This window comes from Amycolatopsis lurida, assembly GCF_900105055.1.
GTDB classification, from domain to species: domain Bacteria; phylum Actinomycetota; class Actinomycetes; order Mycobacteriales; family Pseudonocardiaceae; genus Amycolatopsis; species Amycolatopsis lurida.
On sequence record NZ_FNTA01000004.1, the window covers coordinates 1989654 to 2044773 of the forward strand.

At 68.8% G+C, this 55120-nt stretch carries 57 protein-coding genes and 1 tRNA gene (2 of these 58 only partly in view); 23 read left to right on the plus strand and 35 right to left on the minus strand.

Annotation, left to right across the window (positions count from 1 at the left end; genetic code table 11):
- The 4 genes from BLW75_RS14440 to BLW75_RS14455 form a co-directional block, all read right to left on the minus strand.
- Positions 1-777: the 5' end (the start) of a tetratricopeptide repeat protein gene (locus BLW75_RS14440; RefSeq protein ID WP_034313866.1), read on the minus strand. 1767 nt of this gene lie to the left of the window's left edge; only the first 777 of its 2544 coding nucleotides appear in the window; the start codon lies at positions 775-777; its stop codon lies beyond the left edge, outside the window.
- A gap of 16 nt (positions 778-793) precedes the next feature.
- Positions 794-2470, minus strand: coding sequence for an energy-dependent translational throttle protein EttA (gene ettA, locus BLW75_RS14445; protein ID WP_034313863.1), 1677 nt, complete (start codon positions 2468-2470; stop codon positions 794-796).
- Between the two features lie 96 nt (positions 2471-2566).
- Positions 2567-3016 carry a single-stranded DNA-binding protein gene (locus BLW75_RS14450; protein ID WP_241783672.1) on the minus strand — a complete coding sequence of 150 codons (450 nt, stop codon included), beginning with the start codon at positions 3014-3016 and terminating at the stop codon, positions 2567-2569.
- Positions 3017-3295: 279 nt separating this feature from the next.
- Complete coding sequence (locus tag BLW75_RS14455; RefSeq protein WP_034313859.1) at positions 3296-5323, minus strand: bifunctional copper resistance protein CopD/cytochrome c oxidase assembly protein; 2028 nt, start codon at positions 5321-5323, stop codon at positions 3296-3298.
- Positions 5324-5365: 42 nt separating this feature from the next.
- On the opposite strand from BLW75_RS14455, the gene BLW75_RS14460 reads away from it, so the two are divergent.
- Positions 5366-6004, plus strand: coding sequence for a histidine phosphatase family protein (locus BLW75_RS14460; protein WP_034313856.1), 639 nt, complete (start codon positions 5366-5368; stop codon positions 6002-6004).
- On the opposite strand, the gene BLW75_RS14465 is transcribed toward BLW75_RS14460, so the two are convergent.
- Positions 5978-7057: a sensor histidine kinase gene (locus BLW75_RS14465; RefSeq protein WP_241783670.1), complete on the minus strand. Its 1080-nt coding sequence runs from the start codon at positions 7055-7057 to the stop codon at positions 5978-5980. The genes BLW75_RS14460 and BLW75_RS14465 overlap by 27 nt on opposite strands.
- 116 nt (positions 7058-7173) lie before the next feature.
- Positions 7174-8352 carry an MFS transporter gene (locus tag BLW75_RS14470; RefSeq protein WP_034313850.1) on the minus strand — a complete coding sequence of 393 codons (1179 nt, stop codon included), beginning with the start codon at positions 8350-8352 and terminating at the stop codon, positions 7174-7176.
- 121 nt (positions 8353-8473) lie between these two features.
- Here BLW75_RS14470 and BLW75_RS14475 point away from each other — a divergent pair, with 121 nt between their 5' ends.
- The 3 genes from BLW75_RS14475 to BLW75_RS14485 all read left to right on the plus strand — a co-directional run bounded on the left by BLW75_RS14475 (position 8474) and on the right by BLW75_RS14485 (position 10415).
- Positions 8474-9523 carry a LacI family DNA-binding transcriptional regulator gene (locus tag BLW75_RS14475; protein WP_034313848.1) on the plus strand — a complete coding sequence of 350 codons (1050 nt, stop codon included), beginning with the start codon at positions 8474-8476 and terminating at the stop codon, positions 9521-9523.
- A 186-nt stretch (positions 9524-9709) separates the two neighbouring features.
- Positions 9710-10099 (plus strand): peptidase inhibitor family I36 protein, encoded by a 390-nt coding sequence (locus BLW75_RS14480; RefSeq protein ID WP_034313844.1) that lies wholly within the window; start codon positions 9710-9712, stop codon positions 10097-10099.
- Positions 10100-10341: 242 nt separating this feature from the next.
- A tRNA-Arg gene (locus tag BLW75_RS14485) sits at positions 10342-10415 on the plus strand.
- 603 nt (positions 10416-11018) lie between these two features.
- On the opposite strand, the gene BLW75_RS14495 is transcribed toward BLW75_RS14485, so the two are convergent.
- Entirely contained in the window at positions 11019-11840 is an 822-nt protein-coding gene (locus BLW75_RS14495; RefSeq protein WP_158005386.1) for a tetratricopeptide repeat protein, read from the minus strand.
- A gap of 587 nt (positions 11841-12427) precedes the next feature.
- Between BLW75_RS14495 and BLW75_RS14500 the strand changes: the two genes are divergently transcribed.
- Positions 12428-13048, plus strand: coding sequence for an MFS transporter (locus BLW75_RS14500; RefSeq protein WP_034313837.1), 621 nt, complete (start codon positions 12428-12430; stop codon positions 13046-13048).
- A gap of 3 nt (positions 13049-13051) precedes the next feature.
- Here the strand turns inward: BLW75_RS14500 and BLW75_RS14505 are convergent, their stop codons facing one another.
- Complete coding sequence (locus BLW75_RS14505; protein WP_034313835.1) at positions 13052-13462, minus strand: MarR family transcriptional regulator; 411 nt, start codon at positions 13460-13462, stop codon at positions 13052-13054.
- 87 nt (positions 13463-13549) lie between these two features.
- Between BLW75_RS14505 and BLW75_RS14510 the strand changes: the two genes are divergently transcribed.
- From BLW75_RS14510 to BLW75_RS14520, 3 genes are all read left to right on the plus strand, one after another.
- Complete coding sequence (locus BLW75_RS14510) at positions 13550-14626, plus strand: substrate-binding domain-containing protein (protein ID WP_277814969.1); 1077 nt, start codon at positions 13550-13552, stop codon at positions 14624-14626.
- 84 nt (positions 14627-14710) lie between these two features.
- On the plus strand, positions 14711-15334 hold the full coding sequence (locus BLW75_RS14515) for an AmiS/UreI family transporter (RefSeq protein ID WP_034313830.1): 624 nt from the start codon (positions 14711-14713) through the stop codon (positions 15332-15334).
- The gene (locus BLW75_RS14520; protein WP_034313827.1) at positions 15321-16319 is read left to right on the plus strand and encodes an aliphatic amidase; all 999 of its coding nucleotides are present in this window, start codon (positions 15321-15323) and stop codon (positions 16317-16319) included. Before BLW75_RS14515 ends, BLW75_RS14520 begins: the two co-directional genes overlap by 14 nt.
- A 256-nt stretch (positions 16320-16575) precedes the next feature.
- Here BLW75_RS14520 and BLW75_RS42265 read toward each other — a convergent pair whose 3' ends face one another.
- Positions 16576-17121: a hypothetical protein gene (locus tag BLW75_RS42265; protein ID WP_143055323.1), complete on the minus strand. Its 546-nt coding sequence runs from the start codon at positions 17119-17121 to the stop codon at positions 16576-16578.
- Positions 17122-17511: 390 nt separating this feature from the next.
- Between BLW75_RS42265 and BLW75_RS14530 the strand changes: the two genes are divergently transcribed.
- On the plus strand, positions 17512-17976 hold the full coding sequence (locus BLW75_RS14530) for an SRPBCC family protein (protein WP_034313824.1): 465 nt from the start codon (positions 17512-17514) through the stop codon (positions 17974-17976).
- On the opposite strand, the gene BLW75_RS14535 is transcribed toward BLW75_RS14530, so the two are convergent.
- A complete protein-coding gene (locus tag BLW75_RS14535) occupies positions 17916-19406 on the minus strand; it encodes an MFS transporter (protein WP_395766741.1) in 1491 nt (496 codons plus the stop codon). The genes BLW75_RS14530 and BLW75_RS14535 overlap by 61 nt on opposite strands.
- A 49-nt stretch (positions 19407-19455) precedes the next feature.
- Here BLW75_RS14535 and BLW75_RS14540 point away from each other — a divergent pair, with 49 nt between their 5' ends.
- Together BLW75_RS14540 and BLW75_RS14545 are read left to right on the plus strand one after the other, a co-directional pair.
- The gene (locus BLW75_RS14540; RefSeq protein ID WP_091597595.1) at positions 19456-19884 is read left to right on the plus strand and encodes a winged helix-turn-helix transcriptional regulator; all 429 of its coding nucleotides are present in this window, start codon (positions 19456-19458) and stop codon (positions 19882-19884) included.
- Positions 19885-19892: 8 nt separating this feature from the next.
- Positions 19893-20864, plus strand: a complete 972-nt coding sequence (locus tag BLW75_RS14545) for an ROK family transcriptional regulator (protein ID WP_034313821.1) — start codon at positions 19893-19895, stop codon at positions 20862-20864.
- On the opposite strand, the gene BLW75_RS14550 is transcribed toward BLW75_RS14545, so the two are convergent.
- From BLW75_RS14550 to ligD (BLW75_RS14570), 5 genes are all read right to left on the minus strand, one after another.
- Positions 20842-22230 (minus strand): amino acid permease, encoded by a 1389-nt coding sequence (locus tag BLW75_RS14550; protein ID WP_034313820.1) that lies wholly within the window; start codon positions 22228-22230, stop codon positions 20842-20844. The two genes, BLW75_RS14545 and BLW75_RS14550, sit on opposite strands and share 23 nt — an antisense overlap.
- A gap of 31 nt (positions 22231-22261) precedes the next feature.
- Positions 22262-23626 (minus strand): pyridoxal phosphate-dependent decarboxylase family protein, encoded by a 1365-nt coding sequence (locus BLW75_RS14555; RefSeq protein WP_034313818.1) that lies wholly within the window; start codon positions 23624-23626, stop codon positions 22262-22264.
- 79 nt (positions 23627-23705) lie between these two features.
- Positions 23706-24239, minus strand: coding sequence for a MarR family winged helix-turn-helix transcriptional regulator (locus BLW75_RS14560; RefSeq protein WP_091597598.1), 534 nt, complete (start codon positions 24237-24239; stop codon positions 23706-23708).
- A 103-nt stretch (positions 24240-24342) separates the two neighbouring features.
- Positions 24343-24615: a hypothetical protein gene (locus BLW75_RS14565; protein ID WP_034313817.1), complete on the minus strand. Its 273-nt coding sequence runs from the start codon at positions 24613-24615 to the stop codon at positions 24343-24345.
- A 60-nt stretch (positions 24616-24675) separates the two neighbouring features.
- Positions 24676-25593, minus strand: coding sequence for a non-homologous end-joining DNA ligase (gene ligD, locus BLW75_RS14570; RefSeq protein ID WP_034313814.1), 918 nt, complete (start codon positions 25591-25593; stop codon positions 24676-24678).
- A gap of 46 nt (positions 25594-25639) precedes the next feature.
- Here ligD (BLW75_RS14570) and ligD (BLW75_RS14575) point away from each other — a divergent pair, with 46 nt between their 5' ends.
- On the plus strand, positions 25640-26605 hold the full coding sequence (gene ligD / locus BLW75_RS14575; RefSeq protein ID WP_034313812.1) for a non-homologous end-joining DNA ligase: 966 nt from the start codon (positions 25640-25642) through the stop codon (positions 26603-26605).
- Here ligD (BLW75_RS14575) and BLW75_RS14580 read toward each other — a convergent pair.
- Positions 26583-26981, minus strand: coding sequence for a VOC family protein (locus BLW75_RS14580; protein ID WP_034313810.1), 399 nt, complete (start codon positions 26979-26981; stop codon positions 26583-26585). The two genes, ligD (BLW75_RS14575) and BLW75_RS14580, sit on opposite strands and share 23 nt — an antisense overlap.
- 5 nt (positions 26982-26986) lie before the next feature.
- Positions 26987-27841: a sigma-70 family RNA polymerase sigma factor gene (locus BLW75_RS14585; RefSeq protein WP_034313808.1), complete on the minus strand. Its 855-nt coding sequence runs from the start codon at positions 27839-27841 to the stop codon at positions 26987-26989.
- A gap of 105 nt (positions 27842-27946) precedes the next feature.
- Between BLW75_RS14585 and BLW75_RS14590 the strand changes: the two genes are divergently transcribed.
- From BLW75_RS14590 to BLW75_RS44185, 4 genes are all read left to right on the plus strand, one after another.
- Positions 27947-28360 (plus strand): VOC family protein, encoded by a 414-nt coding sequence (locus BLW75_RS14590; protein ID WP_034314045.1) that lies wholly within the window; start codon positions 27947-27949, stop codon positions 28358-28360.
- 143 nt (positions 28361-28503) lie between these two features.
- Positions 28504-29316, plus strand: coding sequence for a DUF4097 family beta strand repeat-containing protein (locus BLW75_RS14595; protein WP_034314042.1), 813 nt, complete (start codon positions 28504-28506; stop codon positions 29314-29316).
- A 238-nt stretch (positions 29317-29554) separates the two neighbouring features.
- Positions 29555-30811, plus strand: coding sequence for an HNH endonuclease signature motif containing protein (locus BLW75_RS14600; RefSeq protein WP_034313806.1), 1257 nt, complete (start codon positions 29555-29557; stop codon positions 30809-30811).
- 68 nt (positions 30812-30879) lie between these two features.
- Entirely contained in the window at positions 30880-31377 is a 498-nt protein-coding gene (locus tag BLW75_RS44185) for a tyrosine-protein phosphatase (RefSeq protein WP_395766740.1), read from the plus strand.
- A 20-nt stretch (positions 31378-31397) separates the two neighbouring features.
- Here BLW75_RS44185 and pip read toward each other — a convergent pair whose 3' ends face one another.
- On the minus strand, positions 31398-32333 hold the full coding sequence (gene pip / locus BLW75_RS14610; RefSeq protein WP_034313803.1) for a prolyl aminopeptidase: 936 nt from the start codon (positions 32331-32333) through the stop codon (positions 31398-31400).
- A gap of 133 nt (positions 32334-32466) precedes the next feature.
- Here pip and BLW75_RS14615 point away from each other — a divergent pair, with 133 nt between their 5' ends.
- Positions 32467-33546 carry a carboxylate-amine ligase gene (locus tag BLW75_RS14615; RefSeq protein ID WP_034313801.1) on the plus strand — a complete coding sequence of 360 codons (1080 nt, stop codon included), beginning with the start codon at positions 32467-32469 and terminating at the stop codon, positions 33544-33546.
- Positions 33547-33558: 12 nt separating this feature from the next.
- Here the strand turns inward: BLW75_RS14615 and BLW75_RS14620 are convergent, their stop codons facing one another.
- The gene (locus BLW75_RS14620; protein WP_034314039.1) at positions 33559-34164 is read right to left on the minus strand and encodes a response regulator transcription factor; all 606 of its coding nucleotides are present in this window, start codon (positions 34162-34164) and stop codon (positions 33559-33561) included.
- Positions 34165-34630: 466 nt separating this feature from the next.
- Here BLW75_RS14620 and BLW75_RS14625 point away from each other — a divergent pair, with 466 nt between their 5' ends.
- Entirely contained in the window at positions 34631-35329 is a 699-nt protein-coding gene (locus tag BLW75_RS14625; protein ID WP_034313799.1) for a helix-turn-helix transcriptional regulator, read from the plus strand.
- Between the two features lie 78 nt (positions 35330-35407).
- On the opposite strand, the gene BLW75_RS14630 is transcribed toward BLW75_RS14625, so the two are convergent.
- Positions 35408-36403, minus strand: coding sequence for a DUF1702 family protein (locus BLW75_RS14630; RefSeq protein ID WP_034313797.1), 996 nt, complete (start codon positions 36401-36403; stop codon positions 35408-35410).
- 439 nt (positions 36404-36842) lie between these two features.
- Here BLW75_RS14630 and BLW75_RS14635 point away from each other — a divergent pair, with 439 nt between their 5' ends.
- The 3 genes from BLW75_RS14635 (at position 36843) to BLW75_RS14645 (ending at position 39159) form a co-directional block, all read left to right on the plus strand.
- A complete protein-coding gene (locus BLW75_RS14635; protein WP_034313794.1) occupies positions 36843-37448 on the plus strand; it encodes a response regulator transcription factor in 606 nt (201 codons plus the stop codon).
- 164 nt (positions 37449-37612) lie between these two features.
- A complete protein-coding gene (locus BLW75_RS14640) occupies positions 37613-38425 on the plus strand; it encodes an AfsR/SARP family transcriptional regulator (protein WP_034313792.1) in 813 nt (270 codons plus the stop codon).
- 47 nt (positions 38426-38472) lie between these two features.
- Positions 38473-39159: a winged helix-turn-helix transcriptional regulator gene (locus BLW75_RS14645; protein WP_034313790.1), complete on the plus strand. Its 687-nt coding sequence runs from the start codon at positions 38473-38475 to the stop codon at positions 39157-39159.
- A 42-nt stretch (positions 39160-39201) separates the two neighbouring features.
- On the opposite strand, the gene BLW75_RS14650 is transcribed toward BLW75_RS14645, so the two are convergent.
- Entirely contained in the window at positions 39202-39822 is a 621-nt protein-coding gene (locus BLW75_RS14650; RefSeq protein WP_034313787.1) for an L-threonylcarbamoyladenylate synthase, read from the minus strand.
- A 359-nt stretch (positions 39823-40181) separates the two neighbouring features.
- Here BLW75_RS14650 and BLW75_RS14655 point away from each other — a divergent pair, with 359 nt between their 5' ends.
- Positions 40182-42503, plus strand: a complete 2322-nt coding sequence (locus tag BLW75_RS14655; RefSeq protein ID WP_091597610.1) for a sensor histidine kinase — start codon at positions 40182-40184, stop codon at positions 42501-42503.
- Here the strand turns inward: BLW75_RS14655 and BLW75_RS14660 are convergent.
- From BLW75_RS14660 to BLW75_RS42805, 8 genes are all read right to left on the minus strand, one after another.
- Complete coding sequence (locus tag BLW75_RS14660; protein ID WP_034313785.1) at positions 42500-43108, minus strand: response regulator transcription factor; 609 nt, start codon at positions 43106-43108, stop codon at positions 42500-42502. The two genes, BLW75_RS14655 and BLW75_RS14660, sit on opposite strands and share 4 nt — an antisense overlap.
- Before the next feature lie 239 nt (positions 43109-43347).
- Positions 43348-43539 carry a hypothetical protein gene (locus BLW75_RS14665; RefSeq protein WP_034313783.1) on the minus strand — a complete coding sequence of 64 codons (192 nt, stop codon included), beginning with the start codon at positions 43537-43539 and terminating at the stop codon, positions 43348-43350.
- Between the two features lie 284 nt (positions 43540-43823).
- Positions 43824-44369, minus strand: coding sequence for a carboxymuconolactone decarboxylase family protein (locus BLW75_RS14670; RefSeq protein ID WP_034313781.1), 546 nt, complete (start codon positions 44367-44369; stop codon positions 43824-43826).
- Entirely contained in the window at positions 44341-44814 is a 474-nt protein-coding gene (locus tag BLW75_RS14675; RefSeq protein ID WP_034313778.1) for a DUF6187 family protein, read from the minus strand. The genes BLW75_RS14670 and BLW75_RS14675 overlap by 29 nt, the downstream gene beginning before the upstream one ends.
- Complete coding sequence (locus BLW75_RS14680; RefSeq protein WP_034313776.1) at positions 44807-46126, minus strand: FAD-dependent oxidoreductase; 1320 nt, start codon at positions 46124-46126, stop codon at positions 44807-44809. The genes BLW75_RS14675 and BLW75_RS14680 overlap by 8 nt, the downstream gene beginning before the upstream one ends.
- Before the next feature lie 8 nt (positions 46127-46134).
- Positions 46135-46620, minus strand: a complete 486-nt coding sequence (locus BLW75_RS14685; RefSeq protein WP_034313773.1) for a DUF6423 family protein — start codon at positions 46618-46620, stop codon at positions 46135-46137.
- 220 nt (positions 46621-46840) lie between these two features.
- Positions 46841-47149: a DUF6235 family protein gene (locus BLW75_RS14690; RefSeq protein WP_034313770.1), complete on the minus strand. Its 309-nt coding sequence runs from the start codon at positions 47147-47149 to the stop codon at positions 46841-46843.
- A 92-nt stretch (positions 47150-47241) separates the two neighbouring features.
- Positions 47242-47391, minus strand: coding sequence for a hypothetical protein (locus BLW75_RS42805; protein WP_167373497.1), 150 nt, complete (start codon positions 47389-47391; stop codon positions 47242-47244).
- 279 nt (positions 47392-47670) lie between these two features.
- Between BLW75_RS42805 and BLW75_RS42810 the strand changes: the two genes are divergently transcribed.
- Positions 47671-47847 carry a hypothetical protein gene (locus BLW75_RS42810; protein WP_091597613.1) on the plus strand — a complete coding sequence of 59 codons (177 nt, stop codon included), beginning with the start codon at positions 47671-47673 and terminating at the stop codon, positions 47845-47847.
- A 44-nt stretch (positions 47848-47891) separates the two neighbouring features.
- Here BLW75_RS42810 and BLW75_RS14700 read toward each other — a convergent pair whose 3' ends face one another.
- The 6 genes from BLW75_RS14700 to BLW75_RS14720 all read right to left on the minus strand — a co-directional run.
- Positions 47892-48068 carry an acyl-CoA carboxylase epsilon subunit gene (locus BLW75_RS14700; RefSeq protein WP_395766739.1) on the minus strand — a complete coding sequence of 59 codons (177 nt, stop codon included), beginning with the start codon at positions 48066-48068 and terminating at the stop codon, positions 47892-47894.
- 26 nt (positions 48069-48094) lie between these two features.
- Positions 48095-49636, minus strand: a complete 1542-nt coding sequence (locus BLW75_RS14705; RefSeq protein WP_395766743.1) for an acyl-CoA carboxylase subunit beta — start codon at positions 49634-49636, stop codon at positions 48095-48097.
- 158 nt (positions 49637-49794) lie between these two features.
- Positions 49795-49962 carry a DUF6222 family protein gene (locus BLW75_RS42815; protein WP_167373498.1) on the minus strand — a complete coding sequence of 56 codons (168 nt, stop codon included), beginning with the start codon at positions 49960-49962 and terminating at the stop codon, positions 49795-49797.
- Between the two features lie 15 nt (positions 49963-49977).
- The gene (locus BLW75_RS14710) at positions 49978-50550 is read right to left on the minus strand and encodes a flavin reductase family protein (RefSeq protein WP_034313764.1); all 573 of its coding nucleotides are present in this window, start codon (positions 50548-50550) and stop codon (positions 49978-49980) included.
- 1 nt (position 50551) lies between these two features.
- Complete coding sequence (locus BLW75_RS14715) at positions 50552-50992, minus strand: acyl-CoA thioesterase (protein WP_034313761.1); 441 nt, start codon at positions 50990-50992, stop codon at positions 50552-50554.
- A 1-nt stretch (position 50993) separates the two neighbouring features.
- Positions 50994-55120, minus strand: partial view of a type I polyketide synthase gene (locus BLW75_RS14720; protein ID WP_034313759.1) — the 3' portion only. Its footprint extends 1702 nt past the window's final position; only the last 4127 of its 5829 coding nucleotides appear in the window; the start codon falls outside the window, past its right edge; it ends in the stop codon at positions 50994-50996.

Consider the following 55120-nt stretch of genomic DNA (forward strand, 5'->3'; position numbering starts at 1 on the left):
CTCCAGCGCCATCTCCGTGTCGCCCCGGTCCAGCAACGTGCAGACGAGTTGCAGGATCAGCCTGATCCGGACGAGACCGCCGTCGTCGTCGGGATTTCCGAGCTTTTCGAGCATGCCGAGCCCGGTCCGCGCGGCGTCGGCGGCCGACGTCAGGTCACCGTGCCGTCGCCGGTGTGCCGAAACTCCGACCCGCAGCAGCGCGCGGATCAGCAACTGGGAATCCGCCGTCATCGAGCCGTCGCCGAGCACGAGCTTGTCCGCCTCGGCGAGCACGCGGTCCAGTTCCGTCTTGCGGCCGAACTGCGCCAAGCAGCCCACGAGGTGACACAACGCCTCCGCCCGGTGCGACGCCGAAACCGCCGGATCCGCCAGCAACGGACGCAGCGCCGCCAGGCCTGTCAGCGGGATGCCCACGCTGCGCGCGCAGACCGCCAGGTCGATCCTCAGCCGGGCGGCGATGTCGCCGTAGCCCGCGTGTTCCGCGGCCCGCAGGGCGGCCACGGCGCGGCCGACCGTCCGGGGACGGCCGCCGAGCCGCACCCGGGCGCTCACCACCAGGCTCTCCGCGCGGATCCACTGTTCGTCGGCACCGGCGGCCTCGGCGAGCGCGGCCGCGCGCTCCCCGAGGACCAGTGCGAGCTCGGGCGCCCTCAAGTGCAGGGCGTCCGCGCGTTCGATCAACCTGCCGACAGCGGACAGGGTTCCCCCGGTGGCAGCCGTCCGCCCACCCACCATGGTGGTGGGCGAGCCCGGCCGTTGGCGCTTGCTGGCTTCCACGGGGAACCCCCGGCCCTCAGTCGCGGGTCAGCTTGCGATGGGTGACGCGGTGCGGACGAGCCGCCTCGGCACCGAGACGTTCGACCTTGTTCTTCTCGTAGCCCTCGAAGTTACCTTCGAACCAGAACCATTGCGAGGGGTTCTCGTCCGTACCTTCCCAGGCGAGGATGTGCGTCGCGACCCGGTCGAGGAACCACCGGTCGTGCGAGATGACCACGGCGCAGCCGGGGAACTGCTCGAGAGCGTTCTCCAGCGAGCCCAGGGTCTCGACGTCCAGGTCGTTCGTCGGCTCGTCGAGCAGGATCAGGTTCCCGCCCTGTTTGAGGGTCAGCGCCAGGTTCAGCCGGTTGCGCTCGCCACCGGAGAGCACACCCGCCGGCTTCTGCTGGTCCGGCCCCTTGAAACCGAACGCGCTGACGTAGGCACGCGAGGGCATTTCGGTCTGCCCGACGTGGATGTAGTCCAGCTTGTCCGAAACCACCTCCCATACCGTCTTCTTCGGGTCGATCCCGCCGCGGTTCTGGTCCACATAGGACAGTTTGACCGTCTCGCCGATCTTGACGCGGCCGTCGTCCGGCTCCTCGAGCCCGACGATCGTCTTGAACAGGGTCGTCTTGCCGACACCGTTCGGCCCGATCACGCCGACGATGCCGTTGCGCGGCAGGTCGAACGACAGCCCGTCGATCAGCACACGGTCGTCGAAACCCTTGCGCAGCTTCTCGACCTCGACGACCACGCTGCCCAGCCGGGGCCCCGGCGGGATCTGGATCTCTTCGAAGTCGAGCTTGCGGTGCTTGTCCGCCTCCGCGGCCATCTCCTCGTAGCGGTCGAGCCGGGACCGCGACTTGGTCTGGCGTGCCTTGGCGTTGGACCGGACCCAGTCGAGCTCGGACTTCAGCCGCTTGGCGAGCTTGGCGTCCTTCTTGCCCTGGACCTCGAGGCGCTCGCGCTTCTTCTCCAGGTACGTGGAGTAGTTGCCCTCGTAGCCGACGACGCGGCCGCGGTCGAGCTCCATGATCCACTCGGCGACGTTGTCCAGGAAGTACCGGTCGTGGGTGACGGCGAGGACGGCGCCGGCGTAGTTCGCCAGGAACTGTTCCAGCCACAGCACGCTTTCGGCGTCCAGATGGTTGGTGGGCTCGTCGAGGAGCAGCAGGTCGGGCGCGGACAGGAGCAGCTTGCACAGCGCGACCCGGCGGCGCTCACCACCGGAGAGGTGGGTGACCGGCTCGTCCGGCGGCGGGCAGCGAAGCGCGTCCATGGCCTGCTCGACCGTGGAGTCGATCTCCCACGCGTCGGCGTGGTCGAGCTCCTCCTGGAGCTTGCCCATCTCCTCCATGAGCTCGTCGCTGTAGTCGGTCGCCATGAGCTCGGCGACCTCGTTGAAGCGGTTGAGCTTGACCTTGATGTCGCCAAGGCCCTCTTCGACGTTTTCGCGGACGGTCTTTTCCTCGTTGAGCTCCGGCTCCTGCATGAGGATGCCGACGCTGGCGCCAGGCTGGAGGAAGGCTTCGCCGTTGCTGGCCTGCTCGATCCCCGCCATGATCTTCAGAACGGTGGACTTACCCGCGCCGTTCGGCCCCACCACGCCGATCTTGGCGCCGGGGTAGAACGCGGTGCTGACGTCGTCGAGGATGACCTTGTCCCCAACGGTCTTGCGCACCTTCTTCATGGTGTAGATGAACTCGGCCATGCGAACGATCGTAGAGCGAGGCGATCGTGGCCTTGACGGCGGTCACCACCGAGCTACCGACAGTCAGCCCGATATCACTGAGTGAGCATCGGAACCTCACCCCACGGGCGCCTCCTCCAGCGCGGTGACCATGGGATTCCCGACGGGCGGCGACACCGGCGGGATCGCTCTCGGCCGGTCACGTCCCATCCGGTGGATCTCGGCCGAGCAGCGCGCCAGGTTGGGGCCGATGGAGAAGGCCTCAAGCTCAGGTAGACCCAGAGGTGCCGGGATCTCCTCCTCGGTCTCGGCGCCACGCAGCCGCCCGGCCACGATCACCGGGTCGCCCTTGCTCAGGCAGGAGAACGCCGCCATCGCCAGCTTGCGCCAGCAGGTGACCTTGACCGCGAGCTGCCGCCCCTCTCCCCACTCCCCTCTTTCCTTGTCGTAGCGGCGTTCGACACTCCGCAGGCCGAACGACACGACGTCGTGCCCGTGCACCCGCTCCGGGTGGTGGACCGGTTCGCTGGTCAGGTTGCCGATCATGGTCACCCACGTTTCGCCCATCGCCATCACACTCGCCCTTCTCCTCGTTCCGGGACCTTCCCGGCGTTTCCCTTGAACACAGATTGCCTCGGACTCAAGGGCGAAAAGGGACGAAAACCGGATCTGTGGACAACTCCGGTCGGGGTGGGCTTCCTGTGGACAACTCGGCGGAGGAAAGCGCCGGCTGTCGGAGGGTTGTGGTAGCGGGGGGCGGGGCGGGTTCGTGAAGGGCGATACGAAGGCGGCAGCAGGTTGCGAAAGCCGCTTTCGCGACACGGCCTCTGTTCGTCAGGCCGACGTCTAAGAGCCCTGCCCAGGCCCCCGCCCCTGGTCGGCGAGTTTCTTCAGCATCGCGTTGTAGGCGTTCAGATCCGCGTCACCGGAGGCTTCCTCGCGGCGGTCCCGGCGCCGCGCCTCGCGCTCGTCCTGCCGCGCCCACTGCACCAGCAGCGCGACGAGCACCAGCAGCACCGGCAGCTCACCGGACGCCCACGCGATGCCGCCGCCGAGCCGCTGATCGGTGAGGAGGTCGGTGACCCACGGCAGTTTCAGCCCGCGGTAGAAGTCCTGCCCGAGCACGGTCTGCATGCTCATCAGCGCGATCCCGAAGAACGCGTGGAACGGCATGGCCGCGAACATCATCCCCAGCCGTCCCAGCGGTGGGAGCCGTCGTGGTGCCGGGTCGACACCGATCACCGGCCAGTAGAAGACGTACCCGGCGAGCAGGAAGTGCGCGTTCATCGCCAGATGCGCCCAGTGGTAGTTCAGCGCCGAATCGAACAGGCCCGAGAAGTACAGGCCGTAGAAGGAACCGACGAACAGCAGCAACGCGACGATCGGATGGGTCAGGAACCGCGAGAGCGGCGAGTGCACGAAGGCGAGCAGCCATTCACGCGGTCCGGGCGGGGCGTCCTTGCCCGCCGTGGGCAGCGCGCGCAGCGCGAGTGTCACGGGGCCGCCGAGCACGAACAGCACCGGCGCCACCATGGACAGCAACATGTGGTTGCCCATGTGCACGCTGAACATCGCCGGCGCGTACCGCCCGATACCGGACGACGTCGCGATCAGCAGGACGAAGCAGCCCGCCAGCCACGCGACCGTCCGGCCGGTGGCCCAGGTGTCGCCGCGGCGCCGCAGCCGCCGGACCCCGGCGAGGTACAGCCCGGCGAGAACGAGCGCGAGGGTGCCGTAGACGAGATCGAACCGCCAGTCCGTGAGCAACCGGAAGACGGTCGGCGGACCGTAGAGGTCGTACCCGATCAGCAGTTCCGTGGTCGACGGCTGGGTCAGCGATTCCTGCGGAGGCGGGGTCTTCGCGAGCCCCGTGGCGATGCCGATCGTGACGAACATGATCAGCACCTCGACCGCGGCGAGCCGCAGCAGCTGACCGCCGCCCGCGCCGTTCACCAGCCCGGCGACCCCCTTCTGCCGTTGCTGATGCCCGAAGACACCGAGCAACAGCAACGCGACGACCTTCGCGACCACGAGAAGGCCGTAGTCGGTGGTGAACAGGTCGGCGATCCTGATCCGCACCAGCGCGTTCACGATGCCGGAGACCGCCATCACGATCCAGCACACCAGCGCCAGCTTCGAAAACCGTGTCGCGGCCAGCTTGAGGTTCTCACCGCGGCGCCAGCCGAGCGCCAGCAGCGCCACCAGCCCGCCGACCCACAACGCGGCGGCGACCAGGTGATAGAGCAGGCTGTTGGTCGCCATGTCGTGCGAGCCGCCGCTCGCGGAATGCCCGGTGACCGCGACCGGGACCAGGCCGCCGACGGACAGGAAGAAGACCACCGTCGTCCAGCCCCAGGTCAGGGCGAGACGGCAGCCGAGCGCGACCAGCAACGCGATCAACGCGGTGAACAGCCAGGCCTTCGGCTGTTCGATGGCGTCGACGAGGTCGACCAGCACCTGCGGCGAGAGCACCTCGGTGAACGGGCGGCCCGCGCCGTCGGCCGCGGAGAAGAAGATCGACGCGGCGGCCGCGAAGAACCAGACCCACGCGGCGACCCCGGCGACCCGGATGGCCGCGTAGCCGTCGGCGGCGAGCGTGCCGGACTTCTGCGGCGGGACGAGGAACGCGGCGAGCAGCAGCGAACCCACGCACAGCACCGAAGCCGCCTCGGCCAGCACCCGCACGACGGTGATGCCGTAGCGGGTCACCAGGCCAGGGTCCGGGAGTCCGGCGATGACGTAACCGGCGCCACCGGTCAGCGCGACCAGGCCGACGGCCACCACCGCGGCCAAGAGCGCCCCGATCGACACCAGCGGCAGGACACCGGCCTTCCGCGCGGGTGGGGCCGGTTTCGTCTCGGGGTCTGAAGGCACGTCACGAGGGTATGCCGAACGCGCAACCGGCAAGATGGCGGCGTGCGGATCATCCTGCTGCGGCACGCCGAGTCGCTCGGCAACGTCGACGAGCTCGCCTACACCCGGATCCCCGACCACGCCCTGCCGCTGACCGACGCCGGTCGTGAGCAGGCGAAGCTGGCCGGTCCGGAACTCGAGGAGGTCCTCGGCGGGCAGCGGGCGGCGGTCTACGTCAGCCCGTATCTGCGGACGCGGGAAACCTTGCGGCTGCTGGACATCGGGGATTCCTGCGAGCGGATCGTGCCGGAGCCGAGGCTGCGGGAACAGGACTGGGGCAACCTCCAGGACCCGCTGGAGCAGGAGGTCCAGAAACAACGCCGCCACGAGTTCGGCCACTTCTTCTACCGGCTCCCGTTCGGCGAGTCCGGGGCGGACGTCGACGACCGGGTCGCGGCGTTCCTCAGCGAGCTGGCGGCGTGCGGCGAAGATCACCCCGAAACCGTGCTGGTCGTCTCACACGGGCTCACCATCCGCTTGCTGTGCCGTCGGCTCTTCGGCTGGAGCATCGAGTTGTTCGAGTCCCTGTCCAACCCGAAGACCTGCGAATACCGCGTCGTGGAGCGGCTGGGCGGCAAGTGGACGCTGGACCGTCCGTTCCGCCAATGGCGGGACTCACCCGACGGGGAGACTCAGGACTGAGGGGGCGAGGAGCACCACCCTCGTTCCCAGTCCCGGGCTGGATTCGATCCGCGCGAATCCGCCGATCTCCGCCATTCGCGCGATGATCGAGTTCTCGAGGCCGAAGCCGCGCCGCCGGGCCCCGACGTCGAAACCGGCGCCGTGGTCACGCACCGTCAAGGAAACCCCGCCGCCGATCTCTTCGATGCTCACGACGGCCCGCCTGGTCCCGGAGTGCTTCAACGTGTTGCGCAGGGCTTCCCTGGCGGAGTCGTGCAGCGCCGTGACCGCCTCCGCCGAAAGTTCCGGCGCGGCGTCGTCCTGGACGACGACCTCGACGCGCAGCCCCTCCGCGGCCATTTCGGCGGCGAGCAGCCGCAGCCGCTGGTGCAGTCCGATCCCTTCGGCGGATTCGTGTTCGAGGCTGATCCGGAGGCGCATCGCCTGGGCGCGAGCGGTCCGGCGGACGCGATCGAGGCTGGCCGCCGGGTCGAGTTCGTCGGCGGGCGCGGGGATCGCGAACGACTCCATCACCTGCAGGACGGTGTCGTGGACGTCGCGGCGGTGCCGTTCGCGTTCCGCCGCCCTGCCCTGCTGCTCCCCGAATCCGACCGCGAACCGCATCGACGCGCCGACCAGGCCGGCGACGGCGAGCGACACCACCAGCGCGGTCCCGAGCGTGAGAAGGAGACCGAGCGAGGAAGCCGGGTCCAGCAGGGTGTGCGACAGCACCGCGGCCCCGATGGCCAGCGCCCCGGCCGTCGCGCCGCGCAGCAGGGTCCAGACCATCACCGTGCCCATCAGATGGGTCCAGGTGATCGACGTGATCGCGGTGTCCTGTGCGAACGGCGCGGCCCCGAAGACGAAGAGCACGGCGAACGCGCTGTCCACCAACGGAACCAGCCTCGTCCCCGCCGCGGACCAGCGGAAGATCCAGACGGCCGCGACGACGTTGGGCACCAGATGCAGCGCCACGAACGTCCACAGCAGCGACGACCCCGGACCAGCCACCCACAGCGCCTGCACCAGCATCGCGAGCCGGAACGCCACCGGGACCAGGACCAGCCAGGGCATCGTGGTGCGCACCAATCGCGCCGGGATACCTCCGCCACCCCCGAGCATCAGCACCCTCCCGGATTAGCCTCACTGAAACAGCGACCGAAGCGCATTCATTTCAGTTTACCGAGATGTCAACGGGTGACAGGTTCGGCCACGGCCTCCCGTTTCCGCGCTCGCGCCGCCGCCACCGCGGACGGCACGATCAGCGCGGCGGTCAGCCCGACGAACAGGAACGACACCGAAAGCGACGTCACCTGCGCGATTCCACCGATCAGCGGCGGCCCCGCGAGGAAGCCGGTGTACGCGATCGCCGTGACGAAAGCCAGTTCGCGCTCACCTCCGGTTCCGTCGGCGCGCTTGCCGGACGCGCCCGCGAGGCTCAACGCGATCGGGAAGGCCGCGGCCAGTCCGGCACCCGCCAGCGCGAAGCCGACGAACCCGAACACCGGAACGGGGGCCAGCGCGGCGAGCACGAGGCCTGCCGCGGCGATCCCGGCGCCCACCGCCAGCGCGCGTGTCGCGCCGAAACGGTTCTGCAGCCAGGCGCCCGCGAGCCTGGCGAGTGCCATGGCCAGGGCGAACCCCGAGTACGCGAAGGCGGCGGCGCCGTCACCGACCCCGTGCACGGACGTCATCAGCAGGGCGGACCAGTCCGAACTCGCCCCCTCCGCGATCGCCGAGAACAGCGCGATGGCGGCGAGCAGCCAGAGGACGGGACGTTTGATCGGCGGCACTCGCGGCTTCTCGACGGGTTCGGTGTGTTCGGGCCGCGCGCCCGGCACGGCGGCGATGACGAAGGCGAGCACCACCAGGGCGGCCAGTGCGGCGACCGTGAGATGCCTCCCCGGCGACCACTGGTGCGACGCGGCGAATCCCGCGGCGACGGAGCCCGCCAACGCGCCGAAGCTGAATCCGGCGTGCAGGATCGGCATGATCGCACGACCGGACCGGCGCTCCACCTCGACTCCGGCGACGTTCATCGCCACGTCGAGCGCGCCGACGCTCGCCCCGAGGACGAACAACGCCCCGGCGAGCAGGGCGACCGACGTCGAGAAGCCGATCATCGGCAGCGCCGCGCAGGCGATGACCGTGCTGCCCGCGACCACCGCGCGGGCGCCGTACCGCTCGATCAGCCGTCCCGAAACCGACGCCGCGATCAGCATGCCGACGCTGGCGCCCAGCAGGGCCAGCCCGAAGACCCCCGGAGAGGCGTCCACCCTTTCCGACAACGCCGGTGTCCGCGGCGCCCAGGAGCCGAGCGCGGCCCCGTTGAGCGCGAACACGACGAAAACGGCCGTACGGTCACGCATAGACCCCAGTCTCCTTTCGATTCCCCTTCCCCCAGAATGACTTAAGCGCTTCAGAAAGTCCACCGGCCCCGGCCGGGACTAGACTGCGGCGGTGACCAGCACGCGACGGCGAAGGCCGACGTTGGACGATGTCGCCGACGCCGTCGGGGTGTCGCGGGCGACCGTCTCCAACGCCTACAACCGGCCCGATCAGCTGTCCGCCCAGCTGCGGGAAGAGGTGCTTCGCGCGGCCAAAAAGATCGGGTACGCGGGGCCGAACCCGACCGCCCGCAGTCTCGCCACCAGCCGCACCGGCGCGATCGCCGTCCTGCTCGACACGAATCTTTCGACGGCGTTCTCGGATCCCGCGTTGTCGGTCACCCTCGACGCGCTTTCGACCGTCGTCGATCCCGAGGGCCACGCCCTTCTGCTGCTGCCCGGTGACGGCGAGAGCGGTGGGCCGCGCGCGGAGCGGATCCTGACCGCGCAGGCCGACATCGCGGTGGCGTATTCGCTGCCCGACGGCGCGCCGGCGCTGACCGCGGTCCGGGACCGGGGCCTGCCGCTGGTGGTCATCGACCAGCCGCATATCCGCGGTTCGGCGAGGATCGGCGTCGCGGACCGGGCCGGAGCGGCCGCCGCGGCCCGGCACCTGGTGGAGCTCGGACATCGGCGGATCGGGATCTTCTCGGCGCAGTGCCTCTCGGCGCCGCGCGGCGGCGAACTGAGCGCGGCCGAGGCCGGGAACAGCCGGTTCCACGACAACCGCGAACGGCTGGCCGGTTACCTGGAGACGCTGGCCGAGGCGGGGATCCCGGCGGCGGACGTGCCGATCTGGGAGGCGTCCGGGTTGTCGATCGAAGGAGCTCTCTCGAGCGCCTTCGGCCTGCTGGACCGGCGACCACGGCCCACCGCGCTGCTGTGCATGTCGGATCTCCTGGCCCTGGCGGCGATTTCGGCCGCCAGGCAGCTCGGCCTGTCGGTGCCGGGCGACCTTTCGGTCGTGGGCTACGACGACGTCCCGCCCGCCCGGTGGTCCGAACCACCGCTGACGACGGTCCGGCAGGACCTCGCCGCCAAGGGACGGGCGGCCGGCGAACTGGTGCTGGGCCTGCTGCGCGGGGAGAAAGCCCCCGCGCCGGCCGAGGTACCCGCCGAACTGGTCGTCCGGGACTCCACCGCACCCGCGTAGCACCCGCTTTCGCCACGCGCAAGGCGGCCCCGGCGATATGTGGACAACTCGCCCCGATCGAGCGGCGCACTACTACTTATCCACAGAAGTAGAAATGCGGGCAGACAAACCCTCCCTCGCGCGCCATCGTGGAATCACACATTCACCGACGGCGGTCGAGCCGCCGATTCACGGGGGAGAACCACCATGCAACGACGTTTGACGAACCTGCGCGCCCGCCTCCCGCACGTGCTCCTGCTGGCCATGTTCGGCCTGCTGACCAGCGCCGGAGTCGCGAGCGCCACCACCGCGCCACCTGAACCCCCCTGCCAGAAGGGCGAGTTCTGCGTATGGGGCGAAGATTCGTACGGCGGTACGGTGCACAAATTCGACCTGCGCACCGCCAATCCCGACGAATGCATTCCCTTACCCGAAGGCTTCGACGGGCATTCGTTCGTCAACCGGCTGAGCCGGGACGTGACGATTTACCAGAGCGAGGAATGCACGACCGAAGGAGATTTCATCACCTATCCGGGTGGTGGCACCTACGTACCCCAGGGACCGTTCGTGATCCGCGCCCTCAAGATCTGGGACTGACCACCCCGGCGGTTCGTGCCGGTCGCTCGCGGACGAGTCGACTCGCGACCTGCGCGAACCCAGGGGCCGCTCCCCCGAAGCGGCCCCGGCCCGTGAGCGCGTCACCCCGCGTCGTGACGCGCTCACGGGCGTTCCAAAAAAGGATGGGCTCGAACTGAAACGATCTGGCGGTGTCGAACGATCGACAGGTTGGCGACGGCTAAGCTGCCGATGCTGGGCGGCACCCAACGTCGCCGACGTCGGCCCTCGTAGCTCAGCTGGATAGAGCAAGAGCCTTCTAATCTCTAGGTCGCAGGTTCAAGTCCTGCCGGGGGCACGTCGCAGAGGAACGGGACGGGAGGGGCCACACAGGCCCCTCCCCCCGCGATCTCACTTTCTCCCAGCTCCTGACCACCAGGCTCGATCGTTCGCTGAAGCGCCGGGGACGTCTCCCCGGGCGATGTGATCCTGCATACAGCCGCGTTGTTCACCTTGTTCACGTGGATTTCGAGGCGGAGCACCCCATCACTGATGACAGTGGGCGATTCCTCAAGCAAGGCCAGGTCAGGTTGCTCATTTACCTCGACCTCGGGCCGTTCAAGATCCGGCACCGGCTCCGCGCGCCCTCGCCGGTGCTGGCCGAACACGTGACTACCGAGAAATTCGTGCAGACCGTCTACGAGCACACGTACTCGCACCCACGGACTACTCGGACCGCAACCGGGTAGGTAGCGGAGCGATCGCGAACCGAGTCGTCCGCACGCCGGCAGCGTCCTGCGGGGAGGCCCCGGAGGTGAGCGCCAGCCCGGCGATCGTCGCAACGTGCCCGCGAACAAGATCGCGGTGACGAGGGGCACCGGCAGGTATTCATGCCGCGCGAGGCGGGAGTTTACGCGCCGCGCGTGAGGCCGGTAGCGCCTGACTGGGCACGGTGCATGGATCACCGCCGGTTCAGGTCGTCCAAAAGGTGTCGGGCGGCAAGGTCGCCCCACGCCAGTCCGCGTTCGAGAACGGCTCGAGCTTCGTCGACGCGCCCTTGACTGAGGAGGAACTCACCCAAGGCGGAGCTCCAACCTTCTTCGTCTTGATCGAATCCTTCCCAAAATTCTTCTTCGGCGGCTTTGAGATCCTCTCGATAACGCCAGAGGAATCGCGCATACCGCTGATGGATTCGCGGCGCATGCAGTTCGATGGCCTGCCTGAAAAGGCTTTCAGCCTCGCCCAAGCGCCCGAGGCGGGCGTAGGCGGCGGCCAAAGCGGCATAGACACCCGGGTTTCCCGGCCCCAGGTATCTTTCCCCGACTTCGGCCGCGGTCGCGGGATCATCGAGATCTTCCGAGTGCAGGACGACCAGGTTCCCAGGTGCGAGGATGTCGCCGAGGTCGGCCGACCGCTGCAAGACTTCCCGGGCTTCCTCGAATCGTTCTTCATCCTGGAGGAAAACGGCATAGTCGTTGAGCGCTTCGACATCACCTTTTTCGATAGCGTCTCGATACGCCTTTTCTGCGATTCTCGCTTGTCCGCACTCGGCGGCGACCGATCCGAGGAGACCGTACAGGTCGGCTCTGCCCGCCTTGATCGCACGCTTGAGCACCTTGACGGCTTCGCGTGGTCGCGCGGAGCCCATCAAGGCGTAGGCGAGCTCCTTGGGAGCGTCGGACTCCCCCGCTATGACTGCTTTTCGAAGTGCGCGCACGGCTTCCTCATGCCGATCCTCGTGCCGCAACTCCACGCCTCGGCGTGTCAAATCGTGGTCGCTCATGGTGCCCACCAAGCTCATTCTCCCGGGTCGGACTCGCTCGGCGGAGCTTAGTCCAGCGTCGAGAGCCGGGGCGGGGAGCGCGGCTGAACGCACATCCCACCCGGACCGGGCAAACGCAAGACGAATGCCACCCTCGGCGGGTTACGCCGCTTACTCGGGTTCACGGCGATCTTCCCGCGGACTCCGTGGTCGGCAGCTTTGAACGCGTGACGATCCACTCTTGCTGGTTTCGTGCGGCTTTCTGATTCAAGGGAAACTTTCTTCTGACGAACGCCCTTTTCAGTACTGCAAAGCTCGGTTCGGCTCGCGAAACGAGGGGTTCCCTGGATGGCGGGGCAGATCCTCGACAGAGATCGAGCGCTGAGTGCGTCGGCGATACCGCGTGTCCGCCTCGCACGGCCCTGACCGGCAATCCGTTGCTCGGTCCCGCTGCCGCATATCGGGCTGCCAACCGGACGGCTCGAGCGACCGCGCCAACTCCTGGAACGAACCTGGCCTCACCCGGGACGGCCGCGCCGAACAACGCCTTTCCGATCTCGCCCCGCGAACTGGCCCGACCACGGCGCCGCGCGCTATAGGTTGTGCGCATGTACCTGCCGACGCAGAACGATCCGCAGCCGGCCGCCGGCCCTCCCTGGTGGCTTGTCATCGGTCCCGGGTTCGCCGCGCTTATCGGTCTGTTCCTGCTCACCGTGATCTACCGCTTCGACGGTGAACCGGCCCTGCAGATCGACTTGGGCATATCCAGCCAGTCGCTGCTGCTGAACGGAGTCGTCGCGTACGTGGTCGCGGCCGCGCTCGCCTTCCCGGCGGGTCTGTTGCCCGGTGCCCGGTTCCCGACCTCGGTGACCGTGTCCGCGCTCGTCTTCATGCTGCTGGGCGTGCTCTTGGTCGCCTTCGGGCCCAGCAGCGGGATGCTCCTGGTCGGCCGGGTGCTCAACGGACTCGGCGCGGGCGCCGCCCTAGGCGTGACCGTCGCGTTGATCCGGCGTCTCAGGACCGGTCGTGGCGCAGCGACCGGGGTGACGGCGGGGCTCGGCGTCCTCGCCCTGGTGATCGCACCGGTCCTGGGCGGGCTGCTCTCGGACGCCACCGGCTTCCGGATCGTGTTCGTGGTGGCCGCGTTGTTCGTGTTCGTGGCGCTCGTCGTCGCCGGGATCCTCGGCATCGTCGCGCTGGCCAAGCCGAAGACTGTGCCGTACGCCTGACCTTCAGCCGCCGAGCGTCCCCAACACCGCGAGCACTTCGTCCGGCACGTCGAGGAGGGCTTCCACCTCGGACACCTTCGCGGCCACGCGCCGGTGCGTCGCCCGGCCGCGGGCGCTGAGGTGGACGAGGACGCGGCGTCTGTCGGCGGCGTCGACCTCGCGGTAGGCCTGCGCGGTGGTCACGAGTTTGTCGACCACCCTGGTCAACGTCGGGGCGGTGGCGAGCGTCCGGTCGGCGAGGTCGGCCATGGCGAGACCACCCTTGCCACTCAGGGTGTCCAGCACCAGCCATTGGTCCAGGGTGAGACCTTCCTTGACGAGCACCTGCTCCACCCGGGCGGCGACGGCGCGGGCGGCGCGGGTGAGCGAGCCGGTGAGCGACGTTCCGGCGGTCGTGACACCGCGTGTCCCCATATCCCGTCCCCTTGCCAAAACCGGACACCCTCGCAATACTTCCAGGTGAAAGCACTTTGACCTTACCGGGCCACCGCACGGAGCGCCATGCCCCCACGCCTCGCCACCCGGCCCCGCGACGACACCTGGCGTGTGGCCATGGTGGTCCCGTTGCAGGGGCCGGCAGGACTGTTCGGCCCGTCGTGCGAGGCGATCACGGAGCTGGCCGTCCACGAACTCAACGAATCCGGCGGCATCCTCGGCAGGCGGGTCGAGGCCGAGGTGGTCGACGGTGGCGGCACTCCCGCGCGAGTAGCCGGCGAAGTGCGGCGTCTGGTCGACAGCGGGCGGGTCGACGCGGTGAGTGGCTGGCACATCTCGTCGATCCGGCACGCGCTCGCGCCGGTCGTGGCCGACCGGGTGCCGTACGTGTACACCTCGCTCTACGAAGGCGGCGAGCGCCGCTCGGGCATCTTCTGCACGGGCGAGACGCCGCGCTGCCAGATCGAGCCGGCACTGCGCTGGCTGCGCGATCACCTCGGTGCCCGGCGCTGGTTCGTCGTCGGCGACGACTACGTCTGGCCGCACCGGTCGACCCGCGCGATCCGCCAGTACGCCAAGGATCTCGATCTGCGCATCACCGGAGAGGCGTTCGTCGGGCTCGGCGCGGGCGATATGTCCACGGTGGTCCGCCAGGTCGAGCAGTCCACAAGCGACGGTGTGCTCATGTTGCTGGTCGGGCAGGACGCGGTGCGCTTCAACCGGGCCTTCGCCGCGCACGGGCTCAGCGACCGGTTGCTCCGGTTCAGCCCGCTGATGGAGGAGAACATGCTCCTCGCGAGCGGCGCGCACGCCACCGGCGACCTCTACGTCTCCGCCGCCTACTTCCGCTCGATGGTCACCGCCGACGCGATGGACCTCCTCGGCCGCTATGTCGGCCGCAACGGCCCCGGCGCCCCGGCTTTGAACAACGCCGCCGAATCCTGTTACGAGGGGCTGCACACGCTGGCCGAACTCGTCGGCAGGGCGGGCACGTCGGAGCTTCCCGCGCTCAACGCGGCGATCGACGGCGTCGCCTATCACGGACCGCGTGGCACGATCGAGTTCCGCGGACAGCAGGCCGATCAGCACGTCCATCTCGCGGTCGCCGACGGCTACGACTTCGAAGTCCTCACCCGGCTCTGAAAGCCACCCCCTTGACTCATTCCGACACGCCACATACTTTCATCTGGAATTATTTCATGTGACGCACGTTATGCGGAGGTGAGCATGGGCGACGTGGGCCTGCTCTACGTCGGGGCCGCCCTGATGATCAACGGCCTGATGTTGCTCGGCCGGATACCGCCTCGTTCGGCGGCGGTGCTGAACCTGTTCGTCGGCGCGCTGCAGTGCGTCACCCCGACCGTGCTGATCGTCCAGGCGGAGGGAAACCCGGACGCGATCCTCGCCGCGTCCGGCCTGTACCTGTTCGGTTTCACCTACCTGTACGTCGGCATCGCGAATCTCGCGGGCCTGACACCCGAAGGCATCGGCTGGTTCTCGCTCTTCGTGGCGGGCGCCGCCGTGGTGTACGCCGGGATCGCCTTCTGGCACGACGACGACCCGGTGTTCGGCGTCATCTGGCTGTCCTGGGCGTTGCTGTGGACACTGTTCTTCCTGGTGCTCGGCCTCGGAAAGGAACAGCTGACCCGGTTCACCGGCTGGACCGTCCTGCTGCTCAGCCAGCCGACCTGCACGGTGCCCGCCTTCCTCGGCCTGACCGGCACCTACCGCAGCGACGGCGGCACCGCACTGCTGGCGGCCGCGATCGCGGTGGCGCTCGTCGCGACCGCCGGTTCCCTCGACGTCCTGAAAAACCGTTCGGAGAAAAGGAGTCTTCATGCGACACGGTGACATTTCCGCCAGCCCGGACACGGTCGGTGTCGCGGTGGTCAACTACAAGATGCCACGGCTGCACACCAAGGCCGAAGTCCTCGACAACGCCCGCAAGATCGCCGAAATGGTGGTGGGCATGAAATCCGGGCTTCCCGGCATGGATCTCGTGGTGTTCCCCGAGTACTCGACGCAGGGCATCATGTACGACCCGAAGGAGATGTACGAGACCGCCGCGACGATTCCCGGCGAGGAGACCGAGATCTTCGCGGCCGCGTGCCGGGAAGCCCAGACCTGGGGCGTCTTCTCCATCACCGGCGAGCGGCACGAGGACCACCCGGCCAAGCCGCCGTACAACACGCTCGTGCTCATCAACGACCGCGGTGAGATCGTCCAGAAGTACCGCAAGATCCTGCCGTGGTGCCCGATCGAAGGCTGGTATCCGGGCGAAGAGACCTACGTCAGCGACGGCCCGAAGGGGATGAAGATCTCGCTGATCATCTGCGACGACGGGAACTACCCGGAGATCTGGCGCGACTGCGCGATGAAGGGCGCCGAATTGATCGTGCGCTGCCAGGGCTACATGTACCCGGCCAAGGAGCAGCAGGTCCTGATGGCCAAGGCGATGGCGTGGGCCAACAACTGCTACGTGGCCGTCGCGAATGCCGCCGGTTTCGACGGCGTGTACTCGTACTTCGGCCATTCCGCGATCATCGGCTTCGACGGGCGCACGCTCGGCGAGACCGGCGAAGAGGAATACGGAATCCAGTACGCACAGCTGTCGGTTTCGGCGATCCGCGACGCACGCACCTACGACCAGTCGCAGAACCACATCTTCAAGCTGCTGCACCGCGGCTACACCGGCGTACAGGACGCGGACGAAGGCGACAAGGGCGTGGCCGACTGCCCGTTCGACTTCTACAAGCTCTGGGTCACCGACGCCAAGAAGGCGCAGGAGAAGGTCGAGTCGATCACCCGCGACACCATCACTCCACAGCATCCCTGACGAGGAAGGTGGGCCTTCGCCCTCTCGACGTGTGGGCGAGACCAAGGCCCGCGGTCACGATGAACCAGTTGCGGGCCTTGTCGACGGAGGCGGCCATGGTGCACCGCCGCCCGGCCGTGAACGAGTTCACGACCTCTCGGTGCACCATGCGCCGCCATCGCCGTTCTTTGGCGATGGCCACCGGCGGCAGCAGCCACGGCCGGCGCAAGACGGGCTCGCCGTACGAGCGCCCGGGGCTCCTGGACCGCTAACGCGCTTAGCCACCGTCAGCGACTACGTGGCCATGCGCTCCGATGATGCGAACCCCATCGTCGTGGAGGACCAGCTTGGGTGGACTGCCGTCGATACCCGTACCCGAGTACCAAATCGGTTGCTTCGGCGGACTCAGGTACGAAGTCGCCACCCCGGAGTCATCGACGTCGATCCGATTGGCACCTTCGGTTCGCTCGTCACAAACGTAGATACCGGCCGAAGGAGCAGCCTCTGGCCGGCCCGATGGCCAACCTTTCAAACGAAAATCCGGCTGATTGTTTCGGCTGCACGGCGGAACGTTTCGCCGGACACCGTTCACCGATATTTCGGTGTCTCCGAATTCCCAGCCATGCACCCATAAAATCGGGCGTCCTTCATAGGTGTCGAAGATGATCTCGACATATCCCCCTGGTGGAGTTCTTTCCGTGACCTCGAATGACTCATCGGGCTCCAACTCGAACGCCATCGTGCAGTGACTGAGCCTGACGGTTATCGCAGCGCTCAACGCGCTGGCCACCTGCACCGTATTGACGATCGACGACATGCTCACCGCCTCAGTGTAACGCCGCCCCCCACGCCACAAGATGAGACAAGCGCCCCGCGTCTCACTAGTCATCGGAAAGACATGTATTTTTCGCACTCGGCAGCGCCGGAAGCGAAACCCGACCGGACCCTGCCAAGTCCCCATGCGCCGATTCTAAAGTGGAGAGTCCCACTCAGAGCCAAGCCTATGGAAAGCCGACGCCCACCGTGCGGAACTTGGCGGTATTCAACCCCGAGTTGACACCACAGTCCGGGCGGTGCGGCGGATCGAAAGCGCTTCCCCCGCTAATACCGCGACCTACCGTGGTGCCACATTCAAACGACCATGAAAACAACGTTTCCGCTGATAACTCAACCCGTGCCGGCGGATCGGCCTGTGCGCCCTAGACTCGGCGCCATGGACAGGATCGACAGCGGCAGCCGGACGATCGCCGCCCCGCCCGAGACCGTCTACCAGGCGCTCCTGGACCGGGAGTCGCTCGAAGCCTGGCTGCCGCCCGAGGGGATGCGCGGCCGGATCGAGCACTGGGATCCGCGCCCCGGCGGCGGCTTCCGCATGATCCTCACCTACCTCGACGCGTCCGCCGCGCCCGGCAAATCGTCGGACGCGACGGACGTCGTCGAGGTCGGGTTCGCCGAGCTGGTGCCCGCGGAACGCGTGGTGCAAAGGGCCGTCTTCGAGTCCGAAGACCCCGCGTTCGCGGGCACCATGACGATGACCTGGACGCTGGCCGCCGCGGGCGACGGCACCGAGGTGACCGTCACCGCGACGGACGTGCCGTCCGGCATCGGACAGGCCGATCACGAAGCCGGGATCGCCTCTTCGCTGGCCAATCTGGCTTCCTTCGCCGAAACGCGCTGACGGCCGGACGCGATCACGATCGCGGCGAGGACGGCCATCACCAGCGGCACGACCAGCGCCGCCCGGAAGCCACCGAGCGCGGCCTCCCGCGAACCGTCGCCGAGCGCGGCGACGTTGACGGCGGTCACCGCGGACAGCCCGAGCGCCGCGCCGAACTGGAACGCCGTGTACAGCAGCCCGCCCGCGAGGCCCTGTTCGTCCTCGGCGATCCCGTCGGTGGCGACGATCGTCAGCGGACCGTAGGCGAGCGCGAACCCCAGCCCGAGGATGATCATCGACGGGAACATCGCCGCGTACGTCCAGTCCAGGCCCAGCGGCAGGAAGAGCGCATACGCCACGGCGGCGAGTACGAGCCCGCCGAAGATCAGCCGGGTGTTGCCGAACCTCGCCACCAGCCGCGGGGTCAGCGTCGGCGCGAGGATCGCGTCGATCCCAACGGCCAGCAGCGCCAAGCTCGTCTCCAAGGTCGACCAGCCCCGGAGTTCCTGCAGGTAAAGCGTGACGAGGAACTGGAAGCCGAAGAACGAACCGGCGAACAGCAGGGCGCTGACGTTCGCCCGCACCAGCGGGCCCGACTTCAGGATGCCCAGCCGCACCAGCGGCGCGGGCGAGCGCCGTTCGACGGCCACGAAGGCCGCCAGCGCCGCCACTCCCCCGGCGAACGACGCGAGGGTCCAGCCCCAGCCCTGTCCGGGGTGTTCCAGCCGGACCACGGCGTAGGCGATCAGCAGCATCGCCACGGTCACGGTGAGCGCTCCGGGGAAGTCCAGGCGGCGCGGTACGCGTTCCTCACCGGCCGGTTCCTTGATGAGCCACAGCGCGGCGAGCAGGATGACGGCGGACAGGATCACCGGTGTGAAGAACACCCAGCGCCAGTCGATCCTGGTCAGCAGGCCGCCGATGACCAGGCCGAGCGAGAAGCCGCCCGCCCCGGTGCCGGCGTAGAACAGCAGCGCCTTGTTGCGTTTCGGGCCCTCCTCGAAGCTCGTGGTGATGATGGACAGCCCGGCCGGGGTCATGAAGGCAGCGGCGACGCCGGTGACGAACCGGGCGAGCAGCAGCATCCAGCCTTCGGTGGCGAACCCGCCCAGCCCGGAGAAGACGAGGAACACCACCAGCCAGGCGAGGAACATGCGGCGGCGGCCGTACATGTCGGCGGCGCGCCCGCCCAGCAGCATGAACCCGCCGTAGCCGAGGACGTAGGCGCTCACGACGCCGCTCAGCGTCGCCGTCGACAGCCCGAGTTCGGCCCGGATGGACGGCAGCGCCACGTTGAGCATCGCGACGTCGATGCCCTCCAGGAAGATGGCGCCGCACAGCACTACGAGCACGCCCCAGGCCCGCCCGCCCATCCGGTCGGCGCGCGGAAGCGTTTGCGAGTTGCTCAAGATCGGATCTCCCTCAGTGAACGGGAACCGACGGTTACTCATCAGCCGGTCGGTTCCCTCTTGTAACCAAGGGGATCTTCCGTCACCATCGATGACCATGGAAGAAGGCACTTTGAACTCACCCAGTCGTTGTGAACTCACCGAGGAGGACTACGAGGCCTTCCAGTGGGACACGCGCGAGGACTGTGAGGTCCGCCAGATCCTCGACCGGGTGGCGGACAAGTGGTCGCTGCTGGTCATCGCGCTGCTCGACCGGAACACGCTGCGGTTCACCGAGCTCAAGTACAAGATCGACGGCATCAGCCAGCGCATGCTCACCACCACGCTGCGGCACCTCGAACGGGACGGCCTGGTGAGCCGCACCGTCTATCCGGTGGTGCCACCGCGCGTCGAGTACGCGCTGACACCGCTGGGGATCACGCTGCACAAGACGATCCAGTCGCTGGTCACCTGGACCGAGGACCACCAGAGCGAGATCGCCCTCGCGCGCGCCCAGTACGACAAACGCGTCACCGCCTAGGGAGCCGTATGGCCAGGCTGTCCGGAGGGGATCCGTCACTGCTGCGGCGGCTCAACGCCATCGCCGTCCTGCGGGCGCTGTACGAGGCCGAGGAACTCACCCTCGCGGAACTGGTCAAGGCGAGCGAGGTGTCCCGTCCGACGGTCGAGGAGATCGCCGCCGACCTCGGCGAACAGGGGCTGGTCGAGGAGGTCCCGCTTCCTCCCGGCGCGCCGCGGCCGGTGGGGCGGCCTGCCAAGCGATACCGCTTCCGCCACGAGTCCGGGCACGTCGCCGGCCTGGAGATCGGCCCGCATCAGGCGTTGTGCCTGGTCGCCGATCTGCGGGGCGAGGTCGTCGGGCGGGCGAAGGCCGGACTCACCCCGGAGACGGACGCGGCCGACCGGCTCGGCACCGCGCACCGGGTGCTCGCCACGGCCGTGGAAGGCCACGTCGACGTGCGGGTGCTCGGCATCGGCACGACCGGCGTGGTGTCCGGCGGCAAGGTCGTCCGCAACCACCGCCTCCCCGGCTGGACCGGCGTCGACCTGCCCGCGGAGTTCGGCGGCGGCTGCCCGGTACTGGCCGGGAACGACACCGGGCTCGCCACGCTGGCCGAACACTGGCGCGGTGCCGCGCGCGGTGTCGAGGACGTCGTCTACGTGCGGGCCGGGCGCACCGTCTCGCTGGGCCTGCTGCTCGGCGGGAAGCTGCATACGGGCCACCACGGCGCGGCGGGCGAGATCGGCGCCCTGCGACCGGCAGGCGGGTTCGCGGAGCTCGTCGCCGCCACCGTCCTCGCTGTCGACCCGCACCTGGTGGTGTGCGGCGGCACCGGGGAGCTGGCCACGGAACTGCGCGCCGAACTGGCCAGGCTGTGCCTCTTCCCGGTGCGTGTCGAGACCTCGGCCCTCGGCGAAGACTCGGTGGCGCTCGGCGCGGTCCGGCTGGCGCTGAGCCGGGTGGAGCGCGACCTGTTCAGCGTCGCGGATGTCGCCTGAGCAGGCCGATCACCACGATCAGCACGGCCACCGCACCGCTGGTGAACAGCTGCGTCCGCGCGTCGGCGTCCGTCCACATGAGAATGAGCACGCCCGCCATCGCGATCAGCGCGACCCAGCTGAGCCACGGGAAACCCCACATCCGCACCGGCAGGTCCGCGGCCGTGCCGTCGCGGTCGGCGGCGCGGCGCAGCTTGAGCTGGGAGATCGCGATGAAGATCCAGACCAGGAGGATGTTCGCGCCGATGGCGTTCAGCAGGAACGGCAGGACGTGTTCGGGGGCGAGGAAGTTCAGCAGTACGGCCACGAAACCGAAGGCCACCGACGCGAGCACCGCCGTCCGCGGGACGCCGGCGGAGGACAGCTTCAGCATCGCGCGCGGCGCTTCACCGCGTCCGGCCAGGGAGAACACCATCCGCGAGGCGCCGTAGAGGTTCGCGTTCAGCGCCGAGAGCAACGACGTCAGCACGACGAAACTCATCAGGAGCGCGGCCGACGGCACCCCGATCCGCTCCAGGATGGTCACGAACGGGCTGGTGTTGGCCGAAGCGGTCTCCCACGGCAGCAACAGCACCATCAGCGCCACGGAACCGACGTAGAACAGCAGCAGCCGCACGATGACCGTGCGCGTGGTGCGCCGGATCGAATCCGCCGGGTCGTCGGACTCCGCCGCGGCGATGGTGACCAGTTCCATGCCGCCGAAGGAGAACGCGACCGCGAGCAGACCGGTCAACACGCCTTGGAGGCCGTTGGGCAGGAAACCGCCGTGCCCGGTGATGTTGTCGAGGCCGACCGGCGACGTACCCGGCAGGATCCCGAACACCGCCAGCGTGCCGAGGACGAGGAAGCCGACCACGGCGGTCACCTTGATCGCGCCGAACCAGAACTCGAACTCCCCGAACGAGCGCACGGCGAACAGGTTCACCACGGTCAGCACGGCCATGAACAGCAGCACCCAGGTCCACTGTGGAATCTGCGGCAGCAGGCCGTTCGCGATCCCGGCCGCCGCGGTGGCCTCGGCCGCGACCACGACCACCAGCAGCGACCAGTACAGCCAGCCGACGGTGAACCCGGCCCAGCGACCGAGCGCCTTTTCCGCGTACACCGAGAACGAACCGCTGCTCGGCTCGGCGGCGGCCATCTCGCCCAGCATGCGCATCACGAGCACCATGAGCAGACCCGCGACCACGTACGAGAGCAGGATGCCGGGGCCCGCGGTCTTGATCCCCGCGCCGGTACCGACGAACAGCCCGGCGCCGATCGCGCCGCTGATGGCCAGCATGGTGACGTGCCGCCGCCGGAAACCGGTACCGAGCGATCGGGTCTCGATCGCGGTCACGGGTTCGGCGGGACCTGGTGCGGGCATGGCGAATCCATTCGTCTGCGGTACTGGGAGCTCAACCGCGGGCCAACTCTTCCAGCCGCTCATGGAGCCGGTCGACGTGGTCCTCGCTTTCGGGCTTCATCAGCACGCTACGCAGGATCCGCGCGCCGTCCGCATCCGCGTCGACCCCGGTGTGACGCAGACCGAACCGCGGCTCGCTCACCCGCAGCGTGCTGAGGAACACCGGTTCCCGCGCGGCGGCCATGCCGTTGCGCAGGATCCGAGCGCTCGCCTGGTCGATGTTCGACAGCGAAAGCGGTTCCGTGCGCGGGAAGTAGGTGACGATGTCGAGTTCCGGTGGCTGATACAGGTCGAACCGCTCGGAGTCCTCCAGCAGCTTCGCCCACCGCAACGCCGCGCGCCGCCCGGCCGCGAGCACCCGGCCCAGCCCGTCGGGTGTGGGCGGCAGCACCCGGAAGGTGAGCCACAACGCGGCGGCGGCCGCCCCCGCCCGGGAGCATTCGAGGCTGATCTCGCCGAGGTGCAGGTCTTCCGAGGTGAAGTAGGTGTACGGCGAATCGTGCAGGTAGAACCGGCCCGCCGCGGGATCCTTGAACAGCACCGCGCCGCAACCGTAGGGCTGGAGGCCGTGCTTGTGCGGGTCGATGACGATCGAATCGGCCTCGGCGATGGCGAGCCATGGGGCTTCGGGGAGCCCTTCGGGACCGTCCAAACCGGACAGAAGCCGGAAGAAACCACCGTAGGCGGCATCGACGTGCACCCGGACGCCGTAGCGGTCCCGCAGCGCCAGCGCCTCGTGGACCGGCTCCACCGTGCCGAGCGCGGTCGTGCCGGCGGTGAGCACCACGGTGCCGATCTTCCCGGTGCGCAAGAGTTCTTCGAGCGCGTCGAGATCCATCGCGCCGCGCGCGTCGACAGGCACCGTATGCCCCTCGACGCCGAGCACCCCGCACATCCGGCCGTGCGTGTAGTGCGCCTCGGCGCTGTACGCGATCCCCTTGCCCGGATGCGTTTCCCGCGCGACGAACAGCGCCTCCAGGTTCGCCATCGTGCCGCTGGTGGTCAGGTGCCCCAGATGTTCCCGGTAGCCGAACATCGTGGCCAACTGCCGGACGACCTCGCGTTCCATCTCCGCGGTCGCGGGGCCGCCGTCGAGCGCGTGGTTGTTGGGATTGACCAGCATCGCGGCCAGGTAGCCGACCACCGCGGCCGGATGCGGCGGTTTGAGCATCTGGCCGGCATAGGACGGGTGGAAGAACGGGTAGTTGTCCTTCAACCGCTCGGTGAGCTCTTCGAACGCGGCTTCGAACCGACCGTCGGAGATCTCCAGCGACGGATGCGGCCGGAAGGAACCGAACGTCTCCGCCCACGCCTCGTTCGACGTCAACGCCTGACCGAGCCAGTACCGGAAGTCCATCAAGCGCGCCCCTCGCATCGTTCGGCTCCAAAAAACGTAGGAGTCGGCGGAGGTCTCGCGCAACCGTCTTCGGTAGGGGTCAGCTCTTCCGGGTACGCCGCTCCTCGCCCTTCTCCTCCAGCTGCCGGACGATCTCACGCAGCGAAGCGGCCAGTTCGGTGCAGTCCGCAGGGCTGAGCCGTGCGGTGACGAACGCTTCCTCCTGGTTGAACTCCGGGAAGAGCTCCCGCATCAGGCGCTCGCCTTCCGGGGTCAGCGCGAGCAGCACCAGACGTCCGTCGACCGGATGTTTGCGGCGGGTGACCAGGCCGTGCGCCTCCAGGGTCTTCATGACCCCGGTCAGCGTCCCCTTGGTGATACCGGACTCCGCGGCCACGTGCCGGGTCTCCTTCTCGCCGAAGATCCACACCACCCACAGCACCACGAACGCGGTCCAGGTGAGACCGGCGGTGCGCAGGACCGAGTTCTCGAAATGCAGCCGGACGGCGGTCGCGGCGCGGTGGAGATTGGCCACCGCCTCCATCCGCTCCCACAGCAGCGGGATCCCGCCCAGCTTGGCCCGCACGGCGTTCTCGGTCTCGGCCAGTGTGTGATACCCGGTCAACAGCCACATCCTCACCGGCACCGGAGGTACCAGCCGATGGGCGCGCACCCCCGCGCACCCGCTCCGCAGATCGTATGCGGAACGGGCGGGAGTCCACAGTGGTCTTCCGGGGCTAGGCGGCGGACGCGAGCGGCTCCAGGAGATCCTGTCCTGTTTCGGACAACTCCGCGGGTACCCGGCTGCCGGGAACGCCACCGGCGGGCATCCGGATCAGCCCGGCGTGGGCGAGGCGGTGGGCCGTGCTCTGGTCGCTGCACGGCAGGCCGTCGACATAGAGATCCGGCTCCAGGCTGACGGTGATCTCAGCCCGGCCCTGAGCCACCGCTCGCAACATGGCCAGGGCCCGGCATGACAGGCCTTCGGGATCTTTGGCTCTCTCGTTCATTCGGGGTCACTCCTCTGACCTGGGAGTTTCCCGTTCACCGCGGTTCAAACATGACACCGGTCACCGTGCGGGGACAGCCGCGCGATGCTCGGCGATGTCGCCGAACAGGTCGCCCAGCTCCTCGACGCGCTCGAGCACCTGCTCGGCGGTGAACAGCAGATCCTCGGCCTTGCGGCAGGCTTCGACCTCCTCCCAGGTCACCGGCGTGGAGACGGTCGGGATGGCGCGGCCCCGCAGCGAGTACGGCGCGATGGTGGTCTTGGCGGTGTTGTTCTGGCTCCAGTCGATGAACACGCGACCGGGGCGGATGGCCTTCGTCATCCTCGCGACCACGGTTTCCGGTGAGCGGCGCGCGAGTTCCTCCGCGACGGCCTTGGCGTACTCGGAGGTGCGTTCGTCGGATCGCGTACGAACCGGGCAGTACAGCTGCATTCCCTTGTTGCCGCTCGTCTTCGCGTACACCGTGAGGCCGTCCCCGACGAGCAGATCGCTGAGGATCTCGGCCACCCGGCAGCAGTCGACGACGTCCGCGGGCGGCCCGGGATCGAGGTCGAACACCAGCAGATCGGGCGATCTCCGCGCGCCGCGCGGGCCGACCGTCCACTGTGGAATGTGCAGTTCCAGTGCGGCGAGATTGGCCGCCCACATCAGGGTGGGCAGGTCGCCGACGACCGGGTAGTCGAGCGTCTCGTCCCCACCCCGGCGGCCGCGATTGGTGAGCCGGGCCGTGCGCACCCAGTCGGGCGCGTGCCGGGAAACGTTCTTCTCGTAGAACGGTTCGCCGTCGACGCCGTCCGGGAACCGGCGGAACGTGGCGGCGCGATCGCGCAGATGGGGGAGTATGACGGGGGCTATCCGGCGGTAATAGTCGAGGACCTCGCGCTTGGTGAAACCGTGCGCGGGGTAAAGCACCTTGTCCAGATTGGACAGGCCCAGCCGTCGCCCCTCGACCTCGACCGTTATCCGCTCTTCAGGCACCCTTCGACGATAGATCACCGGCGGGGTTTCCGGGGTACCGTGAGGCATGAGCACCGTGCCGGACGCGATCGCCCCGATGCTGGCGACCGACGGTGACCTGCCCACCGGCGGCTGGGGCTACGAATACAAATGGGACGGCTACCGCTGCTGCCTGCGTGTCGCACGGGACGGCGAGACGCGCCTGACCAGCCGCCGCGGCCTCGACATCACGGCGACGTACCCGGACGTGACCGCCGAAGCGCTCAGCGGCCGCGAGGCCATCCTCGACGGCGAAATCGTCGTCCTCGACGACCAGGGGCGCCCCAGCTTCCCGCTGCTGCAAACGCGGCATCTGCGCACTCCGGACGCATCGCTGCTGGAACGCAGCCCAGTGCACTTCTTCGCCTTCGACGTGCTGTTCCTCGACGGCGACGCCCTGCTCGACGAGCCGTACGAGGCTCGGCGCGAGGTGCTGACGTCGTTGGGGGCGGGCGGGCGCATCGCCGTCCCGCCGGCGTACACCGACGGCGACATCTCCCCCGATCAGCTGCTCGAAGTCGTCCGGCAACACGGGCTCGAAGGGCTGATCGCGAAGAAGCTCGACAGCCGGTACCACCCCGGCAAGCGGACTCGGCACTGGATCAAACGGGCGCTGTGGCACACCCGGGAGGTCGTGATCGGCGGCTGGCGCCCCGGCGACGGTCGGCGCTCGGGGACACTCGGCGCGTTGCTGCTGGGCGCGTACGACGAATCCGGCGGCCTTCGGTACATCGGCGACGTCGGGACGGGCTTCAGCGACAAGGTCCTGGGAGATCTCCACGCCCGGCTCACCCCGCTGGAGCGGAAGAAGCCACCGTTCACTTCGGAGGTCCCCCGCGATCGGGCACGGGGGGTGCGCTGGGTCGAGCCCGAGCTCGTCGGGGAGGTCGTCCACCGGAACTGGACCCCGGACGGCCGCCTGCGGCACACGACCTGGCGAGGACTGCGGGCGGACAAGACACCCGAGGACGTCACACTTCCCTCCGCTGGATGAAGCGCAGCATGTTCCCGGAGGGGTCGAGGAAGGCACAATCGCGGGCTCCGTCGGGCTGGTCGATCGGTTCCTGCATCACTTCCGCGCCCGCCGCCTCGATGCGCTCGAAAGTGCCGTCGCAGTCGTCGGTCGCGAAGACGAGACGGCTCAGCAAGGCTTTGGACATCAGGTCTTCGATCGCGGACCGGTCCGACGGTGAGGCACCCCGGTCGGCGCCGGGCGGTTCGAGGACGATCCGCACGTCCGGCTGCGAAGGCGGGCCGACACTCAACGGTCCGTCGTTCCACACGGTGAAGCCGAGCACGTCACGGTAGAAGCCGAGCGCGCTGCCGAGATCGTGGACGGCGAGCGTGCAGGAGGAGAACCGGAGGTCCATACCGGTCAGACTTCGCTGACTTTGGCGCTGAGAAAGGCGATGTCGCGGCCCCGGAGGCGCTCCGGGTCGGTGTCGATGTCGATCCGGGTGATCTTCCCGTCGCCGAAGCTGAACGTGAAGACGGCCTTCGCCTCGCCGCGATGCGACCAGACGGCCGACGGAACGCCGTCGACCAAGGCAAGCCGGGCCGCCTCGGCGCGTCCGGAGAAGAAGGCCGCCACCGCTTGGCCGCCGCGGACCTCGCCGACCACGGCATCCGGGTCGAGCAGTTCGAGCAGGGCTTCGAAATCCCCGTTCCGGGCGGCGGCCAGGAAGGCGGCGATGACCTCCCGCTTCGGGGATCGCGCGGCGTCGGTCTCGTCCGAGGCGGTCTGCACCCGGCGCCGCGCCCGGCTCGCGAGCTGCCGGGACGCGGCCGGGGAACGGCCGAGGATAGTGCCGATCTCACCGAACGACACGGCGAACACGTCGTGCAGGACGAACGCGAGCCGCTCGGCGGGGGTCAGCCTGTCCAGCACCACCATCAGCGCGACCCCGACCGAGTCGGCCAGCAACGCCTCGTCCTCCGGGTCTTCCTGGGCGATGTCCGGCGCGGCGGGCTCGGGCGGTAGCGCCCCGGCGGACTCCTCCCGCCTGGCGCGACGGGATTCCAGCATGTTCAGGCACACCCTGGCGACGACCGTGGTCAGCCAGCCCGCCGGATTCTCGATCTCGCCGGTGTCCGCGCGGCTGACCCGCAGCCACGCCTCCTGCACCGCGTCCTCGGCCTCCCCGGGTGAGCCGAGGATCCGGTAGGCCACCGCCCGCAAGCGGCTCTGGTGCTCGGCGAACCGCTCGCTCACCCAATCGTGCTCGGCCATCTGTCACATTCCTCCGTCCAGGTCGGTCACATCGAATGACCGGTGAACCCGTCCCGATGTGACATCGCCGGTCCGTCCACCTTCACGACCCCACGGGAGAACCTCATGAAAGCGCACGTCAGCTCGATCCTCCTCGGTGTCCAGGACCTGGCCAGGTCCAAGGCGTTCTACACCGAGGGGCTCGGCTGGAAGATCAAGGACGACTACGGCGTCTCGGTGTTCTTCGAACCGGACGGCGGCTCGCGGGTCGGCTTCTACGGCCGCGAAGGACTGGCCGGTCAGGTGGGCACGAGCGCCGAAGGCAGCGGGTTCAGCGGGCTGGTCCTCACCTACGTCGTCCGCAGCGAAACCCGCGTCGACGAGGTCGTCGCGGAGGCGGAAAAGGCCGGCGCCACGATCCTGAAACCCGCGGGCGCCCTGCCGTGGGGTGGGTACGGCGGCACCTTCGCGGACCTGGACGGCTACATCTGGAGCATCGGTTACAGCCCGAAGGGGACGGATCAGCCGTACGCGGAGTGATCACCGCGTGAGCCTGGCCCCTCGCTCCGCGCGAGGGGCCGGGACCGTGTCCCCGGCGTGTCAGTGCCGTGGCGGTCCGGTGTCAGGCCGGTCGGTGATCGTTGCTTTCACCACGAGAGATCACCACCACCGAGGAGTTCGAGATGTCTGTTTTCCCCACGCCGGAGCCGATCACCGCCACGCTGACCATCGCCGGTGCCCGGGTGCGCGTCGCCGCGAGCGAGCGCCCGGACACGGTGGTGCTGGTCGAGCCGATCGACGCCGCGAGCAAGTCGGACGTGAAGGTCGCCGCGAACACCAAGGTCGGCTTCGACGGCGGGAAACTGTCGATCGAGACGAAAAAGGCAGGCGGCAAGAACGGCTCGGTCGCGATCACCGTCGAGGTGCCCACCGGTTCACGGCTGGTGCTGAACACGGCTTGGTCGGACGTGAACGCCGAAGGCCAGTTCGGCGACTGCTCGCTGGAGATGTCGTCGGGCCGGATCCACCTCGACCGCGTCACGGCGGTGCGCGGCGACCTCGCGGCCGGCGAGGTCGTGATCGGGCACGTCGCCGGGACCGTGGACGTGGAAGGCGGCTCGGCCGGAGTCCGGATCGGCGAGGTCGGCGGCGTCGTCAGGTACTCGGGTGCGACCGGAAAGGTCTGGATCGGGCACGCGCGGTCCGACGTCGACCTCGCCGGTTCGAGCGGCAGTTTCGACATCGACCGCGCCGACGGCGACGTCGTCGCACAGGCCGCCAACTGCCCGATCCGCATCGGGCGGCTGTCGCGCGGTTCCGCCGAACTGGCGAACGCGTCCGGTGGCATCGAGGTCGGCGTCGAAGCGGACGCCGCGTCGGTGGATGCCAAGAGCACCAAGGGATCCGTGCGCAACTCCGTCGCCGACGGCGAGGGCGGCGTCAAGGTCCACGCGCGCACGCGGCTCGACGACATCGTCATCCACCGCGCCGCGTGAGCCTCGGGCCGCGTGAGCCCCGGGTCGGGGTGGTCGCAATTAGTCACCTAATTGCGACCACCTCCGCGTTGTTTCGCCTTGCGCTTGATTGCTGAATTCGGGCGTCTTGGGGCTTCTCTTCGCTCGCTTCGCGCTCTTCGCGCTCTTAAAACTCCTTCGCTACTGCCATTTTTCGGCAATTTCCTCGCTGGGCCGTTTGGACTAGCGCAAGTGTTCGAGTTGGAGTAGCTTTGAGGTCGTGGCCAGCGATGATGCACCCCCTAAGACGTCCACCGAGTGGTGGCGCGTCGATACCGCGACGCTGCATGCCCGTAAACAAGAACTGGAAGTCCTGAAGCGGCGGGCGGATGCGGAGCAGAACGCGATCCTGGCGGAAATCAATTCCCGCGGGGTACGCGGGTGCAGCGGGCATTCGACCTTGGCGGCATTGATATTCGAGGACTTCCTGGTGACCGACAAGGAAGCCTCCGCCCGCGCCGACCGCGTCCTGGCGTTGCACCCCGGCCCCTCGATCGGCGGTGAGGCTGAACCACCGCTGGCCCCGTTGACCGCTCAGGCTGCTGCGGAGGGCGCGATCGGCGGGTCGCAGGTCGACGCGATCATCCGCACCCTGGCCCGTATCCCGTCCAGCGTGCCGGAGGAAGACGTGCGGGCGGGGGAGGCGATCCTGGTCGAGTTGGCTCGTCGGGCGGGGCCGCGGCAGATCGCCCGCGCCGGACGGCGTCTGCTGGACGAACTCGACCCCGACGGGAAAGAACCCCGTAACGAGGACCCGAAAGACACTCGGCCGGAGTTGCGGTTCGTCAAGCACCGCGACGGCACTCTCGGCCTGAAGGGCACCCTCGATCTGGAGACCTATGCCCGGTTGAAATCCGATCTGGATCCGATGGCCAAGCCGCATAAGGCGATCGACGGGGTGCGGGACTCCCGCAGCCAGGACGAACGCTACGGGGACGCGTTCACCGACTATGTGCGGTTGAAGACGACCAGCCGTAACCTTCCCGGCCAAGCCGGCGAGGCGACCCACATCCTGGTCACCATGTCCTACGACGACTTGATCCGGGACATCGGCGAAGCGCACCTGGATCTGGTCGGGCCGATCAGCGCCACCGACGCCCGCATCCTCGCCTGCGACGCCCGCGTCCGACCAGGCGTCCTCGGCACCGCGGGAGAACCACTGGACATCGGCCGGTCGAAACGCACCGTGTCCCTCGCCCAGAAGTATGCGTTGACGATCCGCGACGGCGGTTGCGCGTTCCCGGGCTGCGACATGCCAGTGCCGCGCTGTACGGCCCATCACATTGTGTTCTGGCGACACCACGGCGAAACGAAAATCGACAACCTCGTCCTGCTCTGCACCAAACACCACCGCCTCATCCACCACAGCGAATGGAAAGTCCAAATCGCCCAAGACGGACTGCCAGAGTTCACTCCGCCCGCCTACCTCGACCCCACCGGGACGCCGAGACGGAACACCATGCACCTCAGAACATAGGCCGAACTCTGCGAGAAACCGCCTAAGCTCGACGACAACCCACCTTGGAGTCGCCCGATGAGACTGGCGTGGGATGGCTACCTCAACGGCTGCGACGTGGGCGGCTTGCCCTCGGCCGATGGCCGGCGGGTCCGTTCGGCGCGCTTTTCCGATCGGACAGCCATAACCGGTTGACCGCCGAAGGAATCGCGGCGGTCCGCCGCGCGGGGATCGGTCGCATACTGGACCTCCGGTGGGCAAGGGAGACCATGTCGGAACCCAGCCCGTTCGCCGTCGCCCCCGTGTACCGCAACACTCCCCTGATCGCCGAGCCGGGCCGAACAAGGCACGACCATGCCGGACGCCTACCGGACCATGCTCGACGAAACCAGCGCCGGATCGCGGACGTCTTCGTTCGGTTGGGTGACGCACCGCCCGGCCCGCTCGCGGTGCACTGCACTGCCACGATCCTCCGGATGCTGGCTCATCTGAACGACCGGCACGGAGGCGTGCGCACGTACCTACTGCAGGGCGGAGCGACCCATGCCCGGCTCGGGCGAATACGGAACCGCCTGCTTTCCTCGTGAGAGCCAAGACGAACGCGCACTCAGACCGCGAACCGCTCCAACGCCGCCAGCTTCCACGCCAGTTTCACGTCACTCGAGCGATGTCCCGAGTCGTCGTCGATCAGCAACTCCGCTCCCGGCCAGGCGCGGGCGAGTTCCCAAGCCGTGTCCACCGGGCAGCTCAGGTCCCGGCGGCCGTGGATCAGCACGCCGGGAATGTTCCGCAACAGACCGGCGTCGCGGATCAGCTCGCCGGGTTCCAGCCAGCCCGCGTGGGAGTAGTAATGCGTGACGATGCGCGCGAACGCGAGTTCCCATTCGCCGATCAGGCCATTGTGGACGGTCGCACCCGGTTCCAGTGACAGCACGGTGTCCTCCCAGACACACCAGGAGCGGGCGGCCTCGGTTCGCACCCGGGCGTCGGGGTCTTCCATGAGCCGTGCGTACGCGGCGACCAGGTCGCCGGTGAGGTCACCGCGAAAACGTGCCCATTCTTCGGGGAAGAACCGGCCGACGCCGCGATAGAGCCAGTCGATCTCCGACGGCCGTGTCGTGCTGATGGAGCTGACGACGATCTCGGTGACCCGCTCCGGGAACCGTTCGGCGTAGGCGAGCGCGAGCGTCGTGCCCCACGAGCCTCCGGTGACGAGCCAGCGTTCGACCCTCAGATGCTTCCGTAGCCGCTCCATGTCGGCGACGAGATGATCGGTCGTGTTGTGCCGCAGGTCGGTCGCCGGGTCGCTCGCGTGCGGGGTGCTGCGGCCGCAGCCGCGCTGATCGAACAGCACCGCACGGTAGCGGGCCGGGTCGAACATTCGCCGCATTCCCGGCGTGCAGCCCTGTCCGGGGCCTCCGTGGAGCATGACCGCCGGCTTACCTGCCGGATTCCCGCAGGTCTCCCAGTAGACGGCGTTGCCGTCACCTACATCGAGCAGTCCGCTGTCGTACGGCTCGGCTGGTGGATACAGATCGATCATGAAGCAAGGCTAGACCGTCAGTGAGACCCCGAAACACTTTCGCCGCAACGAAGTTCAGCACACCGGCCCTTTCCTCGCCCCGCCGGAGCGGGCAGATTCAGTGATACCGGCGAAAACCACGGAACGGGGAACCATGTTCACCCTTGGTGTGGAAGAAGAGTTCGTCCTGCTCGACCCGGTGGACGGCTCGGTCGCGTTGCGAGCCCCCGAACTGATCGCAAGCCTCGCCCCCGGACCGGACGTCACCGGTGAGCTGATGCGGTTCCAGATCGAGACCGCGACCGGCGTCTGCCGCGGTCTCGACGAGGTGCGCTCGGAGCTGACGCGGCTGCGGCAGATCGTCGCGACGGCGGCGCGGGCCGACGGTTGCCTGATGGTGGCGACGGGCATCCCGCCCTGCGGCCTGCGGGGAGACGCGCTCACGCCGGAGCCCCGGTACCGGCGGATGGCACAGGCGTTCCCGGACCTGATCCGTGAGGCGGGGACCTGCGCCTGCCATGTGCACGTCGGTCTGCCGTCGCGGGATCTCGGCGCACGGGTCCTCGCCGGGCTGCGGCCGTGGCTCGCGCCGTTGCTGGCGCTCAGCGCCAACTCCCCGGTCGAAAACGGCGCCGACTCAGGATGGTCGAGCAGGCGCTTCCCGCTCTGGGACCGGTGGCCGACGGCGCGACCACCCGAAGAATGGTCCGGCGCGGCCGCGTACGACCGGAGCCTCGCGGAGGCCGTGCGCCACCGCGCCGCCCTCGACGCGGCGGGCGTGTACTTCTACGCCCGGCTTTCCCCGCGGTATCCCACGGTCGAGGTGCGGATCGCCGACGTCTGCCTGTCGGTCGACGACGCGGTGTTGCTCGCCGCGCTGGTGCGCGGACTGGTCGCGACCTGCGCCGAAACCACGAGACCGCCGCGTGCTCGCGGTGCCCGGATCGGCGCGGCGTTGACGGCGGCCGCGCGCCGCGGACTGGACGGGCCGGGCGTCGACGTCTTCACCGGCCGGGAGGCCGATCAGCGCGATCTGCTCGGCGAACTCGTCGAGTTCGTCCGGCCGGCGCTCAGGGCCGCGGGCGACGAGGAGGACGTCGAGCAAGGGTTGGACGCGCTGTTCGGCCACGGCACCGGCGCGACCCGGCAACGCCGATTGCTCGCGGAAGCGGCCTCCCCCGGCGAGTTCGCCGCGGAACTCGCGCACGCCACGATGACCGTCCCGGCCAGGTGAGGCGACCCCGCGTCACAGCCAGCCGGACTCCCTGGCGATCCGCACCGCGTCGACCCGGTTGCGGGCGCTGAGCTTCGAAACGATCGTCGTCAGGTAGTTCCGCACGGTACCGGCGGACAGGAACAGCTCGGCGGCGATCTCGGTCGGGTCGGAGCCGACCGACGCCAGCCGGAGCACCTCGATCTCGCGGGTGGTGAGCGGGCAATCCTCGCTGTCCCAGGCGGCGAGCGCCAGATCGCCGTCGACCACGCGCCGTCCGGCGGCGACCCCGCGGACCGCGTTGGCGAGCCTGTCGGCGGGCGCGTCCTTGCGAAGGAAGCCGTTGACCTTCGCGGCCAGCGCCCGTCGCAGCGTGCCGGGGCTGCCGAGCGAAGTGAGGATCAGCGTGCGGACCGCCGGAAGCCGCTCGTGCAGCTCGGCGGCCGCGGTGAGCCCGTCCTTGCCCGGCAGGTCGATGTCGATGAGCGCGACGTCGGGGCGCGCGGACTGGGCGAGCGGGAGGATCTCGTCGCCGCTCGCGCATTCGGCGACGACCTCGATGTCGGGTTCCAAGCCGAGCAGCGCGACCAGGGCGCCACGGACAATATGCATGTCCTCGGCCACCAGGACCTTGATCATCGACCCCATCTGCCTTTCCACCCGCGTCTCTCCCCCGAGCCGACGATACTATCCTCACATACCCGTTCCGCGAAATGGAAACCGGCCCTTGACCGCCGAGGGGGTGCGCGGTCGAGGGCCGGTTCTGTGTTGTCGCGGGAATACGTTCTTCGCACCACGCCAACACGGTCGGGGTGGTTCCGACGGGAATGCGCTACCAGGAATTCTGCGCTCACCCGGCACGGGGATCCAGTGCGCGCACCATTGCCGGACCGTGGTTTTCGCATGGTCCCGCCGCCGGACGGCGACCGTGAAATTTTCATGTCACCGCACACAGCAATTCATATCGGGCGATGAATCAAGCACTTCAGGAGTAGCGGTGGCGAACAGTAGTGTCGAAACCGCAAACATCCCAGAAATCCTCGAGCGAAAGGACGGCACAATGGATGAGACTGTCCGGCGAGCCGTGGAGCGAGCCATTGGGGCCATGCACGAGAAACTGGGCGAAGAGCTCACTATCGACGACATCGCCCGCGCCGCGACCTTCAGTAAATTCCATTTCAGCAGGGTGTTCCAGCAGGCCACCGGCGTCTCTCCCGGCCGGTTCCTGTCCGCGCTGCGCCTCGACGAGGCCAAACGCCTGCTGCTGACGACCTCGATCTCGGTCGCCGACATCAGCCACCGCGTGGGCTACAACGGTGTCGGCACCTTCAGCACGCGGTTCAGCAACCGCGTGGGCCTCTCTCCCTCCGCGTACCGCCGGCAGGGCGGCTTCCAGCACCGCCTGGCGGGCGAACCCCTGCCCGGCGCGAAGCCGGCGATCGTCCGCGGTTTCGTGTCCGCTCCGCCGGAGATCTCACCCGGTCTCGTGTTCGTCGGCCTCTTCCCGACCCGTATCCCCGAGGGCGCGCCCGTGCGGCACACGGTCATCGACGTCCCCGGCCCCTATCAGCTGACCGACGTCCCGGAAGGCACCTGGCACCTCGTCGCGCACTGCGTGACCGGGCCGCTCACGCGCCGCGGCACCGGGCTCACCGGGCACCACGGGCCGATCACCGTCGAACCGGGCGTCACGGCGCGGCTGGCGGACCTGCGGGTGCGCCCCAAGCGCCTGTTCGACCCGCCGGTCCTGCTCGCGCTCCCCGATCTGCGGCACCGGCCGCAGCCGGTCAGGCAGGCGGCCTGAGCCTCATCCGCGTGCCGGGAAAGGGCCGTTCAAGACGTCCGGCGTCTTGAACGGCCCTTTCACGACATCCAGGGACCCTCAGGCGGCCAGGCGGCCCACCGTCGGGGCGAGACCGTCCCGGATGTTCTGCCGCCACAGCTCGTACGCGGGCGTCCCGTCCGCGGCGTCCTCGGTGACCTCGGTCGAGTCGGCCAGGTCGACGGCCTCCTCGATGCTCAGCCCGGCGAGCGTCCGCGCGGCCAGGCGGGTGTGCGGGGGGACGAACGACGAGAACGTCCGCGCCTTCACCGCGAACACGACGCCGAGACCGAGTTCGTCCTGGTGTTCACCCGCGGCCTCGCGCAGCCTCTCCAGTCCGGCCTGGTCGCAACCGCCCGCGAAGGTCGAGGCCAGCCCGACGCCGCTCCACAGGTCCGGGCGGCGTTCGGCGGGGAAGCGGTTCACCGCCTCGGCGACCTGCACCGGGTCACCGCCGTTGATGAACCACAACGCCCGCCCGACGCCCTGGTCACAGGCGCGCGGGAAGTAGGCGGGGGCGCCGGCCCACGGGTACGGCTTGGGGACGAACTGCTCGCCGACCCACTTGTCCGTGTCGAAGTAGGCGCGGTCGAAGGCGTATCCGTCGACGGCCAGCCAGCTCATCGTCGGGTGGAACGGGACGCCGTCCAGCTCCGGCAGCACCTTCTTCCACAGCGGCCGGGGCAGCCGGGCCATCGCGAACCCGATGCCGATGTAGGTCAGGAACACGTGCGGGAGCCCGGGACCGCTCATCAGTTCGGCCGTGCGGTCCTTCCGCCCGCCGGGCATGACGTCCAGGATGGTGAACGCCATCGCCGCGCCCTCGTAGGCGAACCCGCGCAGCTCCGGCTCGACCATGTCCAGCCGCCGTTCGGCCTCCCACAGCGCCGGCGCGTCGATCCCCCATTCGAAGCCGCACACCACCGACTGCGGGATCGACTCCAGGCGGGCGGTCGCCGGGGTCGGCGGCACTCCGAACCCTCGCCCCTCGAAGCCGACCGAAGCCAGCGAAGGCGCGAACAACACCTTGCGCAGAGCACCCAGCAATGAGCTCATCACATACGTCCTTTGTGGATAGTGGCGAATTCGCGTGCGAAACCGGCTCGTGCCGAGGACACCACGCCGTGCTCTCCACCCGCTCGACGCCCGATCGAGATCGGCGCCGGTACCGCCGAACAGGCCATCCCCGTCTTCCGGCAAGGGGGCTGGTTCACCCGTTCGGCGGGCGAATTCACCGGAATGGAAAGTACTCAACAGGGAATGAAATGCGCTCCGCGCGGCCTTTTTACCGCCCTCCTACATGACGGTGAGTAATCGATCGCTCGCAGTTTCATCACTCTCGAAGTCGCCGCATCGTCGCAGCTCACCCGGACTTGATCAGACCGAAGTGATCTCCAGGAAAAGCGCAACCTTGTATCGTGCGAATCAGATTCACTCTTACGGGTTTGCTGGGTACACTGAGAGTTACTGCTTTTCTGGGGAAGAGGAGGTCGGAGTGATCCGAGTCCTGTTGGCCGAGGACATGCACATGGTCCGCGGCGCCTTGGTCGCCCTGCTGAACCTCGAACGCGACATCGAGGTCGTCGCGGAGGTCGGTTCCGGCGACAAGATCCTTCCGATGGCGGCGGAGTACCTGCCGGACGTCGCGATCATCGACATCGACCTGCCCGCCAAAGACGGGCTCACGGCCGCTTCCGAACTCTGCCAGCAACTTCCGAGTGTCCGCACCCTGATCCTCACGTCGCTCGGCCGTCCGGGCACCGTACGCCGCGCGCTGGACGCGAAGGTCAACGGCTTCCTGCTCAAGGACGCGCCCGCCGACAAACTCGCCAACGCCGTCCGCTCGGTCGCCACCGGCCGCCGGGTCATCGACAGCGAACTCGCTTTGTCCGCGTGGGAAACCGAGGACTGCCCGCTGACCCCACGGGAGGTCGAGATCCTCCGCCTCGCCGCGAACGGACGCACGGTCGCCGACATCGCGGCCGAACTGTTCCTGTCACCGGGAACGGTCCGGAACTATCTCGCCACGGTGGTGACGAAACTCAACGCCCGCAACCGGGTGGACGCCATCCGCATCGCCGGCGATTCGGACTGGCTCTGACTTTGACCGCGTCTTCTCTTTTGCCACAACCGGTTCAGCGCCCGAAGTCGTGACGATCGCATGCGGGGCAAAGAAAAAATCATGCCTTGTAGTGTGTTTCCGGCACTGTTCCGAAGGTTCCGCCTCTGTCACCGTCATTGAGGGGGAGTCCGGAGGGGCAGGGGATGCACGCGATGACGATCGAACCGGGTGACACGGCCGCCTCGGCCGGTGCGCCGCACGGGGTGCGCGCGCGGCTCCTCGGCCCGCTCGAACTGCACATCGGTGACACCGATCGCGCGCCCAGCACCCCGAAACTCCTGCAACTGCTGGCGATGCTGCTCATCCGCCCCGGCAGGACGGTCCACGTCGACTCCCTGGTCCACGAGCTGTGGAACGAAGCCCCGCCGCGCAGTGTCCGCCGGACCCTGCACACCTACGTCCACCACCTCCGCCGCCACCTCGATCCCGGCGGAACCGGCGATCTGCTGGTCACCAGCCCGCCCGGGTACCGGCTCGAGATCGACGCGGGAGCGGTCGACGTGTGGGAGTTCCAGCGGCTCCACCGCCTCGGCCGCGAACTGCTCGAAGAAGGCGATAACGCGGCGGCCGCGCACGCGTTCCGTACCGCACTGGACCTGTGGTCCGGTCCCCCGCTGGCGAACATCCACTGTGGACCGACCTTGGCCGCCTACACCGTCTATCTGCTGGAGCACCGGCGCGACGCCCGTGACCTGTGGATCGAAGCCGAGATCCGCGCCGGCCGACACCGGGAGATGCTCGGCGTACTGCGGTCGCTGACCACCGCGGACCCGTTCGACGAAACCCTGCACGCCCACCTGATCCGCGCGCTGGGGCTCAGCGGACGGCGCAGTGACGCCCTGGCGTCCTACGAATGGCTGCGCTCCAGGCTCGAGGACGAACTGGGGGTGAAACCCAGCGCCGAACTGCGAGAGCTGCACCGTGAACTGCTTTCCGAGGGGCACCCGGTCCGCTGACCGAGCACCACCGCCACCACCAGATCAAGGAATATGAGGAGTCAAGCATGACCGCTCGCACCTATGGCCAGTTCTGCGGCCTCGCCCGCGCCCTCGAGATCATCGGGGAACGCTGGTCCCTGCTCGTGATCCGTGACCTGGTACTCGGCCCGAAACGCTTCGACGAGCTACAACAGGGCTTGCCGAAGATCCCGATGAGCATCCTGTCGACCCGGCTCAACGAGCTGGAGCGGCACGGTGTCGTCCAGCGCCGGGTGCTCTCGCAGCTCGACGCCGGGGTGGTCTACGAGCTGACCGAATACGGCAACGACCTCGACCAGATCGTGCTGCAGCTGGGCCTGTGGGGCGCCCGCTCGCTCGGCGACCCGACGGCGGACGACCTGTTCACCCTCGACTCGGCCGTCCTGTCGCTGTACACCACGTTCCAGCCGGACGCGGCCCGTGGCGTCCACTGCGCGTTCGAGATGCACTACGGCGGCGAGATGGTCATCCACGCGGTGATCGAGGACGGCGCGCTGACCGCGGGCGAGGGCCCGCACCCGGACCCGGACCTCGTCATCGAGCCGCGCGGCCCGGTCATGCTGAAGCTGCTGAACGGCGAGATGGACGCCGCGAGCGCGCTCACCAGCGGCGCCGTGGCCGTCAAGGGCGACCCGGACAAGCTGGAGCTGTTCACCCGGATGTTCCACATCCCCTCGGCGCCGACGAAGACCGAAGGGCTCGTCACGCATTGAGGACGTTCCAGCGGCGGGGCCGGGGCGCCGGTCCCGCCGTTCCTATTCGAACCGTGAGGTGTCGCCGGCGCCCCGCCGCACGATCTCCGGTTCCCCCGACGAGAAGTCGATGACCGTGGTGGGTTCGACCCCGCATTCACCGGAGTCGATCACCGCGTCCACCACGTGCTCCAGCCGTTCCTTGATGTCCCAGCCCTGGGTCATCGGCTCCTCCTGGTCGGGCAGCAGCAGCGTGCTCGACAGCAGCGGTTCGCCGAGCTCGCCCAGCAGCGCCTGGGTGACCACGTGGTCCGGGATGCGCACGCCGACGGTCTTCTTCTTGGCGTGCAGCAGCCGGCGCGGAACCTCCTTGGTGGCCGGGAGGATGAACGTGTAGCTGCCGGGTGTAGACGCCTTGACCGCGCGGAAGACCGCGTTGTCCACGTGCACGAACTGGCCCAGTTGAGCGAAATCCTGGCACACCAGAGTGAAATGGTGGCGGTCGTCCAGCTTGCGGATGCTCCGGATGCGATCGATGCCCTGCCTGTTCCCCAGCTGGCAGCCGAGGGCGAAGCAGGAATCCGTCGGATACGCGATGAGCCCGTCTTCGCGCAGTATATCGACGACCTGTCCGATCGCGCGCCGTTGCGGATTTTCCGGATGTACGTCGAAATACCTGGCCATGCGCAGAGCTTAAGGCCACCGGTCCTCGCCCGCCGCGAGAGGCCGCCCGGCGTCGCGTACACAGTGGATCTCCCGGAGCCCCGTCCTCGGCTCCGGCGTCTTCCATAATGGCATGTTCCGCGACGAACCCGGTGGTGCGAACAGCCCACACACCTGCGGGTGACCGGCCGAATTTCCTATCCCCAGCAGGGAAAGCGTCTCCCTGTTCGCCGTTCTTCCTTTGCCCGAAGGAAGCAACCCCGGTAACGAACATGGGTTATGATCCGAATCATAGCGATGGAAGGCCGTATCGCGGCCCGGGCCGTCGCGAGGGGGAACGCGACCGGATCGAGCCGTCTTCTGTTATCACTGGGGTGCCTGTGCCGGACCAGCTCGCTGTGACCGCCGAACCGCTGGGAACCGCCGGCATCGACCGGCGGCCCCGCCGGGCGCTGTTCCTCGCCGGGCTGATCATCACCGTCGTCTTCGTCAACTCCTGCCTGGTCGGTCTCCTCGGCGTGCTGCTCCGGCCGGGCGTCGACTTCTGGCATGGGCTGCTCGCGGTCCTTTACGTCGGCCCCGTGCTGGCGATCCAGCTGTTGTACTTCAGCCGTCCGGCGGTCCGGCTGGACACCAGGCGCGCGAAAGCGATGCTGGTGGTCCAGGCCTGCCTCGCCTACTTGCCTGCCTTGCACTTCGACGCGGCCCTGACGTCGCTGACCACGCTCGCGGCGGGCAGCGCACTGCTGCTGTTACGGCCGCGGACGGGGTGGACGGTGTTCGCCGTGCTCATGGCGGCCACGACCTGGATCCTGTGGACGTACGACGCCACCTGGCACGGAGCGGTGCTCGACAGCATCACCGCGATCCTCTACGCCCTGGTCGTGTACCTGCTGACCTGGCTCGCGCGGCTGGTGACCGAACTGCACCAGGCCAGGACCGAGCTGGCCCGGCGCGCGGTGGCGGAACAACGGCTGGCCTTCGCCAGGGACCTGCACGACCTGCTCGGGCTCAGCCTGTCCGCGATCGCGCTCAAGGGCGAACTGGTGCTCCGGTTGCTGCGCAAATCCCTGGAAGGGGCCCGTGCGGAACTCGCCGAAATCACCGGGATCGCCCAGCGGACGCTGTCCGACGTGCGATCGGTGGCGAGGGGTTACCGAGAACTGTCGCTCGAGAAGGAGTCCCGGACCGCGGTGTCGTTGCTCTCGGCCTCCAACGTCGCCGTGCGGGCCGACCTCGAACCCGTCGAACTGCCGGTGAAGCTGCGCACCCTGCTGGCGAAGGTGCTGCGGGAGGGGATCACGAACGTGCTCCGCTACACGGGCGTCGAGCACTGCGAGATCTCCGTGCGCGAGCACGAAGGCCGGGTCGTCCTGGAGATCGTCCACGACGGGACGGCACACGAGGATCTCCCGGAGGAAACGGCGGAGAGCCTGCGCGAGGTGACCGAGGAGGTCGCCGGGCACGGCGGGGAGCTGAGCGCGGGTCCCGACGCGGCGGGCCGATGGCGGCTGCACGCCGCACTCCCGGTGCCCGACCAGATCGAGCCCGCCGAGACCGTGCTGGCCGAGGCGCCCGGCCACTGGTCCCGGATCGACGCCAGGAACGTCCAATGGACGCTGACGGTGATCTTCATCCTCTTCGGTCTCTCGGCGATGACCCGCGCCTTCATGCTGACCGACGACGGCTGGTCCATCGCGCTCATCGCCGGGTACCTCACCGCGTCGATCACGCTGCAGCTGTCCTATTTCGCCCGGCCGAACGTCCGGCTGCGCTCGCGGCAGAGCTACGCGCTGTTGTTCGTCCAGGGCTGCCTGATCTTCCTGCCGCTGATCCCCCTCGGGAGCGCCTGGGTGAGCATGCCCAGCCTGTTCGCCGGCACCGCGCTGCTGGTGTTGCCGCCCTTGGCGGGCTGGACGGCGTTCGCCCTGACGGCCGCCGGCGTGTTGTGGATCCGGCTCGCGGCGGGCGCCGACTTCCTCGGCGGTTTCTACACCTTCGCGTCCATGCTGAACACCGGGCTGATGGTCTTCGGGCTCATCTGGCTGATCCGGCTGGTCACCGAACTGGGCGAGACCAGGAAACGGCTCGCCGAGGTCGCGGTCGCCGAGGAACGGCTGCGCTTCGCCCGCGACCTGCACGACCTGCTCGGCATGAGCCTCTCGGCGATCGCGCTGAAGAGCGAGCTGACCAGCCGGATCATGGACATCGACACCACGCGGGCCTCCGACGAGCTGCTGGAGATCCTCGGGCTGACCCGGCAGGCGCTGACGGACGTCCGCTCGGTGGCCAGCGGCTATCGGGAACTGTCACTGGACCAGGAGTCCCGCTCGGCGAAGGCGGTGCTGACGGCCGCCGACGTCCAGGTGCGGCTGGAGGTCGAACACGAGGACCTGCCGGCGACGGTGCGGACGGTGCTGGCCGTGGTGCTGCGCGAGGGCGTGACGAACGTGTTGCGGCACAGCAAGGTCGAACGCTGCGAGATCGCCGTGCGGCGGACCGGTGACGGCGTCGCGCTCGACATCGTCAACGACGGCGTCCAGAACGGGCAGCCACCGGACCGGGATCGGCCGAGGCGGATCGAGGCCCCGGGCAGCGGCATCACCAACATGTCCGACCGGGTCGCCGGGCTCGGCGGGGAACTGACCGCAGGTGTCGAACCCGACGGCCGGTTTCGGTTGCGCGCGGTGGTGCCGGTCTAGATCCAGCCGGATTCCCTGGCGATCCGGATCGCGTCGACCCGGTTGCGCGCGTTGAGTTTCGCGACGATCGAGGTCAGGTAGTTGCGTACGGTCCCGGTGGAGAGAAACGCTTTCGCCGCGACCTCCAGCGTGTCGCGGCCCTCCGCGGTCAACCGCAGGACGTCGATCTCGCGCGGCGTCAGCGGGCATTCCACGGTGTCCCAGGCGGCGAGGGCCAGGTCGCCGTCGACCATGCGCCTCCCGGCCGCCACGCCGCGCACGGCGTTGGCCAGTTTCTCCGCGGGCGCGTCCTTCAGCAGGAATCCGTTCACCTTGGCGGCCAGCGCCCGGCGGAGCGTGCCGGGCCTGCCAAGGCTGGTCAGGATCAGGGTCCTGACTTCGGGAAGCTGCTCGTGGATCTCGGTGGCCGCGGTGAGACCGTCCTTGCCGGGAAGGTCGATGTCGATGATCGCGACCTGGGTTCGTGAAGTCCGCGCGGCGGCCAGGATCTCGTCGCCGGACGCCACTTCGGACACCACTTCGATGTCGGGCTCCAACCGCAGCAACGCCACGAGAGCCCCTCTGACGATATGCATGTCTTCGGCCACGAGAACTCTGATCGCCATTACGCCGCCCCCTTCGTGCGCACCCCCACGACCCAACATAAACACGCCCGTACGGAACGCGTTCCACCGTTCGAGTGACGCACCCGACCTGTCCCAGTGAGGGCGATACGCCGAATGAACCGCACCGCTACGAATTCCGCGCCTCGCCCGGTCGCTTTCCGTCATCGTGCCGTGGCTCAACACACGAAAACCGGCCGCCACTCGCGTTCGGGGCGCGAGCGACGGCCGGCGAGGTGCCCTCAGCTGGCTTCGGCCAGCGGCGGGGCGGTGGTGCAGACGGTGGTGAAACAGCCGAAGGCCTGCCCACCCTGCCGGTTGGACCAGTTGTCGAACCGGTCGATCACCAGCTCGACCTGGTGCCCGGCCGAAGCGGTGTCGATCCCACGGACGGCGAAGAGCGAACGGACGTTGTCGGTCACAGCGTTCTGCATCGAAATGACTCCCAGGCTGGTCGCGGGTGTTTCTTCACTGAGGAAATCGTGCCCGCATGCCCGTTTTCCGACCAGTGTCGCGCATCATCGCGGGAATGTGCTTTTCATCTACTCCGGAAGGTTCTTCCGACTGCGCCATTCCCGCGATCACCGCCATCGAATGGAGTAATGTGCAGCGTTCACGGTGACGGAACGCGGCGCAGTGAATTCTTTACGCCACCATCACCGACAGTCACAGGACTACCCCGAACAGACCAATCCATACGTCCACTGTGGACAGCGGCTCAGGAGCCGAGCAGGGACGCCAGGCCGGCGTATCCGCCCTCTTTCAGGCGCACGCCGGACGTCTTCGCGTACGCGGCGTCGGCGCGGATCCCGAGCCCCTCGACCATCCGGTTCATGAAGTTGAACAGGGCGCACACGAGCACCGCGTCGTGCAGCGCGGCCTCGCCCCATCCTGCCGCGAAGACGGCCTCAGCGTCCTCATCGGTCATCTGAGACGGCGTACGCGTCAGCTTGCCCACATAGGCCAGCACGGGCTTCAGGCGCTCGTCCACGGGCGCGGAGGCGAGGTCGTGGAGCGCGGCGGCCAGAAGTCCTTCCGGCACACCGAAAGCCTCGGCGGTGACGGTGTGGACCCCGTGGCAGTACCCGCAGTCGTTGACGCCGGAGACGTAGGCCGCGATCAGCTCCCGCTCCCCCGCGCCGAACGCCGACGGCGCCCGCATGATCAGCTCGTGCAAGTCCAGCAGCTTCGACGCCGGAGCGGGAAACTTCTGGAACACCTGCAGCAACGTGGCGTCAGTCGGCAAAGACCCGAGATAGGACATCTTGTGCGCTCCCCTGTTCCGGCGCCCGCCCCTGTTCGGCGAACTGGTCGACGTCCTCGCGCCGCAGCCAGCAGGCCGCGAGGCAGGACACCGATGCCGGTCCCAGCCCGGTCACCGTGGCGGTGACCCGCGCGGTCGCGTGGTCCCATTCTCGGCGCAGGGAACCCGCCGACGTCATCTCCGGACCTGCTTCGATCAGCGGGCGGACCGCGCGCCAGCGAAGGATCCCGGCTTCCACCAACGCTTCGGTGCCGAGATCGAGCGCGTCGTGCCGGGCTTGGTCCACGGCGAGGGCGACCAGCGCGGGCTCGTCGGCGAGCCGGGCGAGCCCGACGCCGGCGAGCAGGCGTTCGGCGTCCAGTCCCATCAGGATCACCCCGGCCTCGGTCGAGGGAGCGTCGTCGATCGACGGCAGGGTGAAGCGGGAGTCGTAGGGCTCAGACACGGGCGACGTCCTTCGTGGCCGTCCGCAGCGGGAGATCCCGGCGCAGGTTCTCGGCGACGGTGGCCGCGACCCGTGCGGTGGCGACGCGGTGACCGTCGATGTTGCGGGCGGCGGGTCCCAGCGCCATCCCCGCGGCCGCGCCGACGGCGAAGACCCGGGGCGCGCCGACGTAGGCGAAGGTGCGTTCGTCGAGCTGCGGCCAGCCGCCGCGGTCGAGGACGGCCTCGCCGGGCATCAGGCCGTCCCCGATCGACGGCGTGGTGCCGAGCGCCAGTACGGCGTGGTCCACGGACACCCGCGAACCGTCTTCGAGGTGGAGGCCCGCCCCAGGTGTCACCTTCGTGATCGCCTTGCCGCGATGCACGATCAGCCGTCCTTCGGCTTCGGCCGCTTCGAGCATCGGGCGGAACTCGAACATGATCGACGCGCGCCGGAACCGGCCCATCAGTTCGAGCCTGTCGGACCAGCTCACCCCATCGAAGCGAGCGCGGCCTTCCGGCCGGAAGAACGACGAGTTGACGTCGGCGCACTGGTAGCGTTCGCCCGCTTCACGGACCACCCAGTGCACCTCGCGGCCCTCGGCGAGCCCGTTGGAGATCAGGTGCGCGGCGGTGAGGCCGGCGCCGACGACGGCGAGGCGCCTGCCGACGCCGGGAACGGGTTCGTCCCAGTAGCTCACGCCGCGCGGCGGATGACCACCGCCCCACCAGGTGTCCGGGGCGGACCGGCGCTCCTCGCCGAGGCACAGCACGACGTGGCGCGCGGTGACGGAGAACCGGTCGGCGCGCACGGTGACGGCATCAGCGGTCGGCAGCACCTCGCGGACCGAACCGCGCCAGGTCCGCTCGGTGACGTGATGACTCGCCGCCAGATGGCGGCAGTAGGCCTCGAAGACGTCGACGGGTACCACCGAGCGGTGCCCGGCCTGCGCCATGCGGATCTCCCGGCGTTCCACCGGCGTGAGCACCGACCAGTGCAGCCGGGCGAAGTCCAGGAGTTCGCAGTCGCGGTAGCCCTCGACGCCGGGGTGGTGCTCGTACGGCGAGCGCAGCACGCGCTGGCCGAGCAGATCGATGCGGTCGAAGAACCGGCCGCAGGGACGGCCGTCGCGGTCGACGACGACGATGTCGCGGACTCCGTGATGCCACAACGCGGAAGCGACCGCGAGCCCGGCCGGGCCCGCGCCGACGATGACCACGTCGGCGGCGGGCGGCGGTTCGGCGGTGACCGCCGCGCGGGTGCCGGGGAGCACCGGCCACTCACGCCCACGCGGCGATTCGAGGAGATGGGGTTCCGGGACGAAGGTGATCACCGGCGTACTCAGCCGATCACGGTCACCGGGACGATCAGCTCGATCACGGGACGCTGCTTCATCCCGTTGCTGATCATTTCGTCCAGTGTCTGCCGGGACTGCTCGGCGGTGTCCGTCGCGATCGGGCTGTAGCGGGAGTACGAGTAAGTCGGCTTCCGCCCGCCCGCGTCGAGCGAGTACACCTTGAGCACCGCTTCACCGGGCCGTACCTCACCGTCGTAGAAGGTGAGGCGGCGCTGGTCCGGCGTCATGAAGGACTTCGAGAACTGGCGGGACAGGACGAGCGTCTCGGCGTCGTTGACGAAGGTCGAGTCCTCGTCGGTGACGACCTGCATCGCGACCCAGGTCTTGTCGGTCAGGTTGGTCTCGGACTTGATCACCTGCCAGCGGCCCGGTTCCGGGAGATTGACACTGACCGAGATGTCGTGCTCGGTGGTGTCGATCGCCCCGGAGATCATCAGCACCCGCCGCCGGACGTCGGCGACACCGGCCATCTGAATGTCACGTGCGCGTACCCGAGTGGAAACATCCAATCCCGGGAATTCAGGTGATGACATCTTTCACGCCTCCAAGACCTTGATATCGCAATTCAGGCTTCGACGTAATCTCCCCAGCCGCAAACACCGGAAGAATTTCACGCCCAACTGGATGATGTCAAGATGAGGAACGCATGATCCACTGCCACCGGGACTGGTCCGTTCGGCGGTACCGGGGTCAGGATTCTTCGGAATCCTCAGCCCAGGCCGCCGCGGGTGTGCCCTGCTCCAGCGCCCCGATGTAGACGATCTCGAACGAGGAATCGGCCCGATCGATCCCGATACGGAGGACGAGGTCGTGTTTCACCAGAAATAGGAACTGATGCGGTTCCCGGTTGTCTCCGAAAATGTCGTAGATGAGGAAGGCGGAACCGTCCGCCACCGCGAAAAGCGCTTCGTAGACGACATTGCGGTCGGCCTGCGGAGCATTGATCGCCCATTCTTCCAACACCTGCAAACCCGACGTGAGCTGGAGGCGCATAGCCATCCGGAGGCCTCCTCGTGGTCTGGCGGGTTCGCGGGCGATCTTCATCGTCGCGCGCGCGATACCCGGCGGTCTTCTTCGTCCGTGCTGGGTGGCTAGTTGTAACCGAGGATGATGTGCTCGGCCGGGAAATCGTTTTCGCCGGACTGCCTCGGCTCCGGGACGGTCACCGCCGCGCCGGCCTCCGTCGCCCCGCGCGGGTCGAAATCATCGGTCACGACCCAAATTCGCACCTGTGCCGTCATGACGTTCCTCCCGGCCTTCGATGAACGACTCACTTGACAACCAAGGATGGACCCGTCCGATCGTGCCGCGATCGAGGATCGACGGAGGCCTCGATGAGCAAAGGAAAAGTCGCCGCCGAAGGGCTGCCGGTAGTGCCCTTGAGGTACCTCGAAACCCAGGGAGCGCACCATGACCGAACGCCTCGACCCGTACGAGATCTACGCCGACGACGAAGTCGACGTCGATTTGCTGGGCCTGTCGTGGCCCGACCCGGCGGTCCCCGAGCAGCGGGATCGGCAATGAGCGCCGCGGAGCGGCAGCGGACCTGTGCGGCCTGCGGAGGACCGTTCGCGCCTGGGGAGCGAACGGATCTGGAGGCCGTGCTCGACGGAGGGGTCCTCTACGTCGCGGTGCACGCCCGCCACAGTACGTATCCGCCGCGGCGGGAGACCGAGGCCGCGCGACGTCTCGCATGAGCACGCGAGTCCGTGAAGGCCTCCTTCACGGACTCGCGTGTTCACTAGCGCAGCGTCGAGGTACGCCAGGTCGGGGCGGCGAGAGGCGACCAGGCGGAGCGGGGCGGCGCCGCGGGCGGGGGCGCGGCGGAGGCCAACGCGGTGAAGACGGCGACGAGTGCCGCCAGCTCGGCGTCTCCCGGGTCGCCGCGCAGGACCCGGAAGACGCGCGCACTGTCCATTCCGGACGGTGACATGGTTCCCCCGTTCAGATCGGGTGGTTGCCGTGCTTGCGCTGGGGCGCCGCCTTCCGCTTGTCCTGCAGCATGTCCAGGGCCCTGGCGACGGCGGACCGGGTGTCCGCGGGGTCGATGATGTCGTCGACCAGCCCGCGTTCGGCCGAGTACTGCGGGCTCATGAACTCTTCGGTGTATTCGGCGACCAGGCGCGCGCGCAACGCGTCCGGATCGGCCGCGGCGGCGAGATCCTTGCGGAACAGCACGTTGACCGCGCCCTCGGCGCCCATCACGGCGATCTGGTTGGTCGGCCACGCCAGTGAGAGATCGGTCCCGATGGACCGCGAGTCCATCACGATGTACGCGCCGCCGTACGCCTTGCGCAGGATGACCTGGACGCGCGGCACGGTCGCCTCACAGTAGGCGTGCAGCAGCTGGGCCCCGTGCCGGATGATCCCCGAGTGCTCCTGCTCGACCCCCGGCAGGAAGCCGGGGACGTCCACGAGCGTCACCAGCGGGATGCTGAACGCGTCGCAGAACCGCACGAACCGCGCCGCCTTCTGCGACGCCGGGCCGTCGAGCACGCCGGCGAACACCACCGGCTGGTTGCCGACCAGGCCGACCACCCGCCCGTCGATCCGCGCGAGCGCGCACAGCACGTTCTGCGCCCACCGCTCGTGCAGTTCGAAGAACTCGCCGTCGTCGGCCAATTCCGCGAACACCTCGCGCATGTCATACGGCTTGTTCGGCTCCACCGGGACGAGCTCGGCGAACCGGGGCCGCCGGTCCTTACCCGCGTCCTGCGACGGCTCGCGGGGCGCGGGCTCCAGGTAGTTCGACGGCAGCAGCGACACCAGATACCGGACGTCGGCGAGGCAGCTCTCCTCGTCGTCGTGCACCACGGTCGCCACGCCGGACGACGCGCCGTGCACGTCCGCGCCCCCCAGTTCGTCGTGGCTGACCCGTTCCCCGGTCACGGTCTCGACGACGTCCGGCCCGGTCAGGTACATGCGGGCGGTGTCGCGCACCATGAAGACGAAATCCGCGAGCGCGGGCGAATACGCCGCCCCGCCCGCGCACGGTCCCAGCACCACGCTGATCTGCGGGATGACACCGGACGCCTCGACCTGGCGGCGGAAGATGCCGCCGTAGCCGTCGAGCGCCATGACGCCTTCCTGGATCCGCGCTCCCCCGCTGTCGTTGAGCCCGATCAGCGGCGAGCCGGTGGCGATCGCCAGATCCAGCACCTTGTGGATCTTCGCCGCGTGCGCCTCACCGAGCGAACCGCCGAAGACGGTGAAGTCCTGCGCGTAGACGAACACCCGCCGCCCGTCGATGGTGCCCGAGCCGGCGATGACGCCGTCGGTGTACGGCCGGTTCTCCGCCAGCCCGAGCCCGTTCGCCTGATGCCGCCGGTACAGCTCGACCTCGGTGAAGGAATCGGGATCCAGCAGCAGATCCAGCCGTTCACGCGCGGTGTGCTTGCCGAGCGAATGCTGCCGCCGGACGCCGTCGAGCCGTCCGTCGACGATGTGTTCACGCAGCTCGTCGCGCTGGGCGCGCAGCAACGGCATCGTCGGTTGCGGCGGATGAACCGGTTCGGCGCCACGGGCGAGGGGGATCACCTGCCCGTCGGTCGCCCTCGGGACCCGGGGGCGCCGCAGCCGGTCCTCCGGCAGCGGCACCACCTCGGAGTCCTCCGTGCGCTGAGCACCCGGATCACCTTGCAGGGTCACGCCGCGTCCCGTAGCCGGGCATCACGCTCGAGTTCGTCAAGCTCGATCTCGCGCACGATGTCGCGCCAGCACACCCCCCGTCCGAGCCGGGGCATCGTGGTCACCACCGGCGGCCGCTCGGCCGTGGGCGCCGGTGCGGACGGGGTGGATTCGTCGATGGTCATGACATTCCTTTCTGGTCAGGCCGATGCCCGTATCCGGCCGTCGATCTGGTGGTAGCCGCCGCTGTAGAAGACCAGCGAGTCCTGGGCGGTGCCGCGGCTGGAGGCGACCACCTTGCCGAGGAAGATCGAGTGGTCACCGCCTTCGTAGACCTCGGCCAGCTCGCATTCCAGCCACGCCAGCGCGCCGTCGAGCAGCGGGGCGCCGGTCTGCGGCCCGGCCGTCCAGTCCACCGAGTCGAACTGCGCGAGCCCGGCCGGACGGCGCCAGTCGGCGAAGTACTTCGCCAGGTCCTTCTGATCCGACGCCAGCACCGTCACCGCGTACGAACCCGCCGTCACGATCGCCTCGTGCATCCGGGCCGCGCGGGAAACGCAGCACAGCACCATCGGCGGCTCCAGCGACACGGAGGTGACGGCGTTGGCGGTCATCCCGTGGGCCCGTTCACCCCCGGCGGTCAGCACGGTGACCCCGGTGGCGAACTGGCCCATCACCTCCCGCAATCCGGCCTGCGCGGACAACCGACGGCGGGCGACGGGCGACGGCAGGCGTTTCAGCACGGGCCGCGAAGGCTCGTCCAGCGTGCCCACGTCATTCCCCCTTGCCGTCGACCGCGTACGGGGCCAGCGCCTCACGCAGCTGCTCGGGCACCCGGCTGGGCACCGTGGCCGTGTTCGGGCCGCGCATGCACGCGATCCGCTGCCTTCCGCGGGCCACCAGCCGCTCGCCCTCGTCGGTGAGGTGGACGTAGTCGAAGGCGAACTGGACCTGGGTCTGGGTCAGCTCCTCCAGCCGCAGCCGGATGGACAGCTCGTCGAACGCGGTGATCTCCGCGAAGAACTCGCACTCCACCTTGAGCGTGAAGAGCTTGAGGTCGGCGCGGACCTCTTCGAGTACCGCGGGCGCCTTCTCCTTCAGGAACATTTCGCGGCACCGGCCCTGCCAGCGCACGTAGTTCACGTAGTAGACGTTGCCCACCAGGTTGGTCTCTTCGAACCCGACGGTATGCAGGATCTCGTAGTAGTCGGCCATGTCAGTTCTCCTCTCCCTGGAGCACCGCGAAGACGACGGGATCGGGCCGGTCGTTGACGGTCGTCACCCAGGTGGCGATGCGGGCACCGCCGTGGGAAAGCACCGCCCAGCCGTCCGGGTCGACCCGGTGCACGGTGAGCGCCTGTGTCATGTCCCCGGTCTTGCGCACGCATTCCAGCGCGCTCCAGACCCTGGTGTGCGCGACCGAAAGCGGCTCGCGGGCGTCCGCGGCGAGCAGTTCGCCCACCGACAGCAGATCCTCGCCGAGCAGCCCGGCCCAGTCTTCGGGCGTCCGCTCGATCGCGGTTTCGACGTCGCACGCGATCCGGCCGCTGCCCGCGATCGCGAGGGTGAGGTCGGAGCTGTGCGACGCGCTCACCTCGACCCCGTCGGCTTCCGGTTTCCCGTCCGGGCGGTAGCGGATCTCGAGCGGGGCGTCGACGGCGCGACCGGCGGCCAGTGCCGTCTGCGCCCGGCGTTCCGGCGTGGTCTCCACGGAGACGCCCACCGGGTCCGGTTCGACGACGATCGCGCGGGACGAGCCGAGCAGCCGTTCGATGGAACGCTCCAAATAGGACCCGAGCATCGACGGGACCCAAGGCCCTTCGCCGTCACGCTTGCGCACCGCGCGCAGCTTCAGCCCTTCCCAGCGCTCGACCAGCTTCCCGTCGGGGTTGCGGACGTCGAGGTCGTAGAGGTAGCTGTCGCCGTCCTGCGAACGCTCGCGGGCGTCGAGGAGCACGTACTCCGGGTCCTGCTCACCGGGTTCGGCGAGGTACAGCCGCTCGATCCCCTGCGGCAGCAGGGTCGCGTCCGGGACACAGCACTGGATCGCGTGCATCATCGCGTCGCGGGTGCCCGGGTCGGCCAGCAGCTTTTCCTGCGGGAGGAACGGCGCGAACCAGTCGACCTCGGCCCCGGTCGCGATCTCCGCGACCGCGTGCCGCGCGCTGGCCCGCCGGTAGCCGGTGACCCGCTGGAACCGCTTGCCCTGGAACAGGACCGTGCCGTACAGCTCGGTCGTCGGGTCGACCGGGACGGGCGGCAGCGCGACGTCGCGGACGACGGTCTCACCGAGCGGATCCGGCCGGGAGAACCGCAGCCGGGCCCGGAAGTGGTCGGCGCTGAACCCGGTCTCCCCGCTGCGCAGCACCACGTCCACCGTTTCGGCGTCCCTGGCCAGCGCGGCGAGCCGGATCGTGGTCGACCCGCCCGGCGAGACGATGATCGGGCGCAGGAACTCGACGTCGGAGAACACCGGCGCCGGCAGTGTTTCCGCGCCGAGCGCGGCCTTGGCGACCTGGGTCATCGCCTCCATGCCGATCACCGCGGGGAACAGCAGCTGACCGTCGAGCAGATGGTCGGCCAGATACGGGTCGCTGCCCGCGGACAGATCGGCCTCCGTGATCAGCTCGACGCCCGGGTAGTGCACGACGGCCCGGTCGACGAAGCGGGTCAGCGGGAGTTCGCGCTTCTCCACCGGCAGGGTGACCAGTCCCGCGGTCCGGCCGCAGACGACCAGCACCGACGGGGCGGCCGGATCGCCGACGACCTGGCGGAGGATCTCGATGCCCTCTTCGGTCGGGATGGGGGTGATGCCGTCACGCATCAGGGCGCTGACGACACCGAGCTTTTCGCCCATGCCCGTCCCGGACCAGACCGACCATTCGAGGGCGATCGCCCTGGCCTGCGGGTGTTCCTGGCCGAACCGCACGGTCAGTTCGGTCATCCAGTCGTTGGCCGTGGCGTAATGCGCCTCACCGCGCAGGCCGGCCCGTCCGATGATGCTGCCGAAGGTCACCAGCAGCTTGATCTTGTCCTTGTCGACGGCGTCGAGGACGGCGTTGAGACCGCCGATCTTCGGGGCCAGCGTCTTGCGGAAGCTCTCCTCGGTCAAGGAGAACAGCGCGGCGGGCTCGTTGCGGCCCGCGCCGTGCAGCACCGCGGTGACCGGGCCGAACTCGGCCTGCACGCGGCCGATCGCGTCGGCCACCTGCCGGGCGTCGGTGACGTCGGCGCGTTCGTAGCGGTAGGTGATGCCCGCCGCCGCCATGCGGCCGAGGTTCTCCGACAGTTCGGCGTCGTCGGCCGGGTCGCTCCGGCCGAGCAGCGCCAGTTTCGCGCCGGAGTCCTTGGCCAGCGCCAAGGCGCTCTCGGCGGTGATGCCCTTGCCGCCACCGGTGACGAGCAGGACGTCTTCGATCCCCAGCGGGGTCCCTTCGGCCTCGGCCGGGGTCAGGGCGGCGAGCTTCGGCACCGTGCGGATCCCGGCGGCGTCGTAGCGGACCTCGCTGAAGTCGGTGGTCGCCGCCACTTCGGCGACCACGGTGGTCACCGCGGCTTCGACGGCCTCGGGGTCGACCGGGTCGACATCGGCGAGATCGACGATCGTGGTGCGGGCCGACGGGTCCTCCAGCCGCAGCGTCTTCGCCAAGCCGGAGGCACCGAGTCCGTGCTGCACGACGACGAACCGCGTGCCGTTGGGCGCGGCCAGCACCGCGCGGCCCGCGTCCAGGAACAGGCCCACGTCGCCGGCATCGCTGTCCGCGTTCAGGCAGAGGAGGACACCGTCGCCGACACCCGCGGTGGCCAGTGCCGCGCGCAGCGGCTCCGCCAGCGGATGCCCGTCCGGCGCGAACGCCGACCACTCGGCGGTGGACAGACCCGGCGTGAGATCGGGCGACGGCTTCGGCGCGACGACGTACTCGACCCCGAACGGCCGGACCCACGGTCCGACGCCGGCCACCTCGGCCTGGTTGCTGTCGGCGGGTTTGGCGGTCTGGGCGAGTTCGTCGATCATCTCGGCGAGTTCGCCGAGACAGACGGTCGCGAAGTTCGGCATGCCCTCCAGCGCGGGCCGTCCGAGCGCACGGGTCACGTCGTTGACGAGCTGGCCGACCGTGATCGACGAAAGATGCAGGTCGTCGAGCGGATGCGTGTCGGCGGTGACCGCTTCGAGCGGCAGTTCGACCCGCTCGGAAGCGAGCTTGCGCAGCAGGTCGAGGGTGCTGCTGCCACCGCTTTCCGAGGCCGTTCCGGCCGGGGCTTCGGCAGGCGCGGCGGGGTCGGCGACCCGGTCGCGGGTCAGGTCGGCACCGATGGACGGCGCGGCCTCGCACGGGCTGGCGAGGAACGAGAACTCCCCGTCCACCGGCAGGGTCCGCACGATCCGGCCGTCGAACAGCGCGGAGGTCTCCAGCGGGGCGCCGAACGCGAACGCGGCGCCCGCGACCTTCAGCAACGCGGACAGTTTCGGGCTGTCGGTGTCGATCGCGAGCACCGGCGTGCCGGGTGCGATCTCGCCGAACAGGCCGGTGAGCACGTGGCCGGGGCCGACCTCGATCACCAGGTCGCTGCGCTCGGCGACCTTCGCGGCCGCCTCACGGAAGCGGACCGGCAGGACCACCTGGTCCCGCAGCAGATCGCGCAGGTCCTCGGCGGCGTGCAGGACGTCGCCGGTCACCGTCGAGACGACGGGCCGGTCGAGCCTGGCGAAATCGAACGCGGCGAGTTCCTCGGTCATCGCCTCGGCGGCCGGGACGACGGCCGGCGAGTGGAACGCGTGCGAGACGTTGATGCGGGTGGCGGTGAAGCCCTCCGCACGGGCACGGGCGACCACGCGGTCGATCGCGTCCGCCGGTCCGGAAAGGACGGTCTGCTCGGGCGCGTTGTAGCCCGCGATGACGACCTCTTCGCCCTCGGCGAACCGCTCGGCGACCCCGGGCCCGGCGGCGATCCCCGCCATGGCACCGTTCCCGTCGCTCGCGGTCGCCATCACCTTGCCGCGGATCTTGGCCAGCTTGAGGACTTCGCGTTCGGTGAGCGCGCCACCCCAGTGCAGGGCGGTGAGTTCGCCGAGGCTGTGGCCGGCGACCGTCTGCGCCTCGATGCCGAGGCTCTTCAGGACACGGAGCCCGGCGAGCGAACCGGTGACGATGCGCGGCTGCGCGACCTCGGTGGCGACCTGGTCGGCGCCGGTCGAAAGGCCTGCCGCGCGGTAGATGTCGTCGGCGTGGGCGAAGCGCTTGCGCAGCGCGCCGACCGTGCCGCGCCCGGAACCCTGGCCGGGGAACAGGAAACCGATCTTCGGGTTCTTCGCGCGAGAGCCCGCGAAGATGCCGTCGCCGG

What these genes read in the sequence shown, in the direction of transcription:
- ettA (WP_034313863.1), bottom strand. Translation starts at nt 2,470, where the DNA reads ATGGCCGAGTTCATCTACACCATGAAGAAGGTGCGCAAGACCGTTGGG.
- BLW75_RS14450 (WP_241783672.1), bottom strand. Translation starts at nt 3,016, where the DNA reads ATGGGCGAAACGTGGGTGACCATGATCGGCAACCTGACCAGCGAACCG.
- BLW75_RS14465 (WP_241783670.1), bottom strand. Translation starts at nt 7,057, where the DNA reads ATGCCCTGGCTGGTCCTGGTCCCGGTGGCGTTCCGGCTCGCGATGCTG.
- BLW75_RS14470 (WP_034313850.1), bottom strand. Translation starts at nt 8,352, where the DNA reads ATGCGTGACCGTACGGCCGTTTTCGTCGTGTTCGCGCTCAACGGGGCC.
- BLW75_RS14480 (WP_034313844.1), top strand. Translation starts at nt 9,710, where the DNA reads ATGCAACGACGTTTGACGAACCTGCGCGCCCGCCTCCCGCACGTGCTC.
- BLW75_RS14495 (WP_158005386.1), bottom strand. Translation starts at nt 11,840, where the DNA reads ATGAGCGACCACGATTTGACACGCCGAGGCGTGGAGTTGCGGCACGAG.
- BLW75_RS14500 (WP_034313837.1), top strand. Translation starts at nt 12,428, where the DNA reads ATGTACCTGCCGACGCAGAACGATCCGCAGCCGGCCGCCGGCCCTCCC.
- BLW75_RS14505 (WP_034313835.1), bottom strand. Translation starts at nt 13,462, where the DNA reads ATGGGGACACGCGGTGTCACGACCGCCGGAACGTCGCTCACCGGCTCG.
- BLW75_RS14510 (WP_277814969.1), top strand. Translation starts at nt 13,550, where the DNA reads ATGCCCCCACGCCTCGCCACCCGGCCCCGCGACGACACCTGGCGTGTG.
- BLW75_RS14515 (WP_034313830.1), top strand. Translation starts at nt 14,711, where the DNA reads ATGGGCGACGTGGGCCTGCTCTACGTCGGGGCCGCCCTGATGATCAAC.
- BLW75_RS14520 (WP_034313827.1), top strand. Translation starts at nt 15,321, where the DNA reads ATGCGACACGGTGACATTTCCGCCAGCCCGGACACGGTCGGTGTCGCG.
- BLW75_RS14530 (WP_034313824.1), top strand. Translation starts at nt 17,512, where the DNA reads ATGGACAGGATCGACAGCGGCAGCCGGACGATCGCCGCCCCGCCCGAG.
- BLW75_RS14535 (WP_395766741.1), bottom strand. Translation starts at nt 19,406, where the DNA reads ATGAGTAACCGTCGGTTCCCGTTCACTGAGGGAGATCCGATCTTGAGC.
- BLW75_RS14540 (WP_091597595.1), top strand. Translation starts at nt 19,456, where the DNA reads ATGACCATGGAAGAAGGCACTTTGAACTCACCCAGTCGTTGTGAACTC.
- BLW75_RS14545 (WP_034313821.1), top strand. Translation starts at nt 19,893, where the DNA reads ATGGCCAGGCTGTCCGGAGGGGATCCGTCACTGCTGCGGCGGCTCAAC.
- BLW75_RS14550 (WP_034313820.1), bottom strand. Translation starts at nt 22,230, where the DNA reads ATGCCCGCACCAGGTCCCGCCGAACCCGTGACCGCGATCGAGACCCGA.
- BLW75_RS14555 (WP_034313818.1), bottom strand. Translation starts at nt 23,626, where the DNA reads ATGGACTTCCGGTACTGGCTCGGTCAGGCGTTGACGTCGAACGAGGCG.
- BLW75_RS14560 (WP_091597598.1), bottom strand. Translation starts at nt 24,239, where the DNA reads ATGTGGCTGTTGACCGGGTATCACACACTGGCCGAGACCGAGAACGCC.
- BLW75_RS14565 (WP_034313817.1), bottom strand. Translation starts at nt 24,615, where the DNA reads ATGAACGAGAGAGCCAAAGATCCCGAAGGCCTGTCATGCCGGGCCCTG.
- ligD (WP_034313812.1), top strand. Translation starts at nt 25,640, where the DNA reads ATGAGCACCGTGCCGGACGCGATCGCCCCGATGCTGGCGACCGACGGT.
- BLW75_RS14580 (WP_034313810.1), bottom strand. Translation starts at nt 26,981, where the DNA reads ATGGACCTCCGGTTCTCCTCCTGCACGCTCGCCGTCCACGATCTCGGC.
- BLW75_RS14585 (WP_034313808.1), bottom strand. Translation starts at nt 27,841, where the DNA reads ATGGCCGAGCACGATTGGGTGAGCGAGCGGTTCGCCGAGCACCAGAGC.
- BLW75_RS14590 (WP_034314045.1), top strand. Translation starts at nt 27,947, where the DNA reads ATGAAAGCGCACGTCAGCTCGATCCTCCTCGGTGTCCAGGACCTGGCC.
- BLW75_RS14595 (WP_034314042.1), top strand. Translation starts at nt 28,504, where the DNA reads ATGTCTGTTTTCCCCACGCCGGAGCCGATCACCGCCACGCTGACCATC.
- pip (WP_034313803.1), bottom strand. Translation starts at nt 32,333, where the DNA reads ATGATCGATCTGTATCCACCAGCCGAGCCGTACGACAGCGGACTGCTC.
- BLW75_RS14615 (WP_034313801.1), top strand. Translation starts at nt 32,467, where the DNA reads ATGTTCACCCTTGGTGTGGAAGAAGAGTTCGTCCTGCTCGACCCGGTG.
- BLW75_RS14620 (WP_034314039.1), bottom strand. Translation starts at nt 34,164, where the DNA reads ATGATCAAGGTCCTGGTGGCCGAGGACATGCATATTGTCCGTGGCGCC.
- BLW75_RS14625 (WP_034313799.1), top strand. Translation starts at nt 34,631, where the DNA reads ATGCACGAGAAACTGGGCGAAGAGCTCACTATCGACGACATCGCCCGC.
- BLW75_RS14630 (WP_034313797.1), bottom strand. Translation starts at nt 36,403, where the DNA reads ATGAGCTCATTGCTGGGTGCTCTGCGCAAGGTGTTGTTCGCGCCTTCG.
- BLW75_RS14640 (WP_034313792.1), top strand. Translation starts at nt 37,613, where the DNA reads ATGCACGCGATGACGATCGAACCGGGTGACACGGCCGCCTCGGCCGGT.
- BLW75_RS14645 (WP_034313790.1), top strand. Translation starts at nt 38,473, where the DNA reads ATGACCGCTCGCACCTATGGCCAGTTCTGCGGCCTCGCCCGCGCCCTC.
- BLW75_RS14650 (WP_034313787.1), bottom strand. Translation starts at nt 39,822, where the DNA reads ATGGCCAGGTATTTCGACGTACATCCGGAAAATCCGCAACGGCGCGCG.
- BLW75_RS14660 (WP_034313785.1), bottom strand. Translation starts at nt 43,108, where the DNA reads ATGGCGATCAGAGTTCTCGTGGCCGAAGACATGCATATCGTCAGAGGG.
- BLW75_RS14665 (WP_034313783.1), bottom strand. Translation starts at nt 43,539, where the DNA reads ATGCAGAACGCTGTGACCGACAACGTCCGTTCGCTCTTCGCCGTCCGT.
- BLW75_RS14670 (WP_034313781.1), bottom strand. Translation starts at nt 44,369, where the DNA reads ATGTCCTATCTCGGGTCTTTGCCGACTGACGCCACGTTGCTGCAGGTG.
- BLW75_RS14685 (WP_034313773.1), bottom strand. Translation starts at nt 46,620, where the DNA reads ATGGCCGGTGTCGCCGACGTCCGGCGGCGGGTGCTGATGATCTCCGGG.
- BLW75_RS14690 (WP_034313770.1), bottom strand. Translation starts at nt 47,149, where the DNA reads ATGGCTATGCGCCTCCAGCTCACGTCGGGTTTGCAGGTGTTGGAAGAA.
- BLW75_RS42805 (WP_167373497.1), bottom strand. Translation starts at nt 47,391, where the DNA reads ATGACGGCACAGGTGCGAATTTGGGTCGTGACCGATGATTTCGACCCG.
- BLW75_RS42810 (WP_091597613.1), top strand. Translation starts at nt 47,671, where the DNA reads ATGAGCGCCGCGGAGCGGCAGCGGACCTGTGCGGCCTGCGGAGGACCG.
- BLW75_RS14700 (WP_395766739.1), bottom strand. Translation starts at nt 48,068, where the DNA reads ATGGACAGTGCGCGCGTCTTCCGGGTCCTGCGCGGCGACCCGGGAGAC.
- BLW75_RS14705 (WP_395766743.1), bottom strand. Translation starts at nt 49,636, where the DNA reads ATGCCGTTGCTGCGCGCCCAGCGCGACGAGCTGCGTGAACACATCGTC.
- BLW75_RS42815 (WP_167373498.1), bottom strand. Translation starts at nt 49,962, where the DNA reads ATGACCATCGACGAATCCACCCCGTCCGCACCGGCGCCCACGGCCGAG.
- BLW75_RS14715 (WP_034313761.1), bottom strand. Translation starts at nt 50,992, where the DNA reads ATGGCCGACTACTACGAGATCCTGCATACCGTCGGGTTCGAAGAGACC.